Origin of the sequence: Pseudomonas sp. efr-133-TYG-103a (genome assembly GCF_030209235.1) — a bacterium.
Taxonomy (GTDB): Bacteria; Pseudomonadota; Gammaproteobacteria; order Pseudomonadales; family Pseudomonadaceae; genus Aquipseudomonas.
The window spans coordinates 115,344-171,416 of the sequence record NZ_JARVSK010000011.1 but is presented as its reverse complement, the minus strand read 5'-3'; the positions used below and the strand labels follow the sequence as shown (position 1 = coordinate 171,416).

At 61.8% G+C, this 56,073-nt stretch carries 57 protein-coding genes (2 of these 57 running past the window's edge); 31 read left to right on the top strand and 26 right to left on the bottom strand.

The window, feature by feature from the left end; genetic code table 11:
* The 7 genes from QRN36_RS09455 to QRN36_RS09425 all read right to left on the bottom strand — a co-directional run.
* On the bottom strand, window positions 1–468 hold the 5' portion of the coding sequence (locus QRN36_RS09455; protein ID WP_285423830.1) for a prepilin-type N-terminal cleavage/methylation domain-containing protein. The gene continues 144 nt to the left of window position 1, outside the view; the window shows 468 of its 612 coding nt (coding positions 1–468); the start codon lies at window positions 466–468; its stop codon lies off the left edge, out of view.
* Window positions 465–833 carry a type II secretion system protein gene (locus QRN36_RS09450; RefSeq protein ID WP_285423829.1) on the bottom strand — a complete coding sequence of 123 codons (369 nt, stop codon included), beginning with the start codon at window positions 831–833 and terminating at the stop codon, window positions 465–467. Before QRN36_RS09450 ends, QRN36_RS09455 begins: the two co-directional genes overlap by 4 nt.
* Window positions 830–1,267: a GspH/FimT family pseudopilin gene (locus QRN36_RS09445; RefSeq protein ID WP_285423828.1), complete on the bottom strand. Its 438-nt coding sequence runs from the start codon at window positions 1,265–1,267 to the stop codon at window positions 830–832. The genes QRN36_RS09450 and QRN36_RS09445 overlap by 4 nt, the downstream gene beginning before the upstream one ends.
* A gap of 1 nt (window position 1,268) precedes the next feature.
* Window positions 1,269–1,694: a type II secretion system major pseudopilin GspG gene (gspG, locus tag QRN36_RS09440; RefSeq protein WP_285423827.1), complete on the bottom strand. Its 426-nt coding sequence runs from the start codon at window positions 1,692–1,694 to the stop codon at window positions 1,269–1,271.
* A 10-nt stretch (window positions 1,695–1,704) separates the two neighbouring features.
* On the bottom strand, window positions 1,705–2,907 hold the full coding sequence (gene gspF, locus QRN36_RS09435; protein WP_285423826.1) for a type II secretion system inner membrane protein GspF: 1,203 nt from the start codon (window positions 2,905–2,907) through the stop codon (window positions 1,705–1,707).
* Window positions 2,908–2,909: 2 nt separating this feature from the next.
* Window positions 2,910–4,634, bottom strand: coding sequence for a type II secretion system ATPase GspE (gene gspE / locus QRN36_RS09430; protein WP_285423825.1), 1,725 nt, complete (start codon window positions 4,632–4,634; stop codon window positions 2,910–2,912).
* An 84-nt stretch (window positions 4,635–4,718) separates the two neighbouring features.
* Window positions 4,719–4,946 carry a hypothetical protein gene (locus QRN36_RS09425; protein ID WP_285423824.1) on the bottom strand — a complete coding sequence of 76 codons (228 nt, stop codon included), beginning with the start codon at window positions 4,944–4,946 and terminating at the stop codon, window positions 4,719–4,721.
* Window positions 4,947–5,416: 470 nt separating this feature from the next.
* Between QRN36_RS09425 and QRN36_RS09420 the strand changes: the two genes are divergently transcribed.
* Entirely contained in the window at window positions 5,417–8,152 is a 2,736-nt protein-coding gene (locus QRN36_RS09420) for a glycoside hydrolase family 3 protein (RefSeq protein ID WP_285423823.1), read from the top strand.
* Between the two features lie 112 nt (window positions 8,153–8,264).
* Here the strand turns inward: QRN36_RS09420 and QRN36_RS09415 are convergent, their stop codons facing one another.
* The gene (locus tag QRN36_RS09415; RefSeq protein WP_285423822.1) at window positions 8,265–8,891 is read right to left on the bottom strand and encodes a TetR/AcrR family transcriptional regulator; all 627 of its coding nucleotides are present in this window, start codon (window positions 8,889–8,891) and stop codon (window positions 8,265–8,267) included.
* Window positions 8,892–9,061: 170 nt separating this feature from the next.
* Window positions 9,062–9,619, bottom strand: coding sequence for a TetR/AcrR family transcriptional regulator (locus QRN36_RS09410; protein ID WP_285423821.1), 558 nt, complete (start codon window positions 9,617–9,619; stop codon window positions 9,062–9,064).
* A 94-nt stretch (window positions 9,620–9,713) separates the two neighbouring features.
* Between QRN36_RS09410 and QRN36_RS09405 the strand changes: the two genes are divergently transcribed.
* The 4 genes from QRN36_RS09405 (at window position 9,714) to QRN36_RS09390 (ending at window position 13,257) form a co-directional block, all read left to right on the top strand.
* Window positions 9,714–10,358 carry a glutathione S-transferase gene (locus QRN36_RS09405; protein WP_285423820.1) on the top strand — a complete coding sequence of 215 codons (645 nt, stop codon included), beginning with the start codon at window positions 9,714–9,716 and terminating at the stop codon, window positions 10,356–10,358.
* Window positions 10,359–10,428: 70 nt separating this feature from the next.
* Window positions 10,429–11,400, top strand: coding sequence for an alpha/beta fold hydrolase (locus QRN36_RS09400; RefSeq protein ID WP_285423819.1), 972 nt, complete (start codon window positions 10,429–10,431; stop codon window positions 11,398–11,400).
* Window positions 11,401–11,470: 70 nt separating this feature from the next.
* Entirely contained in the window at window positions 11,471–12,469 is a 999-nt protein-coding gene (locus QRN36_RS09395; RefSeq protein ID WP_285423818.1) for a zinc-binding dehydrogenase, read from the top strand.
* Window positions 12,470–12,708: 239 nt separating this feature from the next.
* Entirely contained in the window at window positions 12,709–13,257 is a 549-nt protein-coding gene (locus QRN36_RS09390; RefSeq protein ID WP_285423817.1) for a nuclear transport factor 2 family protein, read from the top strand.
* Between the two features lie 15 nt (window positions 13,258–13,272).
* Here the strand turns inward: QRN36_RS09390 and QRN36_RS09385 are convergent, their stop codons facing one another.
* The gene (locus QRN36_RS09385; protein WP_285423816.1) at window positions 13,273–14,172 is read right to left on the bottom strand and encodes a LysR family transcriptional regulator; all 900 of its coding nucleotides are present in this window, start codon (window positions 14,170–14,172) and stop codon (window positions 13,273–13,275) included.
* Between the two features lie 114 nt (window positions 14,173–14,286).
* Here QRN36_RS09385 and QRN36_RS09380 point away from each other — a divergent pair, with 114 nt between their 5' ends.
* The 9 genes from QRN36_RS09380 (at window position 14,287) to QRN36_RS09340 (ending at window position 24,215) form a co-directional block, all read left to right on the top strand.
* Window positions 14,287–15,477 (top strand): CaiB/BaiF CoA-transferase family protein, encoded by a 1,191-nt coding sequence (locus tag QRN36_RS09380; RefSeq protein WP_285423815.1) that lies wholly within the window; start codon window positions 14,287–14,289, stop codon window positions 15,475–15,477.
* A 16-nt stretch (window positions 15,478–15,493) separates the two neighbouring features.
* Complete coding sequence (locus tag QRN36_RS09375; RefSeq protein WP_285423814.1) at window positions 15,494–16,459, top strand: hydroxymethylglutaryl-CoA lyase; 966 nt, start codon at window positions 15,494–15,496, stop codon at window positions 16,457–16,459.
* Window positions 16,456–16,839, top strand: a complete 384-nt coding sequence (locus QRN36_RS09370) for a VOC family protein (RefSeq protein WP_285423813.1) — start codon at window positions 16,456–16,458, stop codon at window positions 16,837–16,839. The genes QRN36_RS09375 and QRN36_RS09370 overlap by 4 nt, the downstream gene beginning before the upstream one ends.
* Before the next feature lie 22 nt (window positions 16,840–16,861).
* On the top strand, window positions 16,862–17,803 hold the full coding sequence (locus tag QRN36_RS09365; RefSeq protein WP_285423812.1) for a D-2-hydroxyacid dehydrogenase: 942 nt from the start codon (window positions 16,862–16,864) through the stop codon (window positions 17,801–17,803).
* Between the two features lie 43 nt (window positions 17,804–17,846).
* Window positions 17,847–19,148: a dicarboxylate/amino acid:cation symporter gene (locus QRN36_RS09360; protein ID WP_285423811.1), complete on the top strand. Its 1,302-nt coding sequence runs from the start codon at window positions 17,847–17,849 to the stop codon at window positions 19,146–19,148.
* Between the two features lie 68 nt (window positions 19,149–19,216).
* Window positions 19,217–20,080, top strand: a complete 864-nt coding sequence (locus tag QRN36_RS09355) for a LysR family transcriptional regulator (protein WP_285423810.1) — start codon at window positions 19,217–19,219, stop codon at window positions 20,078–20,080.
* Window positions 20,081–20,183: 103 nt separating this feature from the next.
* Window positions 20,184–21,407, top strand: a complete 1,224-nt coding sequence (locus tag QRN36_RS09350) for an MFS transporter (protein WP_285423808.1) — start codon at window positions 20,184–20,186, stop codon at window positions 21,405–21,407.
* Window positions 21,408–21,522: 115 nt separating this feature from the next.
* A complete protein-coding gene (gene solA / locus QRN36_RS09345) occupies window positions 21,523–22,701 on the top strand; it encodes an N-methyl-L-tryptophan oxidase (RefSeq protein ID WP_285423807.1) in 1,179 nt (392 codons plus the stop codon).
* 128 nt (window positions 22,702–22,829) lie between these two features.
* Window positions 22,830–24,215, top strand: a complete 1,386-nt coding sequence (locus QRN36_RS09340) for an MFS transporter (protein WP_285423805.1) — start codon at window positions 22,830–22,832, stop codon at window positions 24,213–24,215.
* Here the strand turns inward: QRN36_RS09340 and QRN36_RS09335 are convergent.
* From QRN36_RS09335 to QRN36_RS09320, 4 genes are read right to left on the bottom strand one after another with little or no spacing between them, the layout of a single operon-like run.
* Window positions 24,167–25,357: an ABC transporter substrate-binding protein gene (locus QRN36_RS09335; RefSeq protein WP_285423803.1), complete on the bottom strand. Its 1,191-nt coding sequence runs from the start codon at window positions 25,355–25,357 to the stop codon at window positions 24,167–24,169. The genes QRN36_RS09340 and QRN36_RS09335 overlap by 49 nt on opposite strands.
* Window positions 25,357–27,468 (bottom strand): TonB-dependent siderophore receptor, encoded by a 2,112-nt coding sequence (locus tag QRN36_RS09330; RefSeq protein WP_285423802.1) that lies wholly within the window; start codon window positions 27,466–27,468, stop codon window positions 25,357–25,359. Before QRN36_RS09330 ends, QRN36_RS09335 begins: the two co-directional genes overlap by 1 nt.
* A 10-nt stretch (window positions 27,469–27,478) precedes the next feature.
* On the bottom strand, window positions 27,479–28,243 hold the full coding sequence (locus tag QRN36_RS09325; RefSeq protein WP_285423801.1) for an ABC transporter ATP-binding protein: 765 nt from the start codon (window positions 28,241–28,243) through the stop codon (window positions 27,479–27,481).
* Entirely contained in the window at window positions 28,240–29,259 is a 1,020-nt protein-coding gene (locus QRN36_RS09320; protein WP_285423799.1) for an iron ABC transporter permease, read from the bottom strand. The genes QRN36_RS09325 and QRN36_RS09320 overlap by 4 nt, the downstream gene beginning before the upstream one ends.
* A gap of 256 nt (window positions 29,260–29,515) precedes the next feature.
* Here QRN36_RS09320 and QRN36_RS09315 point away from each other — a divergent pair, with 256 nt between their 5' ends.
* Window positions 29,516–30,184: a hypothetical protein gene (locus QRN36_RS09315; protein WP_285423797.1), complete on the top strand. Its 669-nt coding sequence runs from the start codon at window positions 29,516–29,518 to the stop codon at window positions 30,182–30,184.
* 51 nt (window positions 30,185–30,235) lie between these two features.
* Here the strand turns inward: QRN36_RS09315 and QRN36_RS09310 are convergent, their stop codons facing one another.
* From QRN36_RS09310 to galE, 4 genes are all read right to left on the bottom strand, one after another.
* On the bottom strand, window positions 30,236–32,710 hold the full coding sequence (locus tag QRN36_RS09310; RefSeq protein ID WP_285423796.1) for a PAS domain-containing protein: 2,475 nt from the start codon (window positions 32,708–32,710) through the stop codon (window positions 30,236–30,238).
* Between the two features lie 162 nt (window positions 32,711–32,872).
* Entirely contained in the window at window positions 32,873–33,475 is a 603-nt protein-coding gene (locus QRN36_RS09305) for a Yip1 family protein (protein WP_285423795.1), read from the bottom strand.
* A gap of 74 nt (window positions 33,476–33,549) precedes the next feature.
* On the bottom strand, window positions 33,550–33,795 hold the full coding sequence (locus tag QRN36_RS09300) for a hypothetical protein (protein ID WP_285423794.1): 246 nt from the start codon (window positions 33,793–33,795) through the stop codon (window positions 33,550–33,552).
* A 110-nt stretch (window positions 33,796–33,905) separates the two neighbouring features.
* The gene (galE, locus tag QRN36_RS09295) at window positions 33,906–35,021 is read right to left on the bottom strand and encodes a UDP-glucose 4-epimerase GalE (RefSeq protein ID WP_285424069.1); all 1,116 of its coding nucleotides are present in this window, start codon (window positions 35,019–35,021) and stop codon (window positions 33,906–33,908) included.
* Between the two features lie 318 nt (window positions 35,022–35,339).
* Between galE and QRN36_RS09290 the strand changes: the two genes are divergently transcribed.
* From QRN36_RS09290 to QRN36_RS09265, 6 genes are all read left to right on the top strand, one after another.
* Entirely contained in the window at window positions 35,340–36,509 is a 1,170-nt protein-coding gene (locus QRN36_RS09290; RefSeq protein WP_285423793.1) for a glycosyltransferase family 1 protein, read from the top strand.
* Window positions 36,497–37,690: a UDP-galactopyranose mutase gene (gene glf, locus QRN36_RS09285; RefSeq protein WP_285423792.1), complete on the top strand. Its 1,194-nt coding sequence runs from the start codon at window positions 36,497–36,499 to the stop codon at window positions 37,688–37,690. Before QRN36_RS09290 ends, glf begins: the two co-directional genes overlap by 13 nt.
* Before the next feature lie 33 nt (window positions 37,691–37,723).
* On the top strand, window positions 37,724–38,845 hold the full coding sequence (locus tag QRN36_RS09280) for a beta-glucosidase (protein ID WP_285423791.1): 1,122 nt from the start codon (window positions 37,724–37,726) through the stop codon (window positions 38,843–38,845).
* Window positions 38,846–38,884: 39 nt separating this feature from the next.
* Window positions 38,885–39,046 carry a hypothetical protein gene (locus tag QRN36_RS09275; protein ID WP_285423790.1) on the top strand — a complete coding sequence of 54 codons (162 nt, stop codon included), beginning with the start codon at window positions 38,885–38,887 and terminating at the stop codon, window positions 39,044–39,046.
* Window positions 39,047–39,146: 100 nt separating this feature from the next.
* Window positions 39,147–39,635, top strand: coding sequence for a GNAT family N-acetyltransferase (locus QRN36_RS09270; RefSeq protein ID WP_285423789.1), 489 nt, complete (start codon window positions 39,147–39,149; stop codon window positions 39,633–39,635).
* 197 nt (window positions 39,636–39,832) lie between these two features.
* Window positions 39,833–40,885: a diguanylate cyclase gene (locus QRN36_RS09265; protein WP_285423788.1), complete on the top strand. Its 1,053-nt coding sequence runs from the start codon at window positions 39,833–39,835 to the stop codon at window positions 40,883–40,885.
* 9 nt (window positions 40,886–40,894) lie between these two features.
* Here QRN36_RS09265 and QRN36_RS09260 read toward each other — a convergent pair whose 3' ends face one another.
* A complete protein-coding gene (locus tag QRN36_RS09260; protein ID WP_285423787.1) occupies window positions 40,895–41,185 on the bottom strand; it encodes a hypothetical protein in 291 nt (96 codons plus the stop codon).
* A 214-nt stretch (window positions 41,186–41,399) separates the two neighbouring features.
* Here QRN36_RS09260 and QRN36_RS09255 point away from each other — a divergent pair, with 214 nt between their 5' ends.
* Complete coding sequence (locus QRN36_RS09255; protein WP_285423786.1) at window positions 41,400–41,627, top strand: hypothetical protein; 228 nt, start codon at window positions 41,400–41,402, stop codon at window positions 41,625–41,627.
* A gap of 41 nt (window positions 41,628–41,668) precedes the next feature.
* On the opposite strand, the gene QRN36_RS09250 is transcribed toward QRN36_RS09255, so the two are convergent.
* The 4 genes from QRN36_RS09250 to QRN36_RS09235 form a co-directional block, all read right to left on the bottom strand.
* A complete protein-coding gene (locus QRN36_RS09250) occupies window positions 41,669–41,911 on the bottom strand; it encodes a hypothetical protein (RefSeq protein ID WP_285423785.1) in 243 nt (80 codons plus the stop codon).
* 101 nt (window positions 41,912–42,012) lie between these two features.
* Window positions 42,013–44,115 (bottom strand): EAL domain-containing protein, encoded by a 2,103-nt coding sequence (locus QRN36_RS09245; protein WP_285423784.1) that lies wholly within the window; start codon window positions 44,113–44,115, stop codon window positions 42,013–42,015.
* Between the two features lie 340 nt (window positions 44,116–44,455).
* A complete protein-coding gene (locus QRN36_RS09240; protein ID WP_285423783.1) occupies window positions 44,456–45,229 on the bottom strand; it encodes an L-iditol 2-dehydrogenase in 774 nt (257 codons plus the stop codon).
* Window positions 45,230–45,315: 86 nt separating this feature from the next.
* On the bottom strand, window positions 45,316–46,629 hold the full coding sequence (locus QRN36_RS09235) for a sugar ABC transporter substrate-binding protein (RefSeq protein ID WP_285423782.1): 1,314 nt from the start codon (window positions 46,627–46,629) through the stop codon (window positions 45,316–45,318).
* Between the two features lie 278 nt (window positions 46,630–46,907).
* On the opposite strand from QRN36_RS09235, the gene QRN36_RS09230 reads away from it, so the two are divergent.
* Window positions 46,908–47,840: an AraC family transcriptional regulator gene (locus QRN36_RS09230; RefSeq protein ID WP_285423781.1), complete on the top strand. Its 933-nt coding sequence runs from the start codon at window positions 46,908–46,910 to the stop codon at window positions 47,838–47,840.
* 53 nt (window positions 47,841–47,893) lie between these two features.
* Here QRN36_RS09230 and QRN36_RS09225 read toward each other — a convergent pair whose 3' ends face one another.
* Window positions 47,894–48,550: a glutathione S-transferase gene (locus QRN36_RS09225; protein WP_285423780.1), complete on the bottom strand. Its 657-nt coding sequence runs from the start codon at window positions 48,548–48,550 to the stop codon at window positions 47,894–47,896.
* Between the two features lie 187 nt (window positions 48,551–48,737).
* Between QRN36_RS09225 and QRN36_RS09220 the strand changes: the two genes are divergently transcribed.
* Entirely contained in the window at window positions 48,738–49,307 is a 570-nt protein-coding gene (locus QRN36_RS09220) for a TetR/AcrR family transcriptional regulator (protein WP_285423779.1), read from the top strand.
* Between the two features lie 31 nt (window positions 49,308–49,338).
* On the opposite strand, the gene QRN36_RS09215 is transcribed toward QRN36_RS09220, so the two are convergent.
* Complete coding sequence (locus QRN36_RS09215; RefSeq protein WP_285423778.1) at window positions 49,339–50,094, bottom strand: SDR family NAD(P)-dependent oxidoreductase; 756 nt, start codon at window positions 50,092–50,094, stop codon at window positions 49,339–49,341.
* A gap of 180 nt (window positions 50,095–50,274) precedes the next feature.
* On the opposite strand from QRN36_RS09215, the gene QRN36_RS09210 reads away from it, so the two are divergent.
* Window positions 50,275–51,207: an AraC family transcriptional regulator gene (locus tag QRN36_RS09210; protein WP_285423777.1), complete on the top strand. Its 933-nt coding sequence runs from the start codon at window positions 50,275–50,277 to the stop codon at window positions 51,205–51,207.
* Window positions 51,208–51,234: 27 nt separating this feature from the next.
* Here QRN36_RS09210 and QRN36_RS09205 read toward each other — a convergent pair whose 3' ends face one another.
* Complete coding sequence (locus QRN36_RS09205; protein WP_285423776.1) at window positions 51,235–51,882, bottom strand: helix-turn-helix domain-containing protein; 648 nt, start codon at window positions 51,880–51,882, stop codon at window positions 51,235–51,237.
* Window positions 51,883–52,132: 250 nt separating this feature from the next.
* Between QRN36_RS09205 and QRN36_RS09200 the strand changes: the two genes are divergently transcribed.
* The 6 genes in view from QRN36_RS09200 to QRN36_RS09175 are tightly spaced (at most 49 nt apart) and all read left to right on the top strand, a layout consistent with a single transcriptional unit that may run on beyond the window.
* On the top strand, window positions 52,133–53,101 hold the full coding sequence (locus QRN36_RS09200) for a transporter substrate-binding domain-containing protein (protein WP_285423775.1): 969 nt from the start codon (window positions 52,133–52,135) through the stop codon (window positions 53,099–53,101).
* A 49-nt stretch (window positions 53,102–53,150) separates the two neighbouring features.
* Window positions 53,151–53,948 (top strand): amino acid ABC transporter ATP-binding protein, encoded by a 798-nt coding sequence (locus tag QRN36_RS09195; protein WP_285423774.1) that lies wholly within the window; start codon window positions 53,151–53,153, stop codon window positions 53,946–53,948.
* Between the two features lie 3 nt (window positions 53,949–53,951).
* Window positions 53,952–54,626 carry an amino acid ABC transporter permease gene (locus QRN36_RS09190; RefSeq protein WP_285423773.1) on the top strand — a complete coding sequence of 225 codons (675 nt, stop codon included), beginning with the start codon at window positions 53,952–53,954 and terminating at the stop codon, window positions 54,624–54,626.
* 1 nt (window position 54,627) lies between these two features.
* Window positions 54,628–55,275, top strand: coding sequence for an amino acid ABC transporter permease (locus tag QRN36_RS09185; protein WP_285423772.1), 648 nt, complete (start codon window positions 54,628–54,630; stop codon window positions 55,273–55,275).
* A 38-nt stretch (window positions 55,276–55,313) separates the two neighbouring features.
* Window positions 55,314–55,688, top strand: a complete 375-nt coding sequence (locus QRN36_RS09180) for a RidA family protein (RefSeq protein WP_285423771.1) — start codon at window positions 55,314–55,316, stop codon at window positions 55,686–55,688.
* 4 nt (window positions 55,689–55,692) lie between these two features.
* On the top strand, window positions 55,693–56,073 hold the beginning of the coding sequence (locus QRN36_RS09175) for a D-amino acid dehydrogenase (RefSeq protein WP_285423770.1). It continues 876 nt past the right edge of the window; only the first 381 of its 1,257 coding nucleotides appear in the window; its start codon is at window positions 55,693–55,695; its stop codon lies beyond the right edge, outside the window.

Sequence of the window (56,073 nt, the reverse complement as noted above, 5' to 3'; positions counted from 1 at the left end):
TGCGCCGCCCTCAGGGGATACGCCCCGGTAGCTGAACTGCACGGCGTGCACCTGGTGCATCAGCACCTGCGGTTCTTGCGCGGGCAGCAAGCGCTGGTCCTGCAGACGCTCCAGGCTCACTTGCAAGCGCTGTCCTGCCGCCAGCGTCACGCTGTACCGATACAAACCGCCGCCCAGCGTGGTCATCAACGGCGCGTAGAAACGCATGCTGCGCGGCTCGCCGATGAACACCGCAGGCTGCGCGACCCCCGGTTCGCCTGACGCCAGCGGCAAGGCCTGACCGATGACATGACGCAGGAAATTCTGCGTCGACCGCACTTCGTCCAGGCGCGTGCTGTAACGTTCGGCTTTGCCCATCGCCCGATTGGCGCCGGTGATCGCGCCTGCTATCAGGGTCAGCAAGACGCCGAGCAGGCTCAGCACCACCAACACCTCAAGCAAGGTGAAGCCTCGCGTGCGGCGGTTCATGGGCGGGCTCCGGAGCCCGCGCTGCGGACCTGCAACGTGCTGTAGTGCGCGTGCCGGCTGCCGTCGCGGACTTCCAGGTCCAGCCGCCAGGTCTTCACCGGCGCATCAGCGACCGGCAGCGCGCTGACGTTCAATGTCCATTTCACGCCAGACCATTGCCCCTCGCTGACACCCGGTTGCAGGCGGCCGGCGATGGCCTCGTCCATCAGCGAGCGTGCGGTCAGGCTCAGCAGGTCACTGCGTTGCGCCTGTTGCAGGGCGCGCGCGCTCTGCCCGAAAGCCACCACCAGTACGCTGCTGCACACCGCCAGCACGGCGAGGGCAGCGAGCATTTCCAGCAGGGTGAATCCGTGCTCGCGGCTCAATTGAGCGTGCGCAACTGAACGTTGCCGGTCAGCCAGTTAATGTCGACCCGCCAGTGCTTGTCGCCCCGGCTCAGCAGCAAGTGGCCGCCACTGGAGCCGCCGTCCGGATAGAACTCGAACGCCGCGCCCAGTCCGTCGGCGGTCTGCAACTGCACGTGCATGTCATCGGGCAGGTGGCGGACCGCTTGCAGCGGTGCCTGAAACCGGCCGTTCTTTAGGTCGAAACGGGTCTGCGCCGGTTGCCCCGTGACAATCGCCTGCACCCTGGCCGCGCGCAGCGCCTGGACCACCTCGCTCAAGGCACGCCGTTCGCCGGCGCTGTGCAGACCTTTGCCCACGCCGAAGCCCACCAGTGCGATGCTGATGCCGATCAGCACGATCACCACCAGCAATTCGAACAACGTGAAGCCGCGGGTGCGGGGCAGGGCGCGCATGTTATTCCCAGTTACCGAGGTCGGCTTTATAGCCGTCGCCGCCTGGCTGGCCGTCCTGGCCGAAGAAGATCAGGTCGAAGCTGCCGTGCTCGCCCGGGAAGCGATAACCGAAGGGATGACCGAACGGATCCTTTAGGTCCGACTGCTTGGCGTAAGGGCCTGCCCAACCGGTCGCATTCGCGGGTTTGGTGACCAGCGCCTGGAGGTTGGCCGGCGGTGAGCCGACATCCAGCCCGTAGCTTTCGATTTTCATGCTCAGGCTGGCCAGTTGTGCCTTGCCGGCGCCGTACTTGCCCTTGTCGACGTTGCCGCCGACCTGCCGCACGACGATGGTTGCCACGATGCCGAGCAAGACGATCACCGCCAGCATTTCCAGCAGGGTGAAGCCGCCTTGGCGACGGCCAGGGGCAGATTTGAATCGAGTCATGTGTATTTCCTCAAATGTTACTGGTCAGGCTCATCAGCGGAAGCATGATGGCCAGCATGATCACCGCCACCATGACGGCCATGACCACGGTCAGGCTGGGTACCAGCGCCGCGAGCATGCGGTCGATGCCACGTTTGGCCTCGACATCGAAAACGTCTGCAACTTTGAGCAGCATGCTGTCGAGGTTGCCGGCCTGTTCACCGACCTCAATCATTTGCAGCGCGAGTTCTGGCAGCAACGGCTGCGCACCAAAGGCCTGGGCGAGGGTGCCGCCGCCCTTGACCCACTCGGTCGCTTGCTCCACCTGGGCGCGCAGGGCGTGATTGCCGCAGACCTGGCGCACGATTTTCATGGCCTGCAGCAGGGCCACGCCATTACTGAGCAAGGTGCCCAGCGTGCGGGCCAGTCGGGCGGCCTCGACACGCTGCAGCAGCGGGCCGATGACTTTCAGCGACAGCACGCGCCGGTCGTGTCGTTGCCGACGTTGCGGGTCGCGGCGCAGCACCGCGATGCTCCAGATCGTCGCGACCACGGCGCCGAGCAGCAGCAGGCCGTACGCGCTCAGAAACTCGCCCAGGCCGAGAATGGCTTGAGTGATCAATGGGATCGGCACGCCCAGATCGCGGAAGATCGGCACGAATTGCGGCACCACATACGCCAGCAGCAGGGCCAGTGAGCCCAACACGCCCACCACCAGAAAAATCGGGTAGATCAGTGCGTTGACCACCTCACCGCGCAGCTTCTGACTGCGCTCCAGGTATTCGCAGAGCTGACGCAGGGTATTTTCCAGCGAGCCGCCAGCCTCACCGGCGCGGACCATGCTGATGTAGAGGCTGGAGAACTGGCCGTGCTCTTCTTCCAGCGCCTGACTCAGCGGTTTGCCGGCCTTGACCTGTTCGCGCACCCGCTCGAACAGCGCCAGACGTCTGGGGTCGTGGTTTTGCCTGAGCAGCGTGCCGAGCGCACGCTCGAGCGGCTGGCCCGCTCCCAGCAGGGTGGCCAGTTGCTGAGTGAGGCTGACCAGCGCTGCGCCGTTCAGCACGCTGCGCCGCATCGCAGCACCCATGCCCCTGCTGGCACCGGCTTCCAGACTGAGCAGCAACAGGCCGCGCTTTTGCAGGGCCGCGGCGGCCGCCTGCTGATCGGCAGCTTCCAGTGAGCCGTTCCGGGCGACACCCTCGGCGTCCAGCGCTCGGTATTTGAAGTGCGCCATGATCAATCGCCGCGCGTGACGCGCAGCACCTCTTCGAGGGACGTCACGCCGGCCACGGCCTGACGCAGCCCTTCTTCGTAAAGCGTACGCAGTCCGCCCCGGCGCGCGGCCTGTTCCAGGGTGGCAGCGTCCGCCTGGCGCATCAGCAGGCTGCGCAGTTCTTCGTTCATCACCAGCAGTTCGGTGATTGCACTGCGCCCGTGGTAGCCACCACCAGGCATATCGGTGGCGGGACGGTACAGCATGATCGGGCGCTGATCGGTGAAACGCTCCAGGCCGTGCTCGGCCACCAGTTCGGCCGGCGCCTGAAACGCAATGCGCGTCAGCGGGTCGAGGCGGCGCACCAGTCGCTGGGCCAGAATGCCTTTGACGGTCGACGCGATCAGGTAACTTTCCACGCCCATGTCGAGCAGGCGCGTGATACTTGCCGCCGCACTGTTGGTGTGCAGGGTCGACAGCACCAGGTGGCCGGTGAGGGAAGACTGAATTGCGATGCGGCAGGTCTCCAGGTCGCGCATCTCGCCGATCATGATCACGTCCGGATCCTGACGCACGATGGAGCGCAGCGCGCCGGCGAAGTCCAGGCCAATGGCAGGCTTGACCTGAATCTGGTTGATACCTTCAAGTTGGTATTCCACCGGGTCTTCAACGGTGATGATCTTGCGTTCGGCGGTATTGAGACGAGACAGGGCGGTATACAGCGTGGTGGTCTTGCCCGAGCCGGTGGGGCCGGTGACCAGCAGGATGCCGTGAGGGTTTTCCAGCACGTCGAGGAAATTCTGCAGGCGCTCGCCGTCCATGCCCAGGCTCGGAAAGTCGAAGCTGACGGTCTGGCGATCGAGCAGGCGCATGACCACCGACTCACCAAAACTGGTGGGCACCGTGCTCACCCGCAAGTCCAGCTCCTTGCCCTGAATGCGCAGCATGATGCGGCCGTCTTGCGGCAGACGCCGCTCGGCGATGTCCAGACGGGCCATGATTTTCAGGCGCGAGATGACCGCAGCCGAGGAGCTGGAAGGTGGCGCTTCGGCTTCATGCAGCACACCGTCGATGCGGTAACGCACTTTGAGCTGGTTTTCGAACGGCTCTATATGAATGTCCGACGCCCGCTGCTCGACCGCCCGCTGCAGGATCAGGTTGACCAGGCGAATGACCGGCGCTTCGGAGGCAAGGTCCTTGAGGTGTTCGATGTCTTCTTCGGCGCCGTTGTGCTCATCCATGGTTTCGATCAGCGAGCCCATGGCTGAACGGCCCTGGCCGTAGAAACGCTCGATCAGCCCGTCGACCTCGTTCGCCAGACCGACCGACACGTAGACGGGCGTCTGGCTGGCGTAACGGACGGCCTCCAGGGCATAGACATTGGCGGGATTGGCAGCCAGCACGTGCACGCCGTCGGCATGCCGGCCGATGGGCAGCAATCGGTGGTGGCGCATAAAGCGCTCGCTCAGCGCGGGTGACGTTTCATCGGGCACCGGCACTGCGTGGGCAATCAGCAGCGGCGCTTCGAGGGTCGACGCCCACGCCCGGGCCATGTCCATTTCGGACACCAGACCCAAGCGTGTCAGCAGTTCGGTCAGCGAACTGCCAGGGGATTCGTGTGCCAGTCGGCGCGCCCGATCCAAATCACCCGGTTTGAGTCCGGCATTCGCCAACAGCCAGGCGCACAACGCTTCTGACGGGTGCTCGGTCAGTTGTTCCAGACGGACAGGTTTGAGAGTATCGGACACGACGTGGCTTCAATTAGCGACAAACTATGAAGGGACTGTTTAAAGTCCCCTCATCGGTTGTAAGTGATTACGGTAAGTTGTCATTCAGTGGGCAGAAGTCGACGACTGTTCAGTTGGACGGCCACGCTTGTTTTCGTCCGCTTGAACTTGTTTATGTTGTTTCTTATCGACTTTTACATTCTGGGTCTGGGTCATGACGGTTGAGTCAGGTGCGCCCGATACCGATTCCGTGGTGCTCGACTCTGCGGCCAGCGTGGTGCCGGCAACTGCAAAGGTCATGGCGGCAGCAGCGGCAAGTAGTGGCAATTTCATGTGATGATTCTCCAGATGTGCAACGAGTGTTGGGATGACGTCAGGCGTTGACCCAGAGGCTTTTCCTGGGCTGCGAGGCCAACTGAAACCCCATGTTTACGGGCGCTTCAAGGACCTTCGGATCATTTTTGCTAAACCTACAGACCTGTAGGTTTAGCGAGAGTTCAGCGACTGTATCAAAAAATTTCCGATATTTTTCATTGTTGATATTTTCGTTTGACTTCAACTAAAAACAATTGCCTTAATTTAAATGACGCGGCGATTCACCGCGTATTAGCTGGCGCTGTGCCAGTAACTTTGGTTTTACCTGACCTATCGCCCAAGTTCATTGCTTGCAGGTGCGCCACATTCCTTTGTTCGCCGTTTCTATTCGGAACTTCGGTATAGGCGACGTATTGCCCGGAATAAAAGGGTTGTGGCCTGTCAACTGCGACAATTGCGCGCAGGCGATATATGGAGAGTTTTTTCTTATGCGAACCCGTAGAACTTTAGGTGCACATTCGGCACTGGCATTGTTGAGTCTGGCCATCGGTCACGCCAATGCGGCAACGACCACCCAAGAGCAGTTGGCCGCCAAGGAAGTGCGTGCAGACAAGGCCGCCGAGAAAACCCTGGCCAAGATGACCCAGGAAGAGAAGCTGGCGTACATCGGCGGTATCGGTGGCTGGGACGTCAAGCCGCTGTCCCAGTATGGCGTACCGCAGATCCACGGTGCGGACGGTGGTGCGGGCATTCGCTACACCAGCGAAGGCAACGATCCAGGCGTGGTCTATCCGTCCGGCCCGAACCTTGCGGCCACGTTCAACCCGCGTCGGGCGATCGACTTCGGCCGCGCGCTGGGTTACGACACTGCCACCGGCGGCTATCAGTTCGTGACCGGTCCCGGCATGAACCTGTATCGCATGCCGTGGAGCGGTCGGGCATTCGAGTACCTCTCCGGTGAAGACCCGTTCCTGGGCGCAAGCCTCGGTCCTGCGGTCATCAACGGCATCCAGCAGCGCCGTGTCTGGGCCGAAGCCAAGCACTACGCGGGTAACGATCAGGAAACCAACCGCTTCATCCTCAACCAGGTCATGCCCGAGCGCGTGCTGCGCGAGATGACCCTGCCGCCTTTCGAGTCGGCCACCAAGAACGGCACCGTCGCGATGATGATGTGCTCTTTCCAGAAGGTGAACGGTGAGTACGCCTGCGAGAACAAGCACCTGATCGCCGACATCCTGAAGAAGGAATGGGGCTTCAAAGGGCTGGTGCAGAGCGACTACAACGCCATCGTTCACGGTCTGCCTGCCGCTCAGGCCGGCTCGGATCTGGACATGATGGGCGGCCAGATGAACAGCTCGGTGCTCAAGCCGTACCTGGACAGCGGCGAGCTGGACATGGCGACCATCGATGACAAGGTTCGTCGCATCCTCAAGAACATCTACCTGTACCAGTTCGACAAGTTCGCACCGCTGACCGCGCACAACATGAACAGCGCCACCAGCAACAAGGTCGCGCTGAACATTGCCCGTGAAGGCATCGTGTTGCTGAAAAACCAGAACGATGTCTTGCCGCTGGACAAGTCGAAGGTCAAGCGAATCGCTGTGGTTGGCGATCTGGCCAAGTATGCGCCACCGACCGGTTTCGGCAGTGCCCACGTCGACGCCACCCGCTACGTCAGCGAGCTGAGCGGGCTGCAGCAGATGGCACCGGGTGCCAAGGTCGAGTTCCTCGACGGCCTGTCGCTGGACCCGACCGCGTCGACCTGGACCACCACTGACAGCAAGGGCAACGCCGTTGCCGGTCTGAAGACCGAGTTCTTCACCAACGCCAACTGGTCCGGTGATCCATCGGCCACGCGCATCGACACCCATGTCGACATGGACTGGTCCACGGACGATCTGCCAAGCAACGGCGACACGGCCAATACGTCGATCCGCTGGAGCGGTCAGATGACGCCGGTCACCAGTGGCGAGCAGGTGTTCAAAGTGCGTGCCGACGGTGCGGTGCGCCTGTGGGTCAACGGTGAGAAGATCATCGACAACGGCGATGGCGAGAACATCACCAACAAGAGCATCCCACCGACCATTCCGGTCTCCGGCAAGATCAAGCTGGAAGCCGGCAAGGCCTACGACGTGAAGCTTGAGTACTCGCGCCGTGACGGTTACCTGTCCACCATGGGCGGCCTGGTCGGCGTGCAGATGGCCTGGGCATCCCTGACCGCGCCGCAGGACCTGTCCAAGTACGACGCCGTGGTCGTGGCAGTGGGCAACAGCAACGAATACGAAGGCGAGGGTTTCGACCACAGCTTCGATTTGCCTGAGTACCAGAACGAGCTCATCCAGAACATCGCCAAAGCCAATCCGAACACCATCGTCACGATGCATGGCGGAACCGGCTTGAAGATGAGCGACTGGATCGATCAGGTTCCGGCTGCGCTGCACGCCTTCTACCCGGGCCAGAACGGTGGTCAGGCGCTGGCCGAGATCCTGTTCGGCAAGGTCAACCCGTCGGGCAAGTTGCCGATCAGTATCGAGCGCAATATCGAAGACAACCCGCTTTACGCGGATTTCCCGCACTTCGATAACACCCGCACGCTCAAGGAAATCAGCTACAAGAATGACCTGGCGATGCTCGGCTATCGCGGTTACGACAAGACCGGCACCAAGCCGCTGTTCGCCTTCGGTCATGGCCTGTCGTACACGCAGTTCAGCTACAACAATATCTCGGTGACGCCGGGCGTTGCCGTGGGCAACACGCCGATCAAGGTTTCCTTTGACCTGACCAACAGCGGCAAGCGTGCCGGTTCCGAAGTGGCTGAGCTGTACGTGGGTCAGCAGAACCCGAAAGTGGAGCGCGCGGTCAAGGAGCTCAAGGGCTACAAGAAGGTCTTCCTGCAACCGGGTGAAACCCGTCACGTGACCATCGAGCTCAACGACCGCTCGCTGGCTTACTACGACGACACCAGCAAGCAGTGGGTGGTCGATGCCGACACCTTCAACATTGCCGTGGGCGCCGCCTCCGATGACATCCGTCTCAACGCCAAACTGGTCAACTCGTTCCGCCAGGAGCTGTCGACCACCACCAGCAACCCGCTGCCGCGTTCGGCGCTGAACTCGGTGAAGGTCACGCTGCCTGCCGTGAAGACCGGTGGTGTCTTCGATCAGGATGAAAGTGTCGACGACAGTAACGGCAACGCCGATTACGACGGCAACACCGAGTACTGATAAAAGGGCGCGGGGCCGGGGCTGACCCTCGAGGTCAATGTCCGGTCCTGTCGCCATCGGAAGTCGGGGTGATCGCTTCGCAACGCAGGTTGCAAGGCATCACCCCGATCTTTTACGCCTGAATGTCGCGCTTGACCTGTGCCATGTAGCTTTCGAAGTTCTTCACCAGATCGACCTTGTCCGGAAAGCGCAGCCATTGCAGTTGCAAGCCGTCCATCATCGCCAGCACTTGCTGGATCACCCCGTCCAGATCCACATCCCCACGCACTTCACCGGCCGCCACGAGGTAATCCAGGCGAGCACGCATGCGTCCGTGAATCATCTGATAACGCGACTGAAACCATTCCCAGGCCGGGTGGCTGTCCACCAGGCTTTCGGCATTGAGGATGCTGAACGCCCGGATGACGCCCGGTGCCGTGGCGTTAGAGCGGTTTATCTGCTGCAGCCCTTCAATGAAGCCATCGAGGGTCGGTTCGCTCTGGACCTCGTCGGCCACCTTCTGATTGACCTCATCGCGCCGCGTCAGCACGGCCATCAGCAAGGCGACCTTGTTGGGGAAATGGTGCAGCACGCCCGCCACCGAAATGCCGACGAGGTCGGCGATCCGGGCAATCGACGCGCCAGCGTAGCCCTCCAGCGAATAGAGCCCGAGTGCGGCGTCGAGCACCTCTTCACGGCGTTTCTCGCCCTTGGGCGCGCGCCGCGTGCGGGGAGGGGAGTCTGACGTATGTTCTGGCATATCGACCTTGTTCGTGACGACCGGCAAAGTTCAGGGCACCCACTTTACGTGAGCTTTCCCCTCGGTCGCCAGTGTGGCGTGTCGTCGGCCTTGCGATGCCTGGGTGGCCTGTTCAAAACCGCTGGCACCCTTGAGCCAGCGGACACAAGCCCGTACGGGCATGAGCGCCGTCAAGGCACAAGCCCGGCCTTGCGATAGGTTTCGATGGTGGTGTCGTAGACGCCGATGTCGCCCCGGCCACGGGCGATCAGTTGCGCACCCTCGACGGCGGCGTAAATCGCCAGGGCCTGGAGCGCCTGCTCCTCACTGTTCAGTTGCGGTCGGCAGATGGCCAGAACCTCGGTGAGCCACTGCACATTGAGCTGAGTGAAACCGTCGACCTCCGTGCGCACCTCAGCGGGCAGGTCGTCATATTCGGCGGCCATGATGCCGCACAGGCACATGCGGTTATCGTCCACCAATGCCATGCGAAAGACATCGGTGTAGCCCTTGATCCACACCGCCGTATCATCCGTATTGCCGCGCAGCGCCTGCAGATAGGCGCGACCGTCTTCGGTGTAACGCTTGGCCAGCGCCGCGCCCAGATCCCCTTTTGTGGGAAAGTGATAGTGGATGCTCGCGCTTTTTATGCCCACTTCCTTCGCCAGCTCCCTGAAGCTCAGCCCGTTGTATCCACGGGTCTGCACCATCTTGCGAGCGGCCGACATGATGACTTCGCGTGTGTCCATGAAATTTACCTCTCTATCGATAGATAGACGTTGACAGCCTGAAAATCTGTCGCCATTGTATATCTACCAGTAGATAGATAGCTATGGAGCACGCATGAAAGTTTTCGATATACCCGGTTTCCCCAACCCGCTGCGCATTCGAATTGTCCTCGCGGAGAAGGGCCTGGCGTCCAGCGTCGAGTTCATCAAAGTCGACCTGCCAGCCGCCGAGCACAAGCAGCCAGCCTTTCTGGAGATCAATCCGCTGGGTACCGTGCCGGTGTTGCAGCTGGACGATGGCACTTACCTCTCCGAATGCACGGCCATCACCGAGTACCTGGACCATCTGGACGGCAATCCAGTGCTCACCGGTAAGACGGCCAAAGAGAAAGGCGTCATCCATATGATGCAAAAGCGCGCCGAATCCGAGCTATCGGATCCCGTGGGTTTTTACTTCCACCACGCGACACCAGGTCTGGGCGCCGCCCTGCAACCCTACAAGAGCCCGGACTGGGAAGGTCGCGTCGAGTGGGGCAATCGTCAGCGGGACAAGGCGCTGGCGGGCATGCAGTACTTTGATCAGGTCTTGCGCACTCAGCCGTACATCGCCGGTGAGCAGTTCTCGATGGCCGACATTACTGTCTTCGCAGGGCTGATTTTCGCTGGTTTCGCCAGCATCCAGATCCCCGAAAACTGCACCGCGCTCGCCGCCTGGCAAGCCAAGGTGCAAGAACGTCCCAGCGTGAAAAACCCGGCTTGACGCCGTGCCCCGGTCGACGAGATCGGGGCGATCTTTCCTTCCATCCGTTCTGATTCTCAGGTGTTTTCAAATGACCGTGTTCAATCCTCGTTGGGCGCTGCGCCAGACTGTGGCCGTCGCCCTGATGGCGGCTGCGTGCTCGATCCTCTCCGCCAACGCCACGCCTGCGCCAGCGCAACCCAAGGCCGCCCATGGGTACACCCATCAGACCGCGCCCACTCGGTTCGTCGATGTCGATGGCGCTCACCTGGCCTATCGCCGGTTTGGCAAAGCAGGCGGGGTGCCGCTGGTGTTTCTTCAGCATTTCGTGGGCAACCTCGACAGCTGGGACCCTAAAGTCATCGACGGCTTTGCCCGTGATCGCGAGGTCATCCTTTTCGACAACGCAGGCGTCGCCAGTTCGAGCGGTGAAGTGCCGGACAACATCGAGGACATGGCCCGATACGCGGCCGGCCTGCTCAAGGCGCTGGGTGTGAAACAGGCGGACTTGCTGGGCTTTTCGATGGGCAGCCTGATCGCCCAGCAAGTGACGCTGGATCACCCTGATCTGGTGCGTCGTCTGATTCTGGTGGGTTCTTCGCCGCGCGGTGGCGTAGGCATGGCTTCGCTGACCCCGGAATTCCAGGGCTATCTGGCCAAGAAGCGCGAGGTGCCGGACGAGCTGCTGCTGGACGTGTTCTTCACCCAGAGCGCAGAAAGCCAGGCCGCCGGGCGTGAGTTCCTGACCCGTCTCAGGGCGCGCAAAATCAATCGCGATGTCGACGTCAACAGCAAGACCGCACCGGCACAGGCCGCGGCCATCGCCGGCTGGGGCAAACCTGCCGACAACGCCAACGACTACCTGAAAAACATCAGGCAGCCGACGCTGGTGGTGTCCGGCAGCAACGACATCGTCTTTTACACAGCCAACGACGTGACGCTGCAGCAGCACCTGCCAAACGCGCAACTGGTCATTTATCCCGACTCCAACCACGGTGCGATTTACCAGTACCCCGAGCTGTTTGTGAAACATGCCTCGCTGTTCCTCAACGGGACCCGGTAAGTCTTCATCGCGCTGCCGATCCGCTCGGCAGCGCTCTATTGTCGCGATCATTGCCTGAGGAAACGCACTCATGAAAGCGATCCAGTTCAGCGCCTTCGGCGGCCCTGAAGTGCTCGAATACTTCGATCTGCCGACGCCTGCGCCGGGAGTGGGCGAAGTCTTGATCGATACGTCAGCGGTTGGCGTGAACTTCCCTGATATCCGTGAGCGGATGGGGGTCTATAACCGTTCGGAGACACGGGTGGGTGGCGTGACGCTGCCCCATGTCCCGGGCCTGCAAGTCGTCGGCCGGGTGTCGCGGCTGGGGGAGGGCGTCGAGCCCACGCTACTGGGCAGTAAAGTCATGGCGCTGATGCCCGGAGGGGCATACGCGCAGCAGGTCGTTGCCCGTGCCGATCTGCTGGTGACGCTGGACGAATCGGCCAACGATGTCGCCATGGCCGCGCTGCCGTGCCAAGGCGTGACGGCGTACCTGGCCCTCAACGTCTGCGGTCGGTTGGCGGCAGGCGAGAGCGTCTTGATCCAGGGCGCCGCAGGCGAGGTCGGCAGCCTTGCGGTGCAAATCGCCAGGGCGATGGGCGCGCAGACGGTGATCGGCACCGCCAGTACCGAAAGTCGTCGTGCATTCGTGCGCAGCCTGGGCGCGGACCATGCCATCAGCTACGACACGCCGCAGTGGCCCGAGCACGTCCGGGCCCTGACGCAGGGACGCGGAGTGGACGTCATTCTCGAGACCATCGGCGCTGAGGTGTTCGATCAGAACTTCGAGTGCCTGGCCATGCTCGGGCGTTGCGTGGTGGTGGGTTCGACGCGCGGCCCCGGCGAGGCGTTCGTGCCGCGCAGACTGATGGCCAATGCGCAGACGCTGGCAGGGGTTTACCTGCCGACGTTCTTTCAGCGCCCGGCACTGATTCGCCAGGCGCTGCGTTTTCTTGCGGACGGCGTGAACGTCGGCACACTCAAGCCTGTGATCGGCGCCGTGCTGCCATTGAGCAACACCGCCCATGCCCACGCATTACTGGAACGTCGTGAAGTGCAGGGCGTCATCGTGCTCGATCCGGGGCGTTGACGACAGGTTTACCTCGGGCCGCGAGGCCCGGTTGCCCAACAGGGTATCAGCGACGGGAATGAGCCAATGCGCGTCATTTAACACTCAGCTTCCCGGTCACGGTTGACACCTGTGCATATACACATATGATGGGCGTCATCAAATATTCCAAGCGCCGACCTCACGGATTGGCGCCTGCTTTTGAGTCATATTGTGTAATTGCACATCAAAATATCGTCCATGAAATCGAGGAGTTAACCGTGAAGCCATTTCCTGATATCCCATCCCTGGGCAACGTCGATCCGGCTGATCGCATCAGCGCGATCGACTTTGTGAACCGGCTTAACTGGTGGTTCGAAACCTGGGACGTGGAGTCGATGCTCAATGCTTTTTTACCCGACGCAGTCGCCTACCACTTTCATGGCACCCTCAACGGTCGCGGTGAGATGCGCCAGTTTTTCGAGCGCGACTATCCCTACCTGATTCCGGGCGTCAGCCGACACGCCACCAACCACATCGTCGACGCCGACGAGGACGGCGTGGTGGTGCGTTATCAGAATCTGTTGGTGCGCTACGCATCGCCGGAGTCGGCGGCCGCGCTGGGCGATGGCCAAGCCATCAAAAGCCCTGATGGTCTGCCCGCCATCTGGTTGTATTCGCCGATGATGGATCGGCTGCGTCGGACGGAAGACGGCTGGAAAGTCTTCGAGCGGTACATCGGCGGGTCAACCATCAACCCCCGACTGGACCCGCCGACCACCGACCCGGCCGAACTGGCTCCGTACATGCCTAAACTCAAAAATGCCTGAGGCGTGACGGCATGATCACTCAAGTTGGCTCAGGTAATTGAAGAGGTTGGCGGCTTCCGGTGACAGCCGCTGTGGGTCGGCGACCCCAACGAACAGGGTACGCGTCGCCCAGTCGCCTTCAATGGGGATCGCGCGTAATTTGCTCACCAGCAATTCAGGGTGCACCGATCCCAGCGGCAGGATGCCGATGCCAAGTCCGGCGTTGATCATCCTGCAGATGCCGTCGAAGCTGCTGACCTGGATGCGCACTTTCAGGATCTTCCCGGTGCCGGCGGCCGCGTCGCTGATCCTTCGCAGCAGTGAGCTGCCCTGGTTCAACGCGACGTAGTCGAAGTCGAGCGTGTCGGCCAGCGTCACGGTTTCGCGCAATGCCAGCGGGTGATCCTGGGGTGCCAGCACCACCAGCCTGTCGCGTCTGAACGGCCGTTTTTGCAGCCGGGGTGCGGGGACGTTGTCGGCAAAAATGCCGATGTCCGCACGGCCGTCTTCCACAGCCTGGATGGTCATGTCGCTGAGGGCTTCTTCGAGGCCGATGCGCACGTGAGGGTTTGCGGTCAGGAAAGTCGCGAGATCGTCGGGGAGAAACTGGATGATCGCCGAGGTGTTGGCGAACAGCCTCACGTGACCCCGCACGCCGCTCGCGTAATCACTGGCGTCATGGGCCATGCGTTGAGCGCCTTCGAGGATATGCCGGGCGTGTTCGGCCAGGCCTCTGCCGGCCGGTGTCAGCTGCAGACCACGGGCCAGCCGGACGAATAACGTGCAGTCGGTCACGCGCTCCATTTCGGCCAGGCGCTTGCTTGCGGCGGAGACGGTCATGTGCGCGGATTCGGCAGCCTTGGTCAGGTTTTCACTGTCGGCGGTGAGCACCAGCAGGCGCAGTGAAATCAGATCCAGCTGAAGCAGGTTAAGCATGTCTTATTCCTACTGTTTCCATTCAGGAAAGAGTAGTGGAAAACTTTGAAATTCTCATCCGTTCGTTTTGGAGGGACTATCCACCCATCGCCTCCAACAAGAACGGAAAACGTCATGAGCCTACCGCTGGAAGGTATCAAGGTGGTTGAAATGGGTCAGCTGATCGCTGGGCCGTTCGCCGCCAAAATGCTTGCCGAATTCGGCGCCGAAGTGATCAAGATCGAACCGCCTGTCACTGGCGATCCCCTGCGCAAATGGCGCCTGCTTCACGACGGAACCTCCGTCTGGTGGGCCGCTCAGTCTCGGAACAAACAGTCGCTCACGCTGGACCTTCGTCAGGCTGAAGCCCATGACGTGGTCAAGCGGCTGATCAAAGATGCCGACATTCTGATTGAGAATTTCCGCCCGGGCACCCTTGAGAAGTGGGGGTTGGGCTGGGAAGAACTGTCGGCGATCAACCCCGGTCTGGTCATGCTCCGGGTGTCCGGTTACGGCCAGTCCGGCCCTTATCGCGACCTGCCGGGCTTCGGTGTGATCGGCGAGGCCATGGGCGGGCTGCGGCATCTGTCCGGTGAGCCTGGCCGCACACCGGTCAGGGTCGGCGTCTCCATCGGCGATTCACTTTCCGCACTGCACGGTGTGATTGGCGTGCTGCTTGCCCTGCGTCATAAAGAGCAGAACGGTGGCGCCGGACAGCAGGTCGACGTCGCGCTTTATGAGTCGGTCTTCAACATGATGGAAAGCCTGATTCCGGAGTATTCGGTCTTCGGCACGGTCCGCGAACCTGCTGGCAGCAGCCTTCCCGGGATCGCACCCACCAACGCCTACCGTTGCCGGGATGGAAAGTACGCCCTGATCGCAGGCAACGGCGACAGCATTTATCGCCGGCTCATGGAACAGATCGACCGGATGGATCTGGCCAATGACCCGGAGCTTGCACAGAACGACGGTCGTGTCCGTCACGTCGCCAGAATCGACGCGGCGATCTCCACGTGGACGGCCGAGCGCTCGCTCGACGAGGTACTGGCCGCATTGAAGGCCGCCAACATTCCCTCCGGGAAGATCTACGACGCCTCCGACATCGCTGCAGACCCGCATTACCAGGCGCGCGACATGCTGCTTCCCGGCACGCTCGACGACGGTACGGCCGTCACGCTGCCCGGCATTGTGCCCAAGCTCCTGGCCACGCCCGGCCGGGTTCAATCCCGCGCGCCGACGCTGGGCCAGCACACCGATTCAATCCTTCAACGGCTCGGCATCGACGCGAGCACTCGCGAGTCGTGGCGCAGCCGCGGCCTGATCTGATAACGGAGTAGCCTGAATGAAACGCTTGTTCATGCAGGAAGTCGCAACCCGTGACGGCTTCCAGAACGAAAAGACCTTCATCGAAACCGAGCAGAAGATCGCTCTGATCAACGAGTTGAGCCAGTGTGGTTACGCCAAGATCGAAGTGACTTCGTTTACCTCACCCAAGGCGATCCCGGCGTTGCGCGACGCCGAGGCCGTGATGGCCGGCATCACGCGTCAGCCAGGGGTCGAATACACCGTTCTGGTGCCTAACGTCCGCGGGGCTGAACGTGCGCTGGGCTGCGGCATCGACGAGGCCAACCTGGTGATGTCCGTCAGCGAGCCGCACAACCGTTCGAACCTGCGCATGACCCGAGAGCAATCGTTCGCTCAGCTCAAGGATGTCGTAAGGGTGATCGGCAACGGTCCGGTGGCGGTCAACGTGTCGCTGTCGACCGTGTTCGGCTGCCCGATGCAGGGCGACGTCCCCGACAGCGACGTGCTGGGTTGGGTGGAGCGTTTTGCCGAACTCGGCGTGCGCGGCATCACCCTGTGCGACACCACCGGCATGGCATACCCGACGCAGGTCGAGTCGTTGTCCCGTGCCGTTCGCGAGCGCTTTCCGCAGCTGCAACTGACCCTGCACTTCCACAACACCCGCGGCATGGCACTGGCAAATACCCTGGCCGCCCTGCAGGCGGGTATCGACCGCTTCGACGCTTCCCTCGGTGGCCTGGGCGGGTGCCCTTACGCACCTGGCGCCAGTGGCAACGTGTGCATGGAGGATCTGGTGCACATGCTCGACTTGATGGGGTACGACACCGGCATGAATGTGGATCGCGTTTTAGCGGCGTCGGCGCAGTTGCCGGGCTTGATCGGGCACGACACCCCGAGCCAGATCCTCAAGGCCGGGCGCCGTCTGGATCTGCATCCGATTCCTGAACACGTGCACACGCTGAGCAAGCAGGTCGCCAACCCGGAACTGGAGCGTGCGCAGTGATCGATCATCTTGACCATCTGGTGCTGACCACCCTCGACGCGGACGCCTGCAGGGATTTTTACGTGCGCGTCATGGGCATGCGCGAAGAGACCTTCGGCAACGGCCGCGTCGCATTCGTGTTCGGCAAGCAGAAAATCAATGTGCACGTGCGAGGGCATGAGTTCGAGCCCAAGGCGCACCTGCCGGTGCCCGGCGCGCTGGATTTGTGCTTCATCGCCAGCACGCCGCTTGACCAGGTCGTCGCTCATCTTGAGGCGCAGGCGTGGCCGATCATCGAAGGCCCGGTACAGAGGACGGGCGCCACAGGCCCCATCCGTTCGGTTTATGTGCGTGATCCCGATCTGAACCTGATCGAGATCTCCGAGCCACTCAACCCATAATCACAGTGAGAGGGCAGCCCCGATGAATGTCGTGTTCCTTGATGGCGCGAGCTTGCCAACCCCGATGGAGCGTCCGGCCGAAGCCACAGGCTGGACCGTGCGCGAAAAAACAGCCTTGGATCAGGTCGTCGACGTATTGGCTGATGCTGACGTCGCAATCACCAATAAAGTGCGTATCGGCCGTGAGGCGTTGGAGAAGTTGCCACGTCTGAAGCTGATTTGCGTGGCCGCTACCGGCTACGACTGCGTGGATATCGCAGCCTGTCGGGATCAAGGCGTCACGGTGTGTAACGTCCCGGCCTACAGCGCTGTGAGCGTCGCCGAGTCGGTCATCGGCTCGCTGTTCGCGATGCGCCGCCATCTGTTGGCGTACCGTCAAGCGTCGGCAGCGCAATGGCCCCAGTCCTCTCATTTCTGTGTGCATGGCGCCCCCATTCAGGACCTGCAGGGTTCTACGTTGGGGATCATTGGCCGGGGCGATATCGGCAGCCGTGTTGCGCGCCTCGCCAGAGCGCTGGAGATCAACGTGCTGTTCGCCGAACACCGTGGGGCCGACCGGGTGCGCGTGGGCTACACCGCCTTTGAGGAGGTACTCGCCAAGGCAGACGCCTTGACGCTGCATTGCCCCCTCACACCTCAGACCCGCTATCTGATCGGTTCGGCCGAGATCAGCAAGATGAAACCCGGCGCGCTGCTGATCAATACCGCGCGCGGTCCTTTGGTCGACGAGAACGCCATTCTTTCAGGCCTTGCATCGGGGCAACTGGGAGGCGCTGCGCTGGATGTGCTGTACGCCGAGCCACCGCAGGCCGACCACCCACTGCTGCATTGCGATCATCCGAATCTTCTGGTCACGCCGCATGTGGCGTGGGCCAGTCAGAGCAGCGTGGCGCGCCTCAAAACCGTACTCGCCGCGAACATCAGCGCGTTCGCCGCCAACAAGCCGATCAATGTGGTGAGTTGAGCCCGTCAGCCATTCGTTAAAACAACAACAAGAAGGCAGAGCCATGACAAAAACAATCAGCACTACAGTGGATGAGATAACCGCGGCGGCACCACGCCGCAAACCGTTCTATCACCACCTGTACGTTCAAGTGCTTACGGCGATCATTCTGGGTGTGATCCTGGGCCATTTCAGCCCGGGGCTCGGTGAACAAATGAAGCCGTTGGGCGACACGTTCATCAAACTGATCAAGATGCTCATTGCGCCGATCATTTTCTGCACGGTGGTCAGCGGCATCGCCGGCATGCAGGACCTCAAGCGCATCGGACGGATCGGCTTCAAGTCTCTGGTGTACTTCGAGGTGCTGACCACGATTGCACTGGTGATCGGCCTGATCGGCGTGAACCTGTTCAAACCCGGCGCCGGCATGCATATCGACCCGGCAACGCTGGACCCTTCGGTGATCGCCGGGTATGCCAAGGCCGCCCACGATCAGTCAGTGGTGGGATTCCTCACCCACATCGTGCCAACGACGGTGTTCGGCGCGTTCACCGAAGGTGACATCCTGCAGGTGCTGTTCATCTCGGTGTTGTTCGCTTTTGGCCTGCAGTTGATGGGCGATGTCGGCAAGCCGTTGCTCAACACCATTGACCTGATCGCCAAAGCGTTCTTCCGCATGCTCAAGATCGTCATGTACCTGGCGCCGCTGGGGGCATTCGGCGGCATGGCGTTCACCGTCGGCAAGTACGGTGTGCAGTCACTGGGCGCCTACGTGAACCTGCTGGTGTGCTACTACGTCACAGGTCTGGTGTTCGTCTTCGTGGTGTTGAACATCGTGGCCAGACTCGCCGGCTTCAGCCTGTGGAAGTTTTTGAAGTACATCCGCGAAGAACTGGTGCTGGTCTTGGGGACTTCGTCGTCCGAATCCGCGCTGCCACGCCTGATGGGCAAGCTGGAGAAGCTGGGTTGCGAGAAATCCACGGTCGGCCTGGTCGTGCCATCGGGCTACTGCTTCAACCTGGACGGCAGTTGCATCAACATGACCGTGCTGGCGATCTTCATCGCCCAGGCGCTGGACATCGATGTCTCGCTCTATCACCAGGTAACGTTGCTGCTGATCCTGCTGTTGACCTCCAAAGGCGCAGCCAGCGTGACCGGCGGTGCGTTCATCACGCTGGCTGCGACGCTGGGTTCGATCGACGTGATCCCCGCAGCAGGACTGGTGCTGGTGCTCGGCGTCTATCGCTTCATCTCCGAAGGCGGCGCCTTGATCAACGTCATCGGCAACGGCGTGGCGACCCTGTTCGTCGCCCGCTGGGATGGCGCGCTGGATCGCGAACAACTCAAGCGCGAGTTGGGCGAGTGACGCTGCACCCGTTAAGCTATGCCTCGCGCTCACTGAAGACCCTGCCGTTTACTGACCTGATGATCACCATGTTTGACTGGGATAGCCTGCGTTTTTTCTTCGCCTTCGCTCACGAAGGCTCCCTCGCGGCCGCGGCGCGTTCGCTGGGAGTGGAACACGCCACCGTGGCGCGGCGTATCGCTGCGCTGGAAACCTCGTTGAACATGAAGCTGGTGGATCGTCGAGGCCGTGTCTACCAACTCACCGAGGATGGGATGAGGGTCGCGGAATATGCCGCGCAGATGGAGGCGGCCTCTTTCGCCCTGTTGCGTTTCGCGGACGGTGAGGAGGGGCGTATTGAAGGTGAAGTGACCTTGTCCGCGCCTCCTGCTTATCTCGGGACGCTGGTGGCGCGGCGCCTGGGTGTGTTGCGAGAACGCCATCCCGGGTTGCAGCTGCGCCTGGTCGGTGCCAAGTCCACCGCATCCCTGGCCCGCAAGGAAACCGATATTTCCATCATGTTCAGCAGACCGGAAGAGCAGAGCGTAGTCGCCAAGAGTTTGGGCTCGCTGCGTTTTCATGCATACGCCAGCAAGGAATACCTGGAGCGACGCGACCCTGCGGCGTTCGAGTTCATCGGTTATGACCGCAGCATGGAGGATTCGCCTCAGCAGCAGTGGCTGCTCGAGCGCCTGCACGGCAGGGCGCTTGGCGTCACCAGTAACGACCTGCGGATACAGGCACTGGCAGCCGTCGGCCATGCCGGCATCGTGTTTCTGCCGGAGTTTCTCGGCAAGGAATATGGACTGACCCAGGCAGACGTCGACACCGACACCGTGCCGCTTGAACTGCCGCTCTGGCTCGCGTTTCACGAGGATCTGCGCAGCGCAGCGAAAATCCGCGCCGTCCTGGATTTCCTGATGGAAGGCATCGCGCAGACCCAAGGGCTGTGAATTTTTTCACACCTCATATGTACATTTAGGAAATAGGCCGCCACCGGGCAGCTCTCTACCCTAGTCAGCATTCTGACATTCAGGTGATGAGAGGCTTTTCGCAATGAGCGGTACCCAACCTTTGCACGGCTCGCTGGCCGTGTTTCGTACGGCATGGATCGTGGTCGCGATTTTCATGCTGTCCAATGCGGCGACGCCGCTCTACAGCGCCTGGCAAGACGCCCTCGGGTTTTCGTCGGGCGTGGTGACCGTCATCTTCGCCTGCTACATCGTCGGCTTGTTGCTCACGCTCACCGTGGCGGGGCAGTTGTCGGATCATTACGGCCGCAAGGCGCTGCTGTTGCCGTGCGTGGTGCTTGCGATCATCGCGGCGTGCCTGTTCGATCAGGCGGGCAGCATCGGCGTCCTGATGTTCGCGCGCTTTCTGACAGGGGTTGCGGTGGGCCTGGTGGTCACGGGCGGGATGGCCAACGTTGTCGAGCACGCTGCGCCCCATCGCAAGCCGTTCGCCTCGCTCATCGCCTCCCTGGCGATGGTCGCCGGCGCTGGCAGCGGCCCTTTGCTGGCCGGGGTGATCGCGCAGTATTGTGCAGACGCCATCCACACCGTCTTCCGTATTGAAATCGTCATTCTGTGCATCGCGCTGCTGGCGTTGCTCAATCAGAAGAACCTCAAGCTTGGCACCGGAGCTTTCAAGGCGCGCCTGCCCAAGGTGCAGAATCAGCACCTTGGTGTGGTGTTGCGGGGGATCGCGTTTTTCGGTCCCGGCATCACCTCCACGCCCTTCGTCCTCTCGCTCGGTCCCAAGCTGATCGGCACGTTCATGGGGGTGAACAGTCCGCTGGCCACAGGCTCCATGGCGTTCGCGATGTTCTTCATGGCGGTGGTCGTGCAGCTGATCGCCAAGCGGTTCAGCAGTCGCGCGGTGTTCTCGCTCAGCGGGGTCGCGACTCTCTCATCGATGGGGGTGCTATGGATCGCGCTGCAGACCCACTCCGTCACCTGGCTGGTCGTGTCAGCGTTGCTGGCCGGTGCCGGGCAGGGTGTCGGGCAATTGGGCGGGCTGACCCTGATCGCGCAGAACGTTCCTGCACAGCGCAGAGCCGAAGCCAATGCGATCTTCAACATGGGCGGTTATGTGCCGGCCGGTGCGATCCCGGTACTGACCGGTTACCTGATCGACTTCTTCGGCCTGGGTGTGGGGATCACCAGTCTCGCGCTGATCATCGCCAGCCTCGCCGGCGCGGCGCTGCTGATGCTCTGGAGACGGCCACCGCATCAGGTAAACGGCGCTGAAGTAGCGCGTCGGGATGGGATCGCTCGGTAATCCTGCGTCCGCCAGCCAATATCGTTTTCACGCCGGCAGCGCCACTTTTGCCTGCGGAGGTTGATCGAAACCGGTTTTGCCGCTCAACTAACGGTTTTTGCACGGAGCACCGGCAGTGACAGAGCACTTCCACAGCGTCGTTCTTGGCCTGGGCGCCATGGGCGCGGCCACGGTTTACCAATTGTCCCGATCGGGCGTCAGGGTCGCCGGAATAGACCGGTTTTCGCCGCCGCATGATCAGGGTTCCAGCCATGGCGACACGCGCATCACCCGGTTGTCGGTGGGAGAGGGCGCTCAATACGTGCCCATCGTGCGCAATGCTCATCGCATCTGGCGCGAGCTTGAGGCGTTGTCAGGGGCGTCGCTGTTCGAGCAGACCGGGTTGCTGGTGCTGACATCCCGCCCGGATTTCAACCCTGACGACAGAGACGATTTCACGCTGCGCACCATCGATCTGGCGGTCAGATACGGCATTGACCATGAGGTACTGGGCGCTGACGAGATCCGCGCACGCTTTCCTCAGTTCGCCGATGTGCTGGACAGTGCCGTGGGGTATTTCGAGCCTGGAGGCGGGTTCGTCCGTCCGGAGCGCTGCATCGACGTTCAGCTCAAGCTGGCTCAGGGCAACGGCGCCACACTGTTCAGAGGTGAAACGGTCACCGGCATCGCTGCGCAGGACAATGGTGTCGTCATCACTACCGACAAACGGACGCTTCACGCCGACAAGTTGGTGATCACTGCCGGAAACTGGACGGGCGATCTGCTGGGAGAGCCGTTCGGCAAATGGCTGAAAGTTTACCCCCAGCGATTGTTCTGGTTCGCCCTGAACGACGCCCGCCTGGTGGGGCGCTCGCCAACGTTCATCTTCACCCACGGCGAAGGCGACGACGGGGTCAATTACGGGTTTCCCGCGATCGAGGGTGAGGGCAGCCTGAAAATTGCCACCGCGCAGTACCGAACCAGCTCGACGCCGGCGGCCATGGACAGGACCGTCTCGGCAGCGCAGGGCCAGCAGATGTTCGAGGAACAGGTGCAAGGTCGCATCGCCGGGGTGTCTTCGACGGTAGTGAAATCGGCCGTCTGTGCCTACACCGTCAGCCCGGATCGGCACTTCATCATCGATGAGCATCCCGCCTTGCCGAACACGCTGGTGGTGTCGGCCTGTTCGGGTCACGGATTCAAACATTCCGCAGCTTTGGGAGAGGCGTTTGCGCAGTGGTGCCTGCATGGGAAATCCGAACTCGACCTGTCCTCGTTTTCGCTGGCGCGGCTCAAGGAAAGCACGTTGACTTGATAACCGTGCGTTATCAATCAATGGAAATATCTCATTATTATTCATCTTTCGGTTGCCAGTACCATCCCGTCGGTGTTTCGAACCCATAACAACAAAATCGGCACATTCATGTGCCTGGAGTTCCCACCATGGCAACCGCATCTGACCGCCTGCCCGAGCCCTCGGGCATGGGCCAAGCCAGCTTTGAAGACCGTACTTACCGCAAAGTCATCCTGCGCATTCTTCCCGTTCTGCTGCTGTGCTACATGGCGGCTTATCTGGACCGCGTGAACATCGGTTTCGCCAAACTCGACATGCTCAATGACCTGCAGTTCAGCAACACGGTCTACGCCTTGGGTGCGAGTATTTTCTTCTGGGGCTATTTCATTTTCGAAGTGCCCAGCAACCTGCTGTTACACCGCTTCGGTGCGCGTTTCTGGATTGCCCGGATCATGCTCAGCTGGGCCATCGTGTCCATGGCGGTGGCGTTCACGGTGCCGCTGGCGAAGTTCTTCCACATCGAATCGGAAACCATGTTCTACGTGCTGCGCTTCTTGCTCGGCATCTGTGAGGCAGGGTTCTTCCCAGGCGTCATCCTTTACCTCAATTACTGGTTCCCGACGCGTCGCCAGAGTCGCGTGATGTCCGGTTTTCTGATGGCAATGCCGATCAGTCTGACACTCGGCGGCGTGGTTTCCGGCTGGCTGATGACCAAGATGCAGGGGGTGCAAGGCATGGCCGGCTGGCAGTGGCTGCTGATCATCGAAGGCATTCCCTCGGTGATCATGGCGTTCGTGGTGCTGGCGTTCATGGCCAACAACATTGATGCCGCAAAATGGCTGTCGCCTGAAGAAAAAAGTCTGCTCAAGGCCAATCTCCAGACCGACAGCAAAGGCAAGGCAACGAATCTTCGCGAGGTCTTTTTCAACGGCCGCGTGTGGCTGCTGGTGCTGATCCTGCTGACCTTCAACACCGGCTTTTACGGCCTGGCGTTCTGGATGCCGTCGATCATCAAGAGCGCCGGTGTCACCAACCCGCTGGACATCGGCCTGCTGACCGCCATCCCCTACGGCATCGCCATCATTGCCATGACCCTCAACGCGCGTCATTCCAACCGGACGGGCGAGCGTCGGCTGCATGCTGCGATCCCCGCCATCATCGGTGGCATCGGGCTGATCCTCAGTGCGTACTTCGCCCACAACGTGGTGCTTTCGATTGTCTTTCTCAGCGTTTCGGCGTCGGGCGTCCTCAGCCTCATGCCCATCTACTGGACGCTGCCTGGTACCGTGTTGTCCGGCGTCGCGGCGGCAGCGGGCATCGGCATGATTAATGCCATCGGCAACCTGTCCGGCTTCACCGGTTCGATGATCACGGCGGTTGCCGAGAACCTGACGGGCAATATCAACAACGGAACGTACGTCCTGGGCGCCTGCCTGTTCGTCAGTGCCGGGCTGATCCTGTCGATCCCGAGAACGATGCTGCAACGTCACACGCAAGCGTCGTCCGTACCGGGCAGCGCAGTGCCCCAGGCCTGACGCTTCATCGCGACTGAAACAGGCCGGGTGCACGTGCAAGGGTTGCCTGTCAGGGTGAGTTGGCTCGGGTCATCACGGGCCGACTCACCTTTCGGCGGCAATCCCTGGAGGATCAGGTCGGCCTCGTCGCGACTGAGCGGGTAATCGAAGAACCTGCGGTAAAAGTCCATCGTTCGCTGGGCCATGTCGACGTCGGCAAACAGCGACGGATGCAGTGCCTGTGCGGCCCAGACGATTTGCAACGCGACTTCCGTGCCGTAACGGTCCCACGGAAAAACACCCGCGGGATTGCGCAGCACATGTCCTTGCCTGACGGCCGTCAACTGGCTGAGCAATTGGCGCTGGGCGGCCTTGTCCAGATCGCCCGCGCCGGCCGCCAGTATGATCACGTCCGGCTGCCACACCAGCAGTTGCTCGGCGGAAACCCGCTGCAGGTTGCCTTTGAGACCGACGGCCGCGTTACGTCCGCCGGCCAGTGCGATCCAGTCATCGATCAGGGTGTCGCTGCCGTCGACGATCAGCGGGTTCACCGACGCGACGTGCAGCACGCGCGGACGCTGCTCGACGGGAACGTCTTTTACGCCTTGCCTGACCGCCGCGATCTGTTGCTCCAGATACTGGTTGTAAGCCTGGGCGCGGTTCATCGGTTCGCCGCCGCCCAGCGCCTGCGCCGTGGCAATCAGCGAACGCTCAAGCCCTGGCAGGTCGGTGTAACCCATGCGCATCACCGGCAGGCCGACCTGTTCGTAGGCCAGCGCCTGACGATCGCCGAGCGAGGTGAACACCAGATCCGCCTGCGCAGCCAGCAGGCTTTCCACGTTGAACGCGGTGCCCGGGACGCCGAGGGCGTCGTTCAGTGTCGGCAGGACTTTGAACATCCACGGCTGACTGTGGGGGTGGTTGACCGTCGCAACGATGCGCGAACCTGCGCCCAGGGTCATGAGCAGCACGTGATGTGCGTACCAGGCATCGGCGATGCGGGTCGGCTGCGCGGGGACAATCACCGTGTTTGCGCTGTCGTCGACGACCCGTCGCGCAGCGCCGGGCGCGCTGGCGTCGGCGACTGCACAGACCGTCACCCCGGCGCTCAACAGGCCGAGCACGAAGGCGACCCAACGGCGGCCTGGCTTCGCCCGGCGCATCACAGGTCCACCTGAATCGACGCCTGCAACATGCGCGGCGCGGCGGGCGTGGCGCTGGCCTGTCCGGCACCGGTGTAGCCGTTCAGTCCACCGGGCACGATATTGGTCCAGTAATGCGCGTTGCCGACGTTGGTGACTTCCAGTCGACAGGTCGTGTCGCGCTCGAGCCATCGCGTGCTGTAGCTGGCGCCGACGTCGAAGGTTTCGTAGCTGCCGACCCAGTGATCGTTGCGGTCATCGACCGGGCGAGCGCTGGCATAACGGGCGTTGAGGTTGACCGCCAGTCCCGGTACCTGGTCGATGCGGTACTCAGTCAGCAGGCTGGCGGTCGTGCGCGACAGGCCGACGATGCGCGTGTCCTGCGTGTCGGGATCTGCGGTGGACAGCAGTTTGGGATCGAGCCAGGTGATGCCGCCGTACATCTTGAGGTTCTGCGTCAGGTTGCCATCGGCGAGAAACTCGAGGCCCCGGTTGCGCTGCTCGCCGGCGACGGCGTAGACCTTGTCGGCCTGGGTGTAGGCAAAAGGGCGTTTGATCTGGAACGCTGCCAGGGAAAGGTTCACGCCACTGACCACCCACTTGCTGCCCAGCTCCCACATGCGGCTGCGATAGGGCGAGAGAATGCTGCCAGCGTTGCTGCTGCCTGCGGCGGCACTGTCGCCCTGTTGCAGGCTGTCGGCATAGGTCAGGTAAACCGTCAGGTCGTCGACGGGTTTGTAGATCAGGCTGCTGGCGGTGCTGATGCCGGAATCCTGCGACGACGTGTGCGCGCCGGTGAGCGCGTAGTTGTCGGCCGTCAAGCGGCTCTGGCTGCCGCTGAGCATCAGGCTCCACTGCGGCGTGAAGCTCAGCGTGTCGCCGACGATGAAGGAGCGTTGCCGGGCATTGGCCGAGTGGTAGCGGTGGGTGAAGTCCGGATAATCAGGCTCCGGAAACTGGCTCGGGTCATTCAGCGAAGCGTTGCCCAGGGTCTGCGTGCTGCCTGCCACCGGGTTGTAGTTATCCCAGTCGAAACCGCTCAGGCCGAACGTCAGCTCATGGCGGACCGGGCCGGTGTAGACGCTGCCATTAAGGTTCGCCAGGTAACTGTTGATGGTGAACCGACTGGCCGTCGCGCTGGAGACCGACGTGCGATAGTCGCCGCGGTCGTTATTCAGTGTGTTGGTCACTGCCGTGGACTCACGATCGGCAATCTGGCGCAGCGCGCCGATGTCGAGTTTCCAGTTGCCGTCCAGGTCATGCTTGAAGTGTGCGCTGGCAGTGTCGGTGGTGTTGTCGTCGCCTGCGTAGTTCTGGCCCAGATGATTGCGCGAAGGATCCGGTGCATGGGGCAGCGCAACGCCTGACGCCACCGCGAACTTGCCCGGCAGGCCCTTGGACAGGTAGTTGTAGTGGCTGAAGTTGGTCTCGATGACACTGTCGTCGTCGATCTGCACATCCGTCGCCAGGCTCACCAACTGCCGGCGTAACGTGCTGCCCGGCGCATAGCTGTGGCCTTGCTCGTCCGCGACATTGAGGCGGTATTTGACGTGGCCTTGCGGATCGAATGGCCCGCTCAGATCGGCGGCTTTCAGCCAGCTCAAGCCGCTGCCGACGCCAAAAGTGACGCGATTGCGGGTAAAGTCGGTCGGTCGTTTCGACAGCAGGTTGAAGGTGCCTGCCGGATTGGCCGGGCCATACAGCGAGCCCGACAGACCGCTGAGCACCTCGACGCCGCCCAGTTGCTCGGCGGGATAATCGGTGGTCGAGACCACATTGAGCCCGTCAAGCCGGCTGTTCTGCACGACGCTGCCCTGCAGACCACGGGTCTGCGGCCGTGCGCCATCGGCCTGAACCGAAGGCAAATAGCGGATGATGTCCTTGAAGCTTTTCAGCTGCTGGCTGTCGATCAGATCCTGCGACATGACGCTGATGGAGTAGGGCGTGTCCTGCAGACGGCGCTGGCCCATCGGCCCCAGCGTCGCGGATTTGTCTCGCGCCTGTCGGGCGAGCGCATCGTCGGCGTTGACCTCCACAGGTGCGAGATCCAGCGCCTGCGCATGGGCCAGAGGAACGGCGCTGCCAAACAACAGCGGCGCAAAGGCAAGGTGTGACGACAGACTGCGTTTCATCGACAAGGACTCAGCAAGGAACAAAAAAACAGTGACCGTCGGCCTCGACCTGCCTGACGTGTACGTCATACAGGCGCAGCAGCAAATCGCAGGTGATCACTGCGTGCGGCGGACCATCGGCGAGCAATCGACCTTCATGGAGCACCAGCACGCGGTTGGCGCAGGCCAGTGCGTGCTCGGGCCGGTGGGTGCTCGACACGATGCTCAGGCCCTGGGCGGCGAGGCGTTCGAGCAGCGCAAGCAGGCGCAGCTGATGGCCGTAATCGAGCCCGGTCACTGGCTCGTCGAGAATGATCAGGCGAGCGCGCTGCACCATGGCCCGGGCAATCAGCACCCGCTGTCGCTCGCCACCGGACAGCTCGGTGTAGGGCCGATGACGCAGGTGCCCGATGCCGAGCTCGACCAGCGCGCGCTCGACGCTTTCGGCATCGGCGCCGTCGGCTACATGGCCCAGCCCAGTGGTGGGCAGCCGGCCCTGGGCGACAATGTGCGTCACGCTGAACGGGAAACTCGGCACGTGGCTTTGCGGCACATAGGCCAGCTGTCGGGCGATGTCGCGGCGGGATAGCTGCTGCAACGGCTGCCCGGCGAGGGTCACTTGACCCGCCGCCGGTCTGAGCAAGCCGAGGAGGATGCGCAGCAACGTGCTTTTGCCGGCGCCATTGGCGCCCAGCAGGGCGATGTTGTCGCCGGGGCGCACGCTGAACGACACATCGTCGAGGATCAGGCGTTCGCCCAGCCGATAGCGCAGGCGCTCAGCCGCGAGCACTGTCATAACCAGCCTCTGCGCACGCGATGCAGCACCAGCACGAAGGCGATGGCGCCGAAGAATTCAGTGATGATCCCCAGCGGAATCTCGCCGGTGCTCACGCTTCGCGCCACCCCATCGGCCGCCAGCAGAAACACGCCGCCCAGACAGGCACTGACGGGCAGCAGTCGGCCGTTGCCAGGGCCGACCAGCAGCCGCGCCAGATGCGGGACCAGCAGCCCGATCCAGCCGACCATGCCCGCCAGACTGACGGTCAGGGCGCAAATCAAGGTGGCCAGCACGATCACGCCGTAGCGGATGCGCTGAACCGGCACGCCGAGGCTGTGCGCCTCGTCGTCACTGAGGGACAGTGCATCGATCGCACGCCCGGCCAGGCACATGAGCACGATGGCAAACGCCAGCCACGGCGCAACCAGCGTCAACGTGTGACGATCAACGGCGCTGAGACTGCCCAACAGCCAATAGACGATCGACGGCAACTGATCCACCGGATCGGCGAGGTATTGAGTGATCGACAACAGCGAGGTGAACAGCGCGTTGGCGACGATACCGCCGAGTACCAACAGGAGAATGGAGGAGGTTTGAAACAGGTGGGCAATGCCGACGCCGGTCGCCACGGCGATCAGTCCGGTCACGCAGGACAACAGCGCAACTGCCAGTGGCGACAGCTGCCAGATGATGCCGAGGGCAGCCCCGAACGCACAGCCGCTGAGCACGCCCAGCAGGCCGGGTGAAACCAGAGGGTTTCGGAACACTGCCTGGTAAGCGGCGCCCGATACCGACAGTCCGGCCCCGACCAGCACGGCAGCGATAACGCGCGGCAGGCGCGCCTCGAAGATGAGGCTGTGCAACAGCTGATAGCGGCCAACAGGCATCTGCCCGAAGCCGCACGCCGCGGCAAGAAATCTGAACAGCTCCGAGATCGGGATAGCGAAGCGACCGAGCAGCAGCGCTGCCAGCATCGCAAACATTAGTAACAAAATACTCAGCGGCGCAATACAACGCGGGGTCAGGGAAGGCATCAGGCACTCGACAGTCGATATACATAAAACTATACAGCGATATCGAGAGCCGCTCTAGACGGCGGGTTGTCGCAGTCCCACCGGGCGCAGCCGTGCGTTGAAGACAGCCACCGCCAACGACCTGTAAACTCCGCAAAGCTTCTATCAATCTGCTCGATAGAAACAATCTGTAAAAGAAATGTGATTGTTTTGTGAAAATATCGTTATATCCCCTCGACCATTTACCCTCATTTGAGGGAAGGACAGGGGAAACACATTGCAAAGCACACAAGACGACCTGAAAAACGCCTCGATCACAGTACTGCTCAAGCTGGCGCTGACCGGGATCGCATTTGCCATGATCTGGCTCGACATCGCCGTATTCCATACCGACATTCTGGAAATTTCGTTTACTGAGGTCACTCAGGAAATCATGCTGTTCGCCAGCGCCTTGCTGTTCTGGGTTGCGCCGGGCGCGCCACAGCAACGCGGTTTTCGAGTGCTGGCCGGGGGCTTCTTTGCCTGTCTGCTGATGCGTGAACTCGACGGCCTGTTTGACCCCATCAGCCACAGTGCATGGTGCTGGCCCTTCAGCGTGATTGCGCTCGCCTGTATCGTCACCGCTTTCAAGCCGGCCAATCGCGGCGATACGTTCGACGCCCTCGCGGCGTTCGCCCGCACGCCAACCTTCGGCACGATCTCCACAGGTCTGGGGGTGCTGGTGTTTTCGCGCCTGTTCGGCATGGGCGCGTTGTGGCATCTGATTCTGAGCGACGGCTATGCGCGGCTGGCCAAGACGGCAGTCGAGGAGGGCGTTGAGCTGGTGACTTACTCGATGTGGCTGGCGGCTGCCGTCGAATACTTCGTGCGCCAGCGTGCGTCCGTCGCTCGGGCGTCGTCGGTGGAGCACGTTGCTCTGGAACGCGCCGCGCTGGCCCGCCGCTGATTCGGCTGGCCACGGCACGCAAGCCGCTGCCTCGTTGAAGAGGCCGCGGCTTTACTGAGTGCGCGCCGACACCTTGAGCAACATGCGCGACAGCTGATCGATGGAATACGGCTTGTGCAACAGCTCGAAGCCATCGGTGCCGGTCTGGGCGAGGACGTGACTGAATCCCGATGTGAGCACCACCGGCAGCGCGGGAAACATCGCGCGGATCGCGTGGCCGAGTTCGATACCGCTCATGCCGGGCATGACCACGTCAGAGAACACCACATCGAACCGGCTGGCATCCTTGCCCAGTTCGCTCAACGCCTCCTGAGCATTCGCCGCCAGCACCGTCGTGTAACCCAGTTCGGCCAATGCCTGCACGGCGAAGGTGCCGACATCGCCATTGTCCTCCACCACCAGCACGCACGTGCCGTGCCCATCTTCAAGGGGCAGCGGCGTCGCATCGGTCTCCAGCTTTTCCACGCTGCCCGTTACCCGCGGAAGATACAGCGTGAACGTCGTGCCTCTGCCGAGCTCACTGGCCACTGAAATCTCGCCGCCGGACTGTTTGGCGAAACCGAACACCTGGCTCAACCCCAGCCCCGTGCCTTCACCGACATTCTTGGTGGTGTAGAACGGCTCGAAGATTTTCTCCAGCTGCGTAGCCGGAATGCCGGTGCCTGTATCGGTGATGGAAATGGCAACGAAAGGGCCGTCCAGCGCGGGATGCAGGCGCACCGAGGGCATCGATTCAACCGGACGCACCGCCAGGGTAAGCCTGCCTTCGCCGCGCATCGCGTCTCGGGCGTTGGCGACCATGTTGACCAACGCCGTGTCGAACTGGCTCGGGTCGGCGTTGACCAGGCAGGGCGCGTCGGCCAGCTCGCTGATCAACTCGATCCGCGAGCCGGTCAACGTGCCCATCATCCCGCTGATGGCCCTGACGTTGTTGCAGACGCTGAACACTTCAGGCTTGAGCGTCTGCCTGCGGGCGAATGCGAGCAACTGCCCGGTCAGTTTGGCGGCACGGTCGACGGTCTCGGAAATCGCCGTCACATAGCGGACCCTGCGCGCTTCATCAAGGCCTGGCCGCAGCAGCAGGTCAGTGGAGGAGCGGATCACCGTCATCAGATTATTGAAGTCGTGCGCCACGCCGCCGGTCAACTGACCCACGGCTTCCATTTTCTGCGACTGGCGTAACGCCTCGGCCTGCTCGCGCTCGATGGTGACGTGCCGGCCTGCTGCGTACACGCGGCCATCTTCGAAGGTGCCGGTCCAGCTGAACCACTTGTAGGAGCCGTCCTTGTGCCGCAGACGGTACTCGTACGGCACGATCAATGGCGCCTCGAAAATGCCGGAAAACGCGGCCAGTGCCGGCATCAGATCGTCGGGATGGGTGTAGTCGCTGAACGTTGTGCCGACCAGTTCGCGCTCGGTCCAGCCCAATTGTTCGGTCCAGCGTGCGTTGACTTCATCCAGCGTGCCGTTAGGCGAAGCGATCACCAGCAGCTCCTGGGAAAGGCCCCACGCACGGTCGCGCTCGCGGGTGCGGATCGCCAGGCTGTTGGCCTGTTCCTTTTCCAGGGTGATGTCGCGGCCGCTGCAGTAAACCTTGCCGTCCTCCAGCACGGCCACCCAGGCCAGCCAGCGATACTGACCGTTGCGATGGCGGAAGCGATTCTGAAAGCGGGAAACCGGCCGACCGTTGGCCGCCTGTGTGAATACCGCCTCGCTGGCGCGCACATCGTCTGGGTGGACGAAGGACATGAAGGTGGTCAGTAGTTCTTCTGGCGACCAGCCCAGGGTGATGGTCCAGGCTGGATTGGACGCCTCGATGACGCCCTGATCATTGATCACCGAGAGCAAGTCATTGCTCAACAGCCAGGTGCGGCTGCGTTCAGTGGCACGCTCGTTGACCTTGCGCTCAAGCTCCGAATTGAGGTCGCGCAGGGCGTCCTGACTGCGGCGCAGGCGTTGATCGGACCGGTGCCGTTCGATGGCCAGCGCGGCCGTCTGGGCAATCAGCGCGATGGCTTCGATGTCACTGGGCATCGGCGTGCGAGGCTCGCCGTAATACACCGCGAAGGTGCCGAGAATCTTTCCGTCTGCGGCCTTGATCGGCATTGACCAGCACGCACGCAACCCGTGGGACACCGCCAGATCGGCGAAGCCATCCCACAACGGGCTGGCGGCAATGTCCTGCACGTACACCGGCGTTCCACGCGCCGCCGCCGTACCGCACGAGCCAATGCCTTCGCCGATGGCAATGCCATGGATCGCTTCGTTATACGCCGCCGGCAGGCTGGGCGCGGCGCCGTGCAACATGTACTGGCCGTCTTCGCTGAGGAACAGCACCGACGCCATCATGTCCTGGCTTTGCGCTTCGACGGCCAGCAACAGGTCGTTGAGCACTTCGGCCAGCGGCATGCCCGCGGCGATCTGGCCCAGCACGCGCCGTTCGCGCTCGATCAGCGCAACAGGCGAATAACTGCCGCCCAGCAAGCTGAGGTCGATGGAGGGCTTTGCGCCAAATTCGTCAAACACGGGGAATCGAGTCCTGCATGAAGAGTGTCTCAGGGCATCTGATGAGCAGGCAGGCTAAAGGCCTGAACCACGGGTGTCGAGTGCCTGACGGTCGCTCAGGCGAAAAAACGGCCGTGTTGCGCAACCTGCACAGCGCAGCCTGCGCATCACTGGGCAACGCCTTCAGCGCAAGTACCCCGGCATCAAATCGTTGAACCAGAACAGGATCATGCTCACTAGGGTGGTGACCAGCAGCAACAAGCCCACACCCCACACGCAGGCGGCATACAGATAGCCTTGCTGCTCGTCTTTGAGACGCATGAAGGTCGGGATGCCGATGAACAACAGGAAGGTCGAATAGGCCGACGCCAGCAACAGGACCGCCAGTGCCAGCCATCTGCTGGGGTAAAGCGCACCCAGCCCGGCAATGAAGAACGGCGTGGCGGTATACCCCGCAAAACCGATGCACTGATGCAGGCTTGGACGCGCATCGAACGAGCGGGACATCCAGCGGATGAACCCGCCCATTATCACGGCGCCGATGAGGATGCTGCAGTAAAACAAGATGCACAGCTGCAATGCGCTCGAGGGCGCCAGTTTGACAATCTCGTCGCCCACCAGGCTCCAACCCACTTGAGTCGTGCCCACAAACAGCGCAACCACGGGAATCAGGGCGAGCAGCACCAGATGCGCCATGTAATGCCGCGGGTGCCGGGCTTCCTCGTCGCGAATGTCCCGCCAGGCGTGGCCGGGGTGAGTGAACAGGTCAATGAAATGCGCAGACATTGAAATATCCTCCGCAAAATATGTTGCTGCTGCGTTCTCACCGGTGGCGCAACGCAGCGGCGCACCCGGCACTGCTAACGCGGGTTGGGCTGGTCGTCCATCTCGGCGCTGTCGACATCGACATCCGGCATCTCTTGTTGGCGTTGCGCTTGCTCGTCGGTGTCGACCGGCGTTTCGCCGTCGTTATCGGGCAACTGGTCGGCATCAGGCCTGTCGCTGGGATTCAGATCGGTGCGACGGGGTGACAGCGGATCAGGCGACACGGGAAGCGGATCGTCACCGCCCATGCCGCCCTGAAGCGTGGTTTCTACGTTGTTCATGACAACCTCCTGGCGCAGCGTTTTGCTGTGCATACGCTTTGGAATGGGCGGTTGCGAGGTGGTTCGACTCAGCTGACTGGCGGTATTGCGGCAAACCTGCGCGGGTCGAGTCAGGCCAGCGGCGCGCCGCTCGGATGTGTGCTGAGTGGCTGCGCGCTGAGGGGTTGCGCCGCGACGAGGCCGATGCCAGGCAGGGCGACCGCGCCGATCAACCGTGCGCCGTCAGCGCTCTGGCTGCTGAGTTGCCAGCGCCACGCATCAGCAAGCATGCAGTCGAGCGAGCGATGGGCCGACCAGCCCAGTTCACGCAAGGCCTTGGCCGGGTCCGCCCAGCATTGCGCGATGTCGCCGGCGCGGCGTGGCTCGTAGGTCAGCGGTACGGCAACGCCACTGACTCGCTCGAAGGCCTTGACCACCTCAAGCACCGAATGCCCAAGGCCGGTGCCCAGGTTCCAGACATGAACACCGTGGGTCAGGCGCAGCGCATGCAACGCCTTCAGATGCCCTTCAGCGAGATCCATCACATGCACGTAGTCGCGAATGCCGGTGCCGTCGGGCGTCAGGTAATCGGTGCCGAAAACCGACAGCGCCGGGCGCTGCCCGCTTGCCACCTGGAGCAAGTAGGGCAGCAGATTGTTCGGCGTCAGCGAGCAGGTTTCTCCTACATTGCCTGACTCGTGAGCGCCAATCGGGTTGAAGTAGCGCAGCAAGCCGACCGACCAGCGCGGCTCGGCATCGACCATGCTTTTCATGACGTTTTCCGCCATGAGTTTCGATTGCCCGTAGGGATTGGAGGGGTGGCCAGTCGCGCAACGTTCGTTGATCGGCATCACCGCGCAGTCGTCGTAGACCGTGGCTGAGGAGCTGAACACCAGGGTGAAAATCAGTGCATCGGCCATCGCCTGGCAGAGGATCACGCTGCCGCCGACATTGTTGTCGTAATACCGCAGCGGCTCGCGCACGCTCTCGCCAACGGCCTTCAATCCCGCGCAGTGAATCACGGCATCGACGGGGTAGCGTTCGAACAGTTCATCGAGGGTTTGCCGGTCCCTGACATCGCCCTCGATGAACGCGGGACGTCGGCCGGTGATCCGGGTGATGTTGTCCAGCGTCGTTCGGGAGCTGTTGCAGAGGTTGTCGAGAATGACGACGTCTTCGCCGTCCTCCATCAGTTCCAGCACCAGATGCGTACCGATGTAACCCATGCCGCCGGTTATCAAGATCATCATGCGTCTCCGTTTACCTGTTGGCTCGGCGACTGCGGGCTGCCGGACTGCTTGATCGTCTGACACCCTGCGGCGACATTGACGCGTAACGGTTAGGGAGACAGAGTTGCCCAGTAGTTCAAGCCAGATGCTCGCCGGTGTGCGGTTCATCGGGTTTATCGCCAGACAGACTGAACGGCGGGGATCGCTTGGGCATCACATACAGTGAAGTGGCACCCTGTGATGCAAGATCACGCGACGGCACTGTCAGTACACGAGTGCCGTCGAAGCCGGACACAGGGCTTCAGACTCGATTCCGCTCCCAAAAAGGAATTCGATATGAATCTTGAAGCCCGGCCGTTCCATCTTTCTCCCGTTCACGTCGACTCCGAACCGGCGATCGCTGCCTGCGCAAAACCGACCCTGTTGTGCCTGTCGCACTTGCGTTGGGGCTTTGTCTATCAGCGCCCGCAACATGTCATGACGCATCTGGCGAAAGACTACGACGTGCTGTTTTTCGAGGAGCCGCTGTTCGCCGAGGGCGCAGCATGCACACTTGAAGTGGCGACGCCCGCCGCCGGCATCACCCTGCTGGTGCCGCACCTGCCGTGGGGTTTGAGTCAGTCGCAGGTCGCCGCCGCGCAGCGTCAACTGCTCGATGATTATCTGGCCGGGCACGCGGCAGCCGAGTTGCTGCTCTGGTACCTGACGCCGATGAGCCTGACGTTCACCGACCACCTGCACGCCAAGGTCACGATCTTCGACTGCATGGACGAACTGTCTGCCTTCAAGGGCGCGCCACCGGACCTGCTGGAAAAAGAGCAAAGGCTCATGTCCCGCGCCAATGTGGTGTTTACCGGCGGGTACAGCCTGTGGGAAGCCAAATCCAGACAACACCGCAACGCCCATTCATTGCCCAGCAGCGTTGATATCGCGCACTTCGCGGCGGCGCGCCAGACGTTGCCCGAGCCCGCCGACCAAGCCGGCATCGCACACCCCAGGCTGGGGTTTTTCGGAGTCATCGACGAGCGCTTCGACATTGCACTGGTGGACGAGTTGGCGGCCCGGCGGCCTGACTGGCAGCTGATTCTGATCGGCCCGGTGGTGAAGATCGACCCCGCGTCGCTGCCACGCCGACCGAACATTCATTACCTGGGCCCCAAAGGCTACCCACAATTGCCCGACTACCTGGCGGGCTGGGACGTTGCCCTGATGCCCTTTGCGATCAACGAGTCGACCCGCTTCATCAGCCCCACCAAAACGCCCGAATACCTGGCCGGCGGATGCCCTGTGGTGTCTACACCGGTACGTGACGTGATCCGCGGTTACGGCGATTCGGGCGTCGTCACCATCGCCGCGTCGGCCGAGGCCTTCATCGCAGCGGTCGAGGCCGCGCTTGAGGCAAAAACCGAGGACGGCTTCCTGCAACGCATCGATCAGGTGCTCGAAGGCATGTCGTGGGAAACCACCTGTGTCGCCATGAAGGAGCAGATCGAATGCCTCAGGTAACCGTGGAACACGCCATTCATGGCCCGTCGCATCTGAACAACGGGCAGCCCTACGACTATCTGATCGTCGGGGCGGGCTTTGCCGGCAGCGTGATTGCCGAGCGCCTGGCCGCGGGGCTGGGGCAGAGCGTTCTGGTGGTCGACCGTCGTCCGCACATCGCAGGCAACGCCTACGACTGTGTCGATGAAGCCGGAGTGATGATCCATCGCTACGGCCCGCACATCTTCCATACCAACGCTCAACGCATCGTCGATTACCTGTCACGCTTCACCCAGTGGCGAGACTATTCGCACCGCGTGCTGGCCCGTGTGGACGAGCATCTGGTGCCGATCCCGATCAACCTGACCACGCTCAACACCCTGTTCGGACTGGACATGGAGGAAGACCAGGCGCAGGCGTTTCTGGCCGCACGGGCCGAGCCGGTGGCCGATATCCACACGTCCGAAGACGTCGTGATCAACCAGGTCGGGCGCGAGTTGTACGAGAAGTTCTTTCGCGGTTACACCCGCAAGCAGTGGGGGCTGGACCCTTCCGAGCTGGACAAGTCGGTCACTTCGCGCATTCCCACCCGCACCAATGAGGACGATCGCTACTTCACCGACACCTTCCAGATGATGCCGCTGCATGGCTACACGCGCATGTTCGAACGGATTCTCGATCATCCGCGGATCGATCTGCTGCTGGGCACCGACTTCAGGGCAGTCCGTGACCGCGTGCAGTTCAAGCAGTTGATTTACTGCGGTCCGATCGATGAGTTTTTCGATTTCTGCTTTGGCAAATTGCCCTATCGCTCGCTGCGTTTTCAGCACGAGACACTGGCGCAAGATCGCTTGCAGGCCGTGGCAGTGGTCAATTTCCCCGATCCGGCTGTGCCGTACACGCGGATTACCGAATACAAACACCTCACCGGGCAGGTGCATGCGCGCACCAGCATCAGCTATGAGTTTCCCTGCGCCGAGGGCGAGCCGTATTACCCGATCCCGCGCCTGGAAAACGCCGAACTGTACAAGCGCTACAGCACACTGGCTGACAATACGCCGGGCGTGACATTTCTCGGCCGGCTCGGCACTTACAAGTACTACAACATGGATCAGGTGGTAGGGCAGGCGCTCGCGCTTTATCAGCGGATCGAACGAGAACATTCCAGCAGTGCGCCCGCGGGCGAGCTGGAAATCCAATGATCGCTGCAGGTGCCCGGCCAGCGGGTGGCCGGGATGAGTGAATCGCGCCTGTTCAGTTCATTTGTGATGGCCGGTTATGAGTGTTCGAGCCAGCGTCGCGGCGATGGTCGACGGCTGGATCTTCAAGCTTCCAGCGGCCACGCGAAATGGGCCAGCCAGGACTACGCCAGGCTGGCAGAGCTGGGTATCAGGTGCGCCCGTGACGGGCTGCGCTGGCACTTGATCGAAACGCGTCCGGAGCACTACGACTGGCGCAGTTTCCTGCCGCTCTTGCAGGCCGCGCGCGACCAGGGGATTCAGGTGGTGTGGGACCTCTGTCATTACGGCTACCCGGACGACCTCGATATCTGGCGTCCGGCGTTTGTCGAGCGTTTCGCCCGGTTCGCCGGCGCGGCTGCAAGGTTGATGGTCGAGGAGGGCATCACCGCGGCGACCTACTCACCGGTCAACGAGATTTCGTTCTGGAGCTGGGCCGGCGGGGAGGTCGGCTACTTCAATCCGGGGGCGCGGGGACGAGGGCAGGAGCTCAAGCATCAACTGGTGCGCGCCGGCATCGCTGCCATCGACGCTATCAGGGTGCACATGCCCGACGCACGCTTCGTTCAGTGTGAACCGTTGATCCACGTGATCGCCGGTACTCAGCGCGCTGGCGACATTTCCCGGGCTGAAGACTATCGACTGGCGCAGTTCGAAGCCTGGGATCTGCTCGCGGGGCGCCAATGGCCGGGATTGGGTGGCCGCGAAGCGTATCTGGACGTTATCGGGGCCAATTTCTATCCGCAGAACCAATGGACGCTCAGCGCGGGGAAGATCCTGCGCGGCGACGCCAATTTTCGACCCTTGGCCGGCATGCTGGCGGAGGTCCACCACCGCTACCGTCGGCCGGTGTTGCTTTCGGAAACCGGCGCCGAAGGCGACGAGCGCGTCCCCTGGCTCGATTACGTGGCGACGCAGTTAGTCGCGGCGCGAGCGCGGGGTGTCTGCATCGAGGGGCTGTGCTGGTACCCGTTTCTGGATTACCCCGGCTGGGACGATGACCGCTATTGCCCGGCCGGGGTTTTCGGCTACCCAGACGGCGAAGGCAGTCGCGCATCTTTTCACCCCTTGCATCAAGCGTTGCAGGCCCTGGGTCGAAACCCTGAACTGCGCCGCTAGCCTGCTGCCCAAGCAGTAAGCTAACGGAGGACACCGACCATGACCGATGCAAAAAAACACGCCCCCGACAAACCTTCTGCGCCACAGCAGCCGGCAGAAAAGCGACCCACGGAAAACGATGTGCCGGCCCATGCCACCGAGGCCGAAAAACAGCGACTGAAGGACTTCAACAAGGACGGCATTCCACCGGGTTCCTGCTGAGCTGTCCAGTTCGCCGACAAACGCCACGCCGGCGGTTTACCTGTTCGAAAGGTCCGGGCAGTATGACGCGCTTTGATCGGCCGCAGGGGAGCCAGAGGACATGCACAGCATCACCATTGATCGATATGTGCCGGGTGACGAACAGGGCATCGTCGCGTTGATCGTGCCGATTCAGCGAGACGAATTCGGCATCGACATCACCGCCGAGGATCAGCCGGACCTGATGCAGATCGAGTCGTTCTATCAGACCGGCAACGGCGATTTCTGGGTGGCACGCAAGGACGGTCAGATCATCGGCACTATTGGTCTGAAGGACATCGGCGCGGGTGACGTGGCACTGCGCAAAATGTTCGTGGGCGCAGCGTGGCGAGGCCGGGAATTCGGCGTGGCCAGGCAGCTGCTGGATCATTTGATCGAGTCGGCGAGGGCGCGTGGCGTGCGCAAGATCTACTTGGGCACGACGGCGAAATTTCTGGCGGCGCACCGGTTCTATGAGAAGCATGGTTTCGAACTGATCGACCCGCAGCAGCTTCCCGCCAGTTTTCCGCTGATGCTCGTGGACACGCGTTTCTACGCGCTGACGCTCTAAGCCGCGCAGTGTCCTGAGCCCGCCACGAACGTGCGCGCAATCAGCGCGCACGGTTGTGGCATCGCCCGCTTCGAGCGTTCGTTCATTCACACCCACACTCCCGACAAACTGCTTCAAGGCGCCGTGGTCCAAGCCGACATCTCTTACAGATCCCTGACCTGACCGAGCCTCATCCTCCCTTTAATTGAGTAGTCTTGATGACCCGCCTTTCCGCCGATGACCGTATCCAGGTGACTCGGGACGCGACGGTTGAATACTGGAAGCACCTGCTGCCGATCGTGCAGATCGCGTTCGCCATCCATATTCTGCTGTTCGGCCTGTTCGTGATCGTCGACATCCCCATTCTCTGGGTCACCAACGCAGCGAGCATGGCCGCGTACGTCGCCTGCCTGCTGGCGATCCGCCGACGTGCCTATCGCTGCGCGGGCATGCTGATCTGCACTGAAATCGTTGCCCACGCAGCCATCGCCACCTGGGTGCTGGGCTGGGACAGCAATTTTCATTTTTACGTGTTCTGCACCATCCCGATCATCACCTTCAGTTTCCAGGCAGCGCCGATCCGTCGGGGCTGCCTGAGCGCTGCCATTCTGGGAGTCGCCGTGCTGGGTTTTTACTTCCGCCATCGCGTGGCGGTCACCAGCATCAGTGCCGACGCCCAAGACCTGTTCGGGCTGTTCAATGCCTTCACCGCCACCGCCTTGTTGCTGCATGCCACCGGGCTTTCTGTGCGATTCAACTTCTCCATGCACATGAACCTGTTTCACTCGGCCCACCGTGACAGCCTCACCAATCTGTACACGCGACGGCGCGTCATGCAGCGCCTGCGTCAAGGTGCCGGCACCGCCAGGGCAACCCCCACGGCCATCGTCCTGATCGACATCGATCATTTCAAACAGATCAACGACCGCCACGGTCACGACGTCGGCGACACGGTGCTGCAGCGCATCGCCACGGTCATCTCAGGCTGCGTGCGCGGCACGGACATCGCGGCACGTTGGGGTGGTGAGGAGTTTCTGGTGCTCATGCCGGACACGACCCTTGAGGATGCGCGTCACATCGCCGAACGCGTGATGCTTGAAATCCGTCAGCAGTCGGGGCTTGCCGACGGCACGGCGCTGAGCCTGACGGCGACGCTGTCGGTGGTGACGCTGCAAGCCGATGAGACGTTCCGGGACGCGCTCAACCGTGCCGATCAGTTGCTGTATCAGGGCAAGCAGGAAGGCCGGGACCGGCTGATGCTCGCACGCTGAAGGTGTGCGTCACTTGCGCGGGGTGTTTTTGACCCGCTTCAAGCGTGCGATGGCGATATTGTGAAGATATTGGCGCACCGCATCGTGGTGCGGCTGACTGACGTGGTTGCAATCGAGCAAGCCCAGCAGGTAGCCCTCGGCCATGGCGTGATAGCGCGAAACGCCTTCCCGGGTTTCGCTGGTCAGAAGTTTCGCCATCAGCTCATCGATGCGCGCCCGATCCTCGCGGGAAAACCAGCCTTCCTGCGGCGCCATGCCCGCTTCCGGATCCGGCACGGCCCCGCTCGAAATGTCTCTCACACAACCTCCCGACCGGACATCATTCAGACGAAGAACCTCTTCGGCGCCCATGCACCGGTTCCAGCGGCAATTCATAGCATGGAATCAACGCGAAGTGGTCGAGGATCGAACCGTGTGCGTGGCGCGTCGACCGTCCAGCCAATTCCCAGAACCCTGCGCAACCGACGTCCTCGAATGCGTGTGGCCCGACCATTACGGGCCGATGGAGGTGCTTGTGAACAATGAAATGCGCATGCAGGGCGGATCGGGTGCGGATGCGCCCATCGAACCACTGGAACCGGGCAGACCGGACATTATGCCCAACCCGCCGCCTGACGTGCCTGACGGTGCGTCGACGGAAGGAGAACGTCCGCTCGATCCCGATGGCGGAATGCTTGAAGAGGACATGGATGACGTGGCCGTGAACAACTCGGTGTCCGAAGAAAACCCAACGAGCAGATGATTCGTGTTGATCGGCCTGCACCTGGCGGCGCGATTGCGGCTTCACAGTTTGCCGCTGTCGCCCGTCGCCTCGGCCACCGTTGCCAACAGGTCCTCGATCTCCTCGATGGAGGCCTGCAGGCTGCTGAAACATTGCGCCAGCGACTGTTTCGAGTCGACGGTCTGATTACCCCGCAGCGGCTCGACCTGATGCAACTCGAGCTGTTCAAGCTCCTCCACGGCCTTGCGCAACGTGCGCAACATGCTGGCAATGGCGATGATGTGTCGCTCGCTGGCATTGGTCATGTTCAATCCCCTTGGTAGACACGTTCGCCTGGACTGCAGTTGAGCGTAGCGGAGCACAGGCTCGAAAAACAACGTCACTCGCTCGTGATCGAATCACAGCGTCAGAGCGGTTGAGCAATCTCCACCGCGCGTTGGCCCGCCGGCACCGGCCGGCCGAAGAAATATCCCTGAAAATGCGTGCAGCCTTCAGCGAGCAACTGTTGCAGCTGCTCTTGGTTTTCGACGCCTTCGGCGGTGGTTTTCATCATCAGGCTGGTGCTCATGCCCATGATCGCCCGAATGATCGCCAGCGCTTCTTTGCTCTCGTTCATCTCGCGCACGAACGACATGTCGATCTTGATCCGGTCGAAGGGAAACGAGCGCAAATAGCCCAGCGAGGAGTAACCCGTGCCGAAATCGTCCAGCGAGATCGTCACGCCCAGCGCTTTCAACGCCTGCAGCGTGTTGACGTTGTCTTCGCTGTTTTCCAGCAGTACCGATTCGGTGATTTCCAGCTCCAGTCGCCCGGCAGGCAAGCCGGAATCGGCCAGGGCCAGTTGGACCATGTCGACCAGATCGCTGTTGCGAAACTGCACCGGCGACAGATTGACCGCCACGGTATGGCTTTGCTCCCAACTGGCGGCTTCCTGACACGCCAGGTTCAGCGCCCGCTTGCCGATCTCATGAATCAGCCCGGATTCTTCGGCGACGGGAATGAAATCATTGGGCATGATCGTGCCCTTGGTGGGATGCGCCCAGCGCATCAGCGCCTCGTAACCCGAGATTTCGCTGCCGCGCTGGCCGACGATCGGTTGGTAATGCATCTGCAACTGCCCCAGATGCAGGGCGGTGCGCAGCTCGGTTTCGACTGCCCGGCGATTGCGCGCCGATTCGTCGAGCTCGTGGCGGAAGCACTCGAAGCGGTTGCGCCCGTTGCGCTTGGCCTCATACAGCGCCATGTCCGCATATCCCAGCAGTTGCTCGGGCTGGTCGTGGTCAGTGGGCGCAATCGCCACACCGATACTGACGCCGACCAGGCAGCTGTGGCCCTCGATCATGAACGGCGTGGCGACGGCGTTGATCAACCGCTGGGCGGCGAGCTGTGCAGCGCCGTCGGAATCCAGGTTCGGCAGGACGACCGCGAATTCGTCGCCGCCGAGGCGGGCAAGGGTGTCGTCGTCGCGCAGCTCGCGGCGCAGACGCTGGCCGAGCGCCCGCAGCAACTTGTCGCCGAACGCATGGCCCAGTGCATCGTTGATGTTCTTGAAATTATCCAGATCGAGACACAACACCGCCGTCAGCTTCTGCGCCTGGCCTGAACGGGTCAGCGCGTCGTCGAGCTGCTCGCGCAGCCGCGTCCGGTTTGGCAGCCCGGTCAGTGCGTCATGGTGGGCCATGTGATGAATCTGCGCCTGCGCGGCAATTTCTTCGGTGACGTCCTCGGCGACGAACAGAAGATAGTCGGATTCACCGCCCGTGTGCTGGCCGCGCAGGACGCGGCTGCGCAAAGTGCGCGGACCGATGGCGGTTTCGACCAGGGTTTCAGCCTCATGAATGCGGTTGTCATGCAGCCCTCTGGCCATCTGCTGGTCCAGAAAGGCCGCCGCTGCAGGCGAGACCACATCTCTGGCGTAACCGCCGGCCATTTCAGTCTGATGCGAGGCAAACAGATAAGCCGCTTGGTGGTTGGCCAGCAGAATCTTGCCGGTCTGCGCGTCCTGAGCGATCACTGCGGCTGGAATGTTGCTGATCACCGAGTCGAGAAAACGCGAGAGGGACGCCAGCTCCTTGCTCTGCTGCTCGGCCTTTTCCTTGCTTTTGAGCAGCTGCAGTTCGTGCTGGCGCTTTTCGCTGATGTCTTTGGTCACCTTGGCGAAGCCAATCAGCCGGCTGCGGTCGTTTTCGTCGTAGATGGCATCGATGACCACGCTCGTCCAGAAATACGAGCCGTCTTTACGCTGGCGCAGGCCCTCGGCCTGAAAGCGTCCTTCGCGCCGCGCAATCTCCAGGTTCAGCAGAGGAATACCCGAGGCGCGATCTGCAGGGGTGTAGAACACCGAGTAATGCTGGCCGACGATTTCTTCCGCCGTGTAACCCTTGGCCCGCTGTGCGCCCGCGTTCCAGTTGGCGACGATGCCGTCCGGGGTCAGCATGTAGATCGCATAATCCACCACACTCTGAATGAGCAGGCGGTACATGACGTCGGAATTTTCAAGCTGCGGCATAGGAGTCACACCTCTTGATGGAGCAAAGCTCTCAAGCACGTTTGCATCCAGGCAGGCTCGAAGCGGGGTTGCGTAGTGGCATTATGCCTATATTTAGACGAAATGTTGTACCGCATATCAAATTTGTACAAGAAATGTTCGGGGGCGTGTGAATGCGAGGTTGATTCAGGGACTCAGAGGAGAGGGGAAAAGGGGAAAGGCGCGCAGAGGGGCTTGAGCGGATGCGACTCCGCTCAAGCATGCGGCGCTCGGCGGCGGCTGACGGTCAAGTCAACCACACGCCATCATGCTGCAGGTGACGCCTGAACACTGCGTGGCCGGATTGGCACGCGGTCACACATCAGGACATCCAGTTGCCGCCGTCGACGTTGTAGGTCTGGGCGACGACGTAATCGCTTTCCGCGCTGGCAAGGAAAATCGCCATGCCCGTCAGGTCTTCGGCGGTGCCCATCCGGCCGTACGGCACTTGCTGCCCCACGAGCTGCTTCTTTTCGCCGGCGGGGCGGTTTTCGTATCGGGCAAACAGGGCGTCGACACCATCCCAGTGCTCTCCGTCGACGACACCGGGCGCAATGGCATTGACGTTGATTTTGTGCGCGATGAGGTTCAAACCCGCCGATTGCGTCAGGCTGATGACCGCCGCCTTCGTCGCGCAATAAACACCCACCAGCGCCTCGCCCCGACGCCCGGCCTGACTGGCCATGTTGATGATCTTGCCGCCGTGGCCCTGAAGGATCATCTGCCTGGCAGCAGCCTGAAGCGTGAACAAGGTACCGGCGACATTGATCGCAAACAGTCGCTCATAGCTTTCCCGGGTGATCTCGGTAATCGGCGCCAGATCGAACAGCGCCGCGTTGTTGACCAGCACGTCCAGCTTTCCGGTCTTGCCGACCACCTGAGCGATGGCCTCATCGATGGAAGCCTGCAACGTGACGTCCATCTGCACGGCATAGGCTTGCGGGCCCAGTTCGTTGGCCGTCTGTCGCGCCCGGTCCAGATTGATGTCGGCGATGGCGACCGTAGCGCCTTCGCGGATGTAGGCCTGGGCGAAGGCCCGTCCGATCCCCCGTGCCGAGCCGGTGATCAATGCACTTTTGCCGTCAAGTCGTTTCATGAGTGTTTCGTCCAATGCTTGAAAATACGGTGTGTGGCGCTGCCCTGTGTGTTGACGAAGAGAAAGGTCAGCGTCGACCTGGCGATTCATTTTTTCGGATAACCCGCCCGTTTCATTTCCCTTGAGGTGGTGGCCTGCGCCGCGGCGAGGGCCTGATCGACGGGCATTTGTCCGGTGAGCGCTGCGGAGAAGAGTTTGCCGACGGATGTGCCGATGGCTTGGAATTCGGCAATGGTCACGTATTGGATGCCTGTGTAAGGCACGGGTTTGGCGGACGGGTGGGCAGGGTCGGCATGCTGCATCATCTGCAAGGTGATCCTGGCAAAGGGCGCTGCCTGCAGATAGGCGTCACTGTAGGTCGAGGTGCGCGTGCCCGGCGGCACGTTGCTGATGCCATCTTTCTGCGCGACCAGTTGAATGTATTCTTTCGACGTCGCCCAGGTGATGAACGCCTTGGCGGCTTCCTTATGGCGTGAGGTCGCCGGAATCGCCAGCGACCATGCATACAACCAGGACGATCCTTTGTCGGTCACTTCAACGGGCGCAGGGGCAAAGCCGACACTGTCCGCCACACGGCTTTGTTCTTTGTCCGTGGTGAAAGAGCCTGCAACGCTTGCGTCGACCCAGATGGCGCACTTGCCGCTGTTGAACAACGCCAGCGTTTCATTGAACCCGTTGCTGGAAACACCGGGCGGCCCGTATTGCCTGAGGGTGTTGACGTAAAAGTTCGCCGCGGCTGTCCATTCCGGGCCGGTCAGCTCGGGTTGCCATTGCTCATCGAACCAGCGCGCGCCGAAGCTGTTGGCCATGGTCGTGAGCAGCGCCATGTTTTCGCCCCAGCCGGCCTTGCCGCGCAGGCACATGCCGTATTGCTCTTTTTCAGGATGATGGAGTTTGCCGGCGAACTCACCCAGTTGAGTCCAGCTCGGGTGCTCAGGCATGGTCAGGCCCGCCTGCCTGAACAGATCGGTGCGGTAATAGGTGACGGTGCTTTCGCCGTAGAAGGGCAGCGCGTACAAGGTGCCATTGAGGGAGAGGCCCTGTCGGACCGACGCGATGATGTCCTCGACATCGTAGGTGGCGGGAAGATCCTTCATGGGTTCCAGCCAGTCTTTCGCGGCCCATAACGGCGTCTCGTAGGTGCCGATGGTGAGCACGTCGAACTGCCCGCCCTGAGTGGCAATGTCCGTGGTCAGCCGCTGGCGCAAGACGTTTTCTTCTAACACCACCCAATTCAGTCTGATCCCCGGATGCTGTGTTTCAAACACGCTGGACAGCCGTTGCATGCGGATCATGTCGCTGTTGTTGACGGTGGCGATGGTGATCGTCTCGTCCGCCCAGGATGCGCCGGCCAGACATAGCCCGCAGGACACGAGAATCGCGTTCACAGTCATCTTCATGATGCTCTCCACGGCCACCTCGACGTGGCCACGTTATTGTTGTTTTGCCCGCTCGCGGCGTGACACGGACGGCGGGGTTGCGATGGATTACATCAGCACGTATTGATCCCGGCAAACGCGCTGGGGACGTCCGACTGATACTTTTCTGACGCGGGCGTGGTTTGCAACGTCGGTTAAAAAAGTATCGGTGCGTCGCGTCTTTCAAGGTGGAGTGCTTCAATGAAAAGGGCGTACGCTGCATACACGCCCGATCCGACAACGATAAGAAGAGGCCAGCCATGGCTGAGAATCTCACGTCTTTCTTCGAGCATTCGCCTGCCGAGCTCGAAGTCATCCTGCCCCAGCCCCAGCAGAGTTTTCGCTCGTATGAACACGACTACCCTTACGCGCTGGCCCGCTGGAACCATCATCCGGAATTTGAAATCCACCTGATCCGTCATGGCAGCGGCAAGCTGGTGGCGGGCGATTACATCGGCGCGTTCGGGCCGGGGCATGTCGCGATGATCGGGCCGGACTTGCCCCATGACTGGATGGGCGATCTGTCGCCAGGCGAGCACATCGAAGGACGTGATGTGGTGTTGCAGTTCGACGCGGCATCGTTGCTCAGCCTGCGCTCGCTGATGCCCGAGCTTGGCGATTTGCAACCGCTGTTTGAAAAGGCCCGGCGCGGACTGGAGTTTTTCGGTGCCACGGCCAGCGAAGCCGCGCGGTTACTTGAAGCCATTGGCCCGGCATCGGGTTTACAGCGGCTGGCGCTGTTCCTGCAGTTGCTCAACGTGTTCGTCGCAGCGCCCGAGCATGAGGCAACGTGCCTGGCCAGCGCCTGCTACGCGCCGAGTCTGGATGACAAGAGCGCCGAGCGGATTCGCAGGGCGTTTGCGTATCTGCAGGAAGAACTGGGCGGGGACATCAGGGTGTCGGTCATCGCCGAGCGCCTGAACATGAGCGAACCGGGGTTCTCGCGTTTTTTCAAACGGGTCACCGGTCACGGCTTCATCGACCTGACGCGCAAGTTGCGGATCCAGAAATCGTGCCGACTTTTGCTGCAGACTCGCATGTCGGTGGCGGACATCTGCTTTGAGGTGGGGTATTGCAATCTGTCCAATTTCAATCGGCACTTTCTCAGCGAAATGCAGGTGACGCCGACCCAGTATCGTCGCGGCTCAGGGGTCACGCTGTTCAACCTGAACCGCGTCCGCGCCACAGCCTGATGTCGGTCAGGCCGCAGCATTGATGCGTTTCTCGATGGACACGTGACCTGTTATCAGCTCTGTGGGGCGCCGCGTTCGACCATCTGTTGCCATTGCTGCACGCTGGGGCGAGCTTGCACTCTGGCGTGCCATGCCCGCAGTGCCTCACATTCATCGGGCACGGCCAGCTTTACCAGAGACGCGAAGATCATCCCGCCAAGAACGGCAATATCGGCCATCGAAAAATGATCGCCCGCGACGTAGGGCTGTTGCTGCAGCACACGGTCGAAGTAGTGCATGCCCCTTAGCGCCTTGTCGCGCATGCGCAGGCCCCATTCCTGGTTCTGATACAGCTCGACCTGCGGGCCGAGGCCAGGCGTGGCGTGGTGGAAATAGACGCTGACGGCGTCGAGAAACTCGATCTCGGCACGCTTGGTCATCATGTGAATCACACCTTTTTCCAGCGCCGTGCTGCCAGTGAGCATCGGATTGTCATCCAGGGCGTCGAGGTATTGAGTGATGGCCGTGCATTCCGCGATCAGCGTGCCGTCGTCCAGTTCCAGCACAGGCAGCGTGCCGGAATAATTGATCGCCAGAAATTCCGGCTGCTTGTGCTCGCCGGTCCAGAGGTTGACCGACACGAAATCAATGCGCGAAAGCATGTCTTTTTCTGCCAGTGCGATGCGCACGCGGGCAGGGTACGGACCGTTGAACCAGTCATGGATTTTCATACGGGCACCGGAGTTGGAAGAAGCATCGGAGGAGCGGCTAGAAGGTTGTATGGTTTCACCTGTCTGTCAGTTGGTAGGTAAAACTCTGGGCGCAAACCAATGCGCTGTCAAGCCCCTGCCTGTCAGTTGGCAGGTAGATTGTTTCCGGCGTAGAATCGGGCTTTGGCTGGCAAATGAGGACAGAAACGTGAGCAAGAACGCCCGTGAAGCGATTCTGGACGCCGCGAAAACCGCTGCGCAATTGCATGGTTATGCAGGCATCAATTTTCGCAGCATCGGCGAAGCGGTCGGCGTGAAGAACGCGAGCATCTACTACCACTTCGCGAGCAAGGCCGAGCTCGGCGCAGCCGTCGCGGCGCGCTATTGGCAGGACACGGCGCAAGTGCTGCAAGGCATTCGCGCGTCAACCGAAGATCCGTTTGAATGCCTGGCGCGCTACCCCTCGATCTTCCGCACGTCGCTGGAAGACGGCAACCGTCTGTGTCTGTCCAGTTTCATGGCGGCCGAGCAAGAGGATTTGCCCGACGAGGTCAAGGAACAGGTGCTGGCATTCGCCGACACCAATGTGGACTGGCTGGCGCAGGTGCTGGCCACGGCCGGGTTCGACCAGCCCAGCAGTGAACGTCGCGCCCGCGCCATTTACAGCGCGGTCGCCGGGGCGCAGTTGATTGCTCGGGCGCGTCTGGACATTGCCGTGTTCGACGAACTGATCGCCAGTTATCGCGAATCGGGGCTGATTCCGACGACCGCCGCTTGAAGCTTGCGAAACGTCGCGTGCCCCGGTCCGCTCAGGCTCCAGCCGGCACGCTCATGCCGCCGTCTGCCATGACCACCGCACCGACGATGTAGGACGCTCGCGGGGAGGCCAGGAAGGCAACGACTTCGGCAATTTCCTCCGGTTGAGCGGCGCGCTTGATCGGCGTGTTCGCCCCGTGTTGCGCCAGAAACTCAGGGCCGTCATCGACCACATCGTTGAGGATGTTGGTGATCACGTCGCCGGAACCGACGGCATTGACACGGATGCCGTGATCAATGACCTCCAGCGCCAACGCCCGCGTCAACTGGGCAAGCGCTCCCTTGGAGGCGGCGTAGGCGGCAATCGTCGGGAAGGCCTGATACGCCGCATAGGACGCGATGTTGACGATGGCCCCGCGCCGATTCGGCGTCATCACCTTCACCGCTTCCCGGGCGTGCAGAAATGCGGCGGTGGTGTTCACTGCCTGAATCCCCTCCCAGTCGTCGCGGGTCATGTCCACCACGCATTTGTTGATGATGATGCCGGCGTTGTTGACCAGGATATCCAGCCGGCCGAAATGCGTAATGGCCGCTGCGACCGCGGTTTCGGCCGCGCCATCCCGGGCGATGTCGGCCACCAGCGGAACCAGCCCCGGTCGTGCCAGTTGCTCGACCGTCGGGCTGATGTCTTCAGCGATCACCTGGGCCCCGCGTGCGTGCAGCATCAGGGCGACGGCGCGGCCGATACCACTGGCGGCGCCCGTGATCAGTGCCACTTGACCTTCGAATTCACGTGTATCTGCAGTCATCTCTTTCTCCCGTGTGAATGCGCGGCAGCAGGCTGGCTGCCGTCGACACGTCCACCTTGCGCCGTTCGGCTACCGGCGTCTGACGGGTTGGCGCCAGACTGTCGGGGTTTTGCTTTTCTTTGCCGACACTGGCTACGCTGTGCGGATCGTTCTCCAGCGCCCGACCACAGACCCGACGTCATGGAAAAAACCGATTCGGCCCCCGATGCCTATCAACCCGCGCGCATCTCTGCGCGGAACATGCCTGATTACATGCCCACCGGCGCGCATCATCCGGTCGGCGAACAGCTGGAATCGCAGGTCCAGGTTCAGCTGTTCAGGCATCGCAGCGTCGGCCAGACACTGACCGTTCCGGCGGTCGCGGAGCCGCTGCTGGTGCTGGTCCTGTCGGGCGCTGCGCAGGTGCAGGAACGTGCGATCGACGAGGCGTGGACGGCCACGGCGGTTGCCGCCGATGATTTCTTTCTGACGATGTCGCCGGAGCCTTACGAGATGCGCTGGCAGACGGAGCATGAGGCAGGTTTTGAGGTGGTGCATGTCTACCTCAGCCAGCGGCTTCTGGACCTTGCTGCCCGCGACGTGTTTTCCATCGGACATGGCGCCGTGCGCCTGCGGGAAGTGTCGGGCGGGCGCGATGAGCTATTGGCTCGCCTGGTGAGATCCCTGTTTCAGGAAATAACCTCAAAGCCCAGAGCCAGCGTGTTGTATCTGGAGAGCATCGGCCAGGCGCTGGCCGTGCATCTGGTGCGATGCTACAGCGATGATGGTGAGCCGTTCAGCCGAGCCAATGCGTTACCCGCGTACAAGCTGCACCGGGCGATCGAAACCATGCGTGATGGGCTGGACAAGGCCTTCGACCTGGGTCGGCTGGCATCGCAGGCGAGCATGAGCGTTTCGCACTTCAGTCGTCTGTTCAGCAAGGCGACCGGGCGGAGTCCGTCCCGGTACTTCATCCACCTGCGCATGGAAACCGCCCGGCAACTGCTGCTGGAATCGGACCTGAGCATTCTGCAGGTCGCGCTGGAAGTCGGCTATGCCAGCCCGAGCCATTTTGCCCAGGTGTTCAAGCGCCACTCGGGCGTCACCCCGCGTGAATACCGACATCCGCGATAAGCGACTGGCCGCCGCCGCTTTCGTGCGTCAACTGCGGTTGCGCGACACGATGCTCAGGAAACGGGCGGGCTGAGTGGCGGCGTAGTAGGCGTGCGGAATGGACCCGTCGAAGTACACGCTGTCACCCTGACTCATGTGCAGCGGCGAATAATCCTGCATGAAAAACACGATGCTGCCTTCGAGCACCAGAAGAAATTCTTCTCCTTCGTGCCCCTCCAGCGTGCGCAGACCGGTGTCCGGAATGGCGTCGACGATGGTGGGCTCCATGCTCTTGGTCGCCAGGTCCGCGCCCAGCCACTCGTAGACGCCACGTGCGGTGTTGTGCATGACGCCGCTGCCCGCGCGATTGACCACCCGGCAGCCTTTGGCGAACCGCTGTTCTTCGTTGCCGAGCATGTCGGCCCAGCGTATGTCCAGCGCTTCGCACAGACGTGCAAGGACCGCATAAGTAGGCGAAATCAGGCCGTTCTCGATCCGCGAGATGGTGGAAATCGACACGTTGGACTTTTCCGCCAGCTTGGTCAGCGACCATTTCAGGCGTTTGCGCTGCATGGCAATCATCGGCCCGGGCTCATGCATGGGCTCGGCCAGCGCCTTCGTGCTCTCAAGCGGTGCTTGTGCCGGGGCCACGACCCGTTTCGGGGACAAGGTATCAGCGCGGGATTTGTCGGTCATGGAAATGCGTCCGGATTCACGGGATGGCAGGGCGCCAGCGGGTCAGGCAGGGATTTTGCATTTTTCAGCAAAACTTCTCAACAGAGAAAAACATTTGCATTTATGCAAAATCGCTTATAGATTCGATCTCGCCAACACAAAAACAGATCAGCCCCAGCGTCACCTTTCACTCTGCCCAACCGTTGTTCGAAGTTTGCGGCCGTCATCGACGGTACAAGCCAGTCCATCAATTTTCCGCGGTAGGTGACTCATGACTACAGATTCGAAATTCCTCCAGCGTGGCCTTTCCCGTCGTACGTTGCTCAAGGCTTCCGGCTACGGTGCGCTGGCCTGCATGGCGGGCGGGATGCTGGGGCAGATGCCGATGGCATTCGCAGCGGGTGCGCCGATCAAAACCATACGTCCCGGTTACCTGACCGCCGCGTGCATGGGCGACATGCCGCTGGGTGCCGTGCGCGACGGGCAGCCGGTGGGCACCGACCTTGAGATGTTGAAGCTGATCGCCGACCGTCTGGAGCTGAAACTGGACATCCTGCCGATGGGCTTCCCGGCGGTGATCGAGGCCGTGCGCTCCGGGCGCGCTGACTGGTTCGGCGGCAATTTCGCCTGGAACCCGATGCGCTCGAAAATCCTCCTGTTGACCGATCCCGTGTTTTACACCGGGGCGTACATCATCATGCGTGACAGCGAACCTTTCACCGGCAGCATCAGCGCCGACGATCTGAAGGGCCGCACGCTGGGCAGCAACACCGGCTATTCGGTGGTGCCGGACATGAAGAAGATTCCGGGGGTGAAAGAGGTCAAGCTCTACGACAACTCGGATGCATGCATTCGCGACGTCGTGGCCGGGCGTCTGGATTTCGCGGTACTCGATGCGCCGACGATCGACTACATGATCCTGCAGAACCCGGACATGAAGCTCAAACAGATTCCCATCGGCTTCGATGAGCGTTATCCGAACCTGACGGGCAAGTTTCAGGCGATCTGGGGCGTCTACCCGCAGAATCAGGACTTGTTCGACGCAATCAACCAGGGCGTTCGCTGGCTCAAGTCCACCGGACAGATCGCCCCGATCCTGGCCCGCTACGGCATCAAGAACCCTGACTATCTAGTGCCCACAGCTGTGGATCCGCGCCTGGGCGTCGACCGCGACGAGCAGGGCAACGTTCTTGGCCCGTTCAAGCATCAGCCGCGGGATTTCAGTCAGTCATTCGCCTGATTACGCAGGCCTGGTTGTCGCTTTCCGGTTCTCGCCAAAGGGTTTTCCTATGCCGTACACACCACCTGCCACGCCGGCGGAGCAGCCGCTCGTGCGTATTCAGGCGCTGCACAAGTCTTTCGGCCGCATCGAAGTGCTCAAGGGCATCGATTTGAACGTCATGCCGGGGCAAAAGGTTTCGCTGATCGGGCCCAGTGGCTCGGGCAAGACCACGTTACTGCGCTGCATCAACTACCTGGAGGAACCCACTGCGGGCGACATCTACGTCGATAACCAGCTCATGGGCCAGCGCCAGATGGGCGCGCGCAGGGTGCCGTTGCGCGATGCCGAGCTGGCGCGTATGCGCGGCAGCATCGGCATGGTGTTCCAGCGTTTCAACCTGTTCGCTCACTTGACGGTTCTGCAGAACATCATGCTTGGCCCGCTCAAGGTGCAGGGGCGCCAGGCCGCCGAAGTGGCCGAGCAGGCGAGGGCGCTGTTGGCCAAAGTGGGCTTGCACGGCAAAGAGCAGGCGTTTCCGGATCAGTTGTCCGGCGGGCAGCAGCAACGCGTAGCCATCGCCCGGGCACTGGCGATGAAACCCAAGCTGATGCTGTTCGATGAGGCCACCTCGGCGCTGGATCCGGAACTGGTCGGTGAAGTGCTTGGGGTGATGCATCAACTGGCCGAGGAGGGCATGACGATGATCATCGTCACCCACGAGATGCGCTTTGCCGAGCAGGTCTCCGATCAGGTGGTGTTCATGGCCGACGGCCGGATCGTCGAGCAAGGCTCGCCGCAGCAGGTCTTCCGTGACAGCCAGGTGGAGCGCACGCGCGCGTTCCTGCGCGCTGTTCAGGAGCGCTGATCGATGGTGGTCATCAGTGAGCTGGAACACGCCGCGCAGTTGTTTCCCTATTTTCTGAAAGTCCTGGGACTGGGCGCGCTCAGCACCGTGGGGCTGACCGTCGCGTCGTTTGCCATGGCGCTGCTGCTGGGCTTCGTCCTCGCCCTGATGCGTTTGTCCCGGCGCGTGTGGCTGCGATCGCTGGCCAGCCTTTATCTGGAGCTGTTTCGCAATGTGCCGATTCTGACGCAGTTATTCATTTTGTATTTCGGACTCACGCACCTGGGGCTGACGCTCCCGGCGACGGTGGCGGCGATCATCGGTTTCGGCCTCAACGGCGCCGCGATCCTCTGCGAAGTGTTTCGCTCGGCCATCAACAATGTGGACAGGGGACAGGCAGAGGCGGCATCGGCCATCGGCATGACCCGGCGCATGGCGCTGCGCATCATCGTCTTGCCTCAGGCTATCAAAGTGGCGCTGCCTGGCATGGCCAACTTCGCCATCAGCCTGCTCAAGGACACCTCCCTCGCGTCGGCCGCCGCCGTGCCGGAGCTGGCGTTCAAAGCGCGCATGCTGGTCAGCGAAACCTACCAGACCAACCTGATTTACCTGATGGTCGCTGTCATCTACCTGATATTGAGCCTGGTGCTGGCGCGCATGGGCCATCGCGCTGAATCCCGACTGCGCGGAGGTCATTGACATGACGTATTACGAACTCTGGCAAGCCTGTCGCGAAGAACTGCTGGCCGCGGCGTGGTCGACCCTGCAACTGGCACTCGGTGCCCTGGCGATCGGGCTTGCAGTCGGCCTGCTTGTGGCGTTGCTGCGCATGAGCCGGGCGCGCCGCGTGCGGCGCCTGGCCACCGCGTATGTCGAGCTGTTTCGCGGCACTCCGGCGCTGGTGCAGCTGTTCATTCTGTATTTCGGCCTGACGGCAGTCGGCATCGAATTCAGCTCGTTTCAGGCGGCAATGATCGGCCTCGGCCTCAATGCATCGGCCTACCTGAGCGAAGTCTATCGCGCCGGCATCGAGGCGGTGCCGAAGGGGCAATACGAAGCCGCGCAGACCATCGGCATGACGCGCTTCAAAACCATGCGCTGGGTGGTGCTGCCGCAGGCCATCCGCGTGGTGCTGGCGCCGATCGGCAACGTGGCGATTTCGCTGCTCAAGGACACCTCGGTTGCGTCATTGATCGCCACGCCGGACCTGATGCTGCGCGCGCAGGACCTCAGCTCCGTCTACTTCATGCCGCTGGAAACCTATCTGATCGTGGGCGCCATGTACTTCGTGCTGTGCTTCCCGCTGTCGCTCGCTGTACGAATGCTGGAGCGCAAGAGCTCCAGATGATCAACCCAAGCAAGTCCTCAACCTCAACAGGAGTCATCATGCGTAAAGTGATCAAAACCGGACTGCCAGACGGATCCGCACCCGTGGAATGGGCGACCGTGGGCGGCAAGACCCTCTACACCGCCAGCATCCCGATCTACGCCGACGGCAGCATCGAAACCGGCGACATCGCCACCCAGACCGAGCTGACCCTGCGCAACCTCAGGCAGACCATCGAGGCCGCCGGCGGCACCATGGACGATTACACCCAGCTGCAGGTCATCCTCACCGACAAGGCGTATTTCGAAGGCATGAACGAGGTGTATCGCACCTTCTTCAGCACGCCTTTTCCTAACCGGGCGACGATCATCGCCGACCTGATGGTGCCGGGCGCAAAAATCGAAATCATCGCCAACGCCTACCTGGAACAGTAAAACCATGCCCGCCACGATCATCATCGGTGCTGGCGTCATCGGCGCCACGACTGCGTATTTCCTCGCTCGCGAAGGTTTGTCGGTCACTGTGCTGGACAGCCAGCCCGAGCCCGGTATGCAGACCAGTTTTGCCAATGGTGGTCTGTTGGCGGCCAACAGCGCGCTGCCCTGGTCATCCCCGGGCACGCCGCTGCAAATGCTCAAGTGGCTGGGGCGTGAAGATGCGCCGCTGCTGCTGCGTCCCTCGGCGATCCCTTCGCTGGGAAGCTGGGGGCTCAGATTTCTGGCCAATTGTCGCGACAGCAAATACCGCGACACGGCCAACACGCTGACCCGTTTCGGGCAACACAGCCTGGGTCTGATGAACACGTTGCTAGCGCGCGAC

Excerpts from the sequence above, each read along its gene's own strand:
- QRN36_RS09445 (WP_285423828.1), bottom strand. The coding sequence starts at position 1,267 with ATGCGCGCCCTGCCCCGCACCCGCGGCTTCACGTTGTTCGAATTGCTG.
- gspG (WP_285423827.1), bottom strand. The coding sequence starts at position 1,694 with ATGACTCGATTCAAATCTGCCCCTGGCCGTCGCCAAGGCGGCTTCACC.
- gspF (WP_285423826.1), bottom strand. The coding sequence starts at position 2,907 with ATGGCGCACTTCAAATACCGAGCGCTGGACGCCGAGGGTGTCGCCCGG.
- QRN36_RS09425 (WP_285423824.1), bottom strand. The coding sequence starts at position 4,946 with ATGAAATTGCCACTACTTGCCGCTGCTGCCGCCATGACCTTTGCAGTT.
- QRN36_RS09420 (WP_285423823.1), top strand. The coding sequence starts at position 5,417 with ATGCGAACCCGTAGAACTTTAGGTGCACATTCGGCACTGGCATTGTTG.
- QRN36_RS09415 (WP_285423822.1), bottom strand. The coding sequence starts at position 8,891 with ATGCCAGAACATACGTCAGACTCCCCTCCCCGCACGCGGCGCGCGCCC.
- QRN36_RS09410 (WP_285423821.1), bottom strand. The coding sequence starts at position 9,619 with ATGGACACACGCGAAGTCATCATGTCGGCCGCTCGCAAGATGGTGCAG.
- QRN36_RS09405 (WP_285423820.1), top strand. The coding sequence starts at position 9,714 with ATGAAAGTTTTCGATATACCCGGTTTCCCCAACCCGCTGCGCATTCGA.
- QRN36_RS09400 (WP_285423819.1), top strand. The coding sequence starts at position 10,429 with ATGACCGTGTTCAATCCTCGTTGGGCGCTGCGCCAGACTGTGGCCGTC.
- QRN36_RS09395 (WP_285423818.1), top strand. The coding sequence starts at position 11,471 with ATGAAAGCGATCCAGTTCAGCGCCTTCGGCGGCCCTGAAGTGCTCGAA.
- QRN36_RS09385 (WP_285423816.1), bottom strand. The coding sequence starts at position 14,172 with ATGCTTAACCTGCTTCAGCTGGATCTGATTTCACTGCGCCTGCTGGTG.
- QRN36_RS09380 (WP_285423815.1), top strand. The coding sequence starts at position 14,287 with ATGAGCCTACCGCTGGAAGGTATCAAGGTGGTTGAAATGGGTCAGCTG.
- QRN36_RS09375 (WP_285423814.1), top strand. The coding sequence starts at position 15,494 with ATGAAACGCTTGTTCATGCAGGAAGTCGCAACCCGTGACGGCTTCCAG.
- QRN36_RS09365 (WP_285423812.1), top strand. The coding sequence starts at position 16,862 with ATGAATGTCGTGTTCCTTGATGGCGCGAGCTTGCCAACCCCGATGGAG.
- QRN36_RS09360 (WP_285423811.1), top strand. The coding sequence starts at position 17,847 with ATGACAAAAACAATCAGCACTACAGTGGATGAGATAACCGCGGCGGCA.
- QRN36_RS09355 (WP_285423810.1), top strand. The coding sequence starts at position 19,217 with ATGTTTGACTGGGATAGCCTGCGTTTTTTCTTCGCCTTCGCTCACGAA.
- QRN36_RS09350 (WP_285423808.1), top strand. The coding sequence starts at position 20,184 with ATGAGCGGTACCCAACCTTTGCACGGCTCGCTGGCCGTGTTTCGTACG.
- QRN36_RS09340 (WP_285423805.1), top strand. The coding sequence starts at position 22,830 with ATGGCAACCGCATCTGACCGCCTGCCCGAGCCCTCGGGCATGGGCCAA.
- QRN36_RS09335 (WP_285423803.1), bottom strand. The coding sequence starts at position 25,357 with ATGCGCCGGGCGAAGCCAGGCCGCCGTTGGGTCGCCTTCGTGCTCGGC.
- QRN36_RS09330 (WP_285423802.1), bottom strand. The coding sequence starts at position 27,468 with ATGAAACGCAGTCTGTCGTCACACCTTGCCTTTGCGCCGCTGTTGTTT.
- QRN36_RS09325 (WP_285423801.1), bottom strand. The coding sequence starts at position 28,243 with ATGACAGTGCTCGCGGCTGAGCGCCTGCGCTATCGGCTGGGCGAACGC.
- QRN36_RS09320 (WP_285423799.1), bottom strand. The coding sequence starts at position 29,259 with ATGCCTTCCCTGACCCCGCGTTGTATTGCGCCGCTGAGTATTTTGTTA.
- QRN36_RS09305 (WP_285423795.1), bottom strand. The coding sequence starts at position 33,475 with ATGTCTGCGCATTTCATTGACCTGTTCACTCACCCCGGCCACGCCTGG.
- QRN36_RS09300 (WP_285423794.1), bottom strand. The coding sequence starts at position 33,795 with ATGAACAACGTAGAAACCACGCTTCAGGGCGGCATGGGCGGTGACGAT.
- galE (WP_285424069.1), bottom strand. The coding sequence starts at position 35,021 with ATGATCTTGATAACCGGCGGCATGGGTTACATCGGTACGCATCTGGTG.
- QRN36_RS09290 (WP_285423793.1), top strand. The coding sequence starts at position 35,340 with ATGAATCTTGAAGCCCGGCCGTTCCATCTTTCTCCCGTTCACGTCGAC.
- glf (WP_285423792.1), top strand. The coding sequence starts at position 36,497 with ATGCCTCAGGTAACCGTGGAACACGCCATTCATGGCCCGTCGCATCTG.
- QRN36_RS09280 (WP_285423791.1), top strand. The coding sequence starts at position 37,724 with ATGAGTGAATCGCGCCTGTTCAGTTCATTTGTGATGGCCGGTTATGAG.
- QRN36_RS09275 (WP_285423790.1), top strand. The coding sequence starts at position 38,885 with ATGACCGATGCAAAAAAACACGCCCCCGACAAACCTTCTGCGCCACAG.
- QRN36_RS09270 (WP_285423789.1), top strand. The coding sequence starts at position 39,147 with ATGCACAGCATCACCATTGATCGATATGTGCCGGGTGACGAACAGGGC.
- QRN36_RS09265 (WP_285423788.1), top strand. The coding sequence starts at position 39,833 with ATGACCCGCCTTTCCGCCGATGACCGTATCCAGGTGACTCGGGACGCG.
- QRN36_RS09250 (WP_285423785.1), bottom strand. The coding sequence starts at position 41,911 with ATGACCAATGCCAGCGAGCGACACATCATCGCCATTGCCAGCATGTTG.
- QRN36_RS09245 (WP_285423784.1), bottom strand. The coding sequence starts at position 44,115 with ATGCCGCAGCTTGAAAATTCCGACGTCATGTACCGCCTGCTCATTCAG.
- QRN36_RS09240 (WP_285423783.1), bottom strand. The coding sequence starts at position 45,229 with ATGAAACGACTTGACGGCAAAAGTGCATTGATCACCGGCTCGGCACGG.
- QRN36_RS09235 (WP_285423782.1), bottom strand. The coding sequence starts at position 46,629 with ATGAAGATGACTGTGAACGCGATTCTCGTGTCCTGCGGGCTATGTCTG.
- QRN36_RS09230 (WP_285423781.1), top strand. The coding sequence starts at position 46,908 with ATGGCTGAGAATCTCACGTCTTTCTTCGAGCATTCGCCTGCCGAGCTC.
- QRN36_RS09225 (WP_285423780.1), bottom strand. The coding sequence starts at position 48,550 with ATGAAAATCCATGACTGGTTCAACGGTCCGTACCCTGCCCGCGTGCGC.
- QRN36_RS09215 (WP_285423778.1), bottom strand. The coding sequence starts at position 50,094 with ATGACTGCAGATACACGTGAATTCGAAGGTCAAGTGGCACTGATCACG.
- QRN36_RS09210 (WP_285423777.1), top strand. The coding sequence starts at position 50,275 with ATGGAAAAAACCGATTCGGCCCCCGATGCCTATCAACCCGCGCGCATC.
- QRN36_RS09205 (WP_285423776.1), bottom strand. The coding sequence starts at position 51,882 with ATGACCGACAAATCCCGCGCTGATACCTTGTCCCCGAAACGGGTCGTG.
- QRN36_RS09200 (WP_285423775.1), top strand. The coding sequence starts at position 52,133 with ATGACTACAGATTCGAAATTCCTCCAGCGTGGCCTTTCCCGTCGTACG.
- QRN36_RS09195 (WP_285423774.1), top strand. The coding sequence starts at position 53,151 with ATGCCGTACACACCACCTGCCACGCCGGCGGAGCAGCCGCTCGTGCGT.
- QRN36_RS09190 (WP_285423773.1), top strand. The coding sequence starts at position 53,952 with ATGGTGGTCATCAGTGAGCTGGAACACGCCGCGCAGTTGTTTCCCTAT.
- QRN36_RS09185 (WP_285423772.1), top strand. The coding sequence starts at position 54,628 with ATGACGTATTACGAACTCTGGCAAGCCTGTCGCGAAGAACTGCTGGCC.
- QRN36_RS09180 (WP_285423771.1), top strand. The coding sequence starts at position 55,314 with ATGCGTAAAGTGATCAAAACCGGACTGCCAGACGGATCCGCACCCGTG.